Origin of the sequence: Thalassobacterium sedimentorum (assembly GCF_031127905.1) — a bacterium.
GTDB classification, from domain to species: domain Bacteria; phylum Verrucomicrobiota; class Verrucomicrobiia; order Opitutales; family Coraliomargaritaceae; genus Thalassobacterium; species Thalassobacterium sedimentorum.
Window position 1 is genome coordinate 57,672 of record NZ_JARXIC010000002.1, and the last position, 57,671, is coordinate 115,342.

The 57,671-nt window shown below is 50.0% G+C and carries 50 protein-coding genes (1 of these 50 only partly in view); 19 read left to right on the plus strand and 31 right to left on the minus strand.

Features of this window, described 5'->3' with window-relative positions; genetic code table 11:
• The 3 genes from recR to QEH59_RS01260 all read right to left on the minus strand — a co-directional run.
• A protein-coding gene (gene recR, locus QEH59_RS01250; protein WP_308983543.1) for a recombination mediator RecR crosses the window boundary here: on the minus strand, positions 1 to 41 show its beginning. 556 nt of this gene lie to the left of the window's left edge; 41 of the gene's 597 nt are visible here — the first part of the coding sequence; the start codon lies at positions 39 to 41; its stop codon lies off the left edge, out of view.
• 64 nt (positions 42 to 105) lie between these two features.
• Positions 106 to 417 (minus strand): YbaB/EbfC family nucleoid-associated protein, encoded by a 312-nt coding sequence (locus tag QEH59_RS01255; RefSeq protein ID WP_308983544.1) that lies wholly within the window; start codon positions 415 to 417, stop codon positions 106 to 108.
• Between the two features lie 99 nt (positions 418 to 516).
• Positions 517 to 969: a CBS domain-containing protein gene (locus QEH59_RS01260; protein WP_308983545.1), complete on the minus strand. Its 453-nt coding sequence runs from the start codon at positions 967 to 969 to the stop codon at positions 517 to 519.
• A gap of 107 nt (positions 970 to 1,076) precedes the next feature.
• Between QEH59_RS01260 and QEH59_RS01265 the strand changes: the two genes are divergently transcribed.
• The 5 genes from QEH59_RS01265 (at position 1,077) to QEH59_RS01285 (ending at position 4,931) form a co-directional block, all read left to right on the plus strand.
• Positions 1,077 to 2,078 (plus strand): ROK family protein, encoded by a 1,002-nt coding sequence (locus tag QEH59_RS01265; RefSeq protein WP_308983546.1) that lies wholly within the window; start codon positions 1,077 to 1,079, stop codon positions 2,076 to 2,078.
• Between the two features lie 139 nt (positions 2,079 to 2,217).
• Entirely contained in the window at positions 2,218 to 2,538 is a 321-nt protein-coding gene (locus QEH59_RS01270) for a DUF2288 domain-containing protein (RefSeq protein ID WP_308983547.1), read from the plus strand.
• 15 nt (positions 2,539 to 2,553) lie between these two features.
• Complete coding sequence (locus tag QEH59_RS01275; protein WP_308983548.1) at positions 2,554 to 3,324, plus strand: chromate transporter; 771 nt, start codon at positions 2,554 to 2,556, stop codon at positions 3,322 to 3,324.
• The gene (locus tag QEH59_RS01280) at positions 3,282 to 3,740 is read left to right on the plus strand and encodes a chromate transporter (RefSeq protein ID WP_308983549.1); all 459 of its coding nucleotides are present in this window, start codon (positions 3,282 to 3,284) and stop codon (positions 3,738 to 3,740) included. Before QEH59_RS01275 ends, QEH59_RS01280 begins: the two co-directional genes overlap by 43 nt.
• 51 nt (positions 3,741 to 3,791) lie before the next feature.
• Positions 3,792 to 4,931, plus strand: coding sequence for a DNA methyltransferase (locus QEH59_RS01285; RefSeq protein ID WP_308983550.1), 1,140 nt, complete (start codon positions 3,792 to 3,794; stop codon positions 4,929 to 4,931).
• Between the two features lie 55 nt (positions 4,932 to 4,986).
• Here the strand turns inward: QEH59_RS01285 and QEH59_RS01290 are convergent, their stop codons facing one another.
• The 9 genes from QEH59_RS01290 to trpD all read right to left on the minus strand — a co-directional run bounded on the left by QEH59_RS01290 (position 4,987) and on the right by trpD (position 20,824).
• On the minus strand, positions 4,987 to 11,775 hold the full coding sequence (locus tag QEH59_RS01290) for a CARDB domain-containing protein (RefSeq protein ID WP_308983551.1): 6,789 nt from the start codon (positions 11,773 to 11,775) through the stop codon (positions 4,987 to 4,989).
• 48 nt (positions 11,776 to 11,823) lie between these two features.
• Complete coding sequence (locus QEH59_RS01295; protein WP_308983552.1) at positions 11,824 to 13,692, minus strand: type II secretion system protein GspD; 1,869 nt, start codon at positions 13,690 to 13,692, stop codon at positions 11,824 to 11,826.
• 82 nt (positions 13,693 to 13,774) lie between these two features.
• A complete protein-coding gene (locus QEH59_RS01300) occupies positions 13,775 to 14,344 on the minus strand; it encodes a hypothetical protein (RefSeq protein ID WP_308983553.1) in 570 nt (189 codons plus the stop codon).
• Between the two features lie 13 nt (positions 14,345 to 14,357).
• Entirely contained in the window at positions 14,358 to 14,939 is a 582-nt protein-coding gene (locus QEH59_RS01305) for a hypothetical protein (protein WP_308983554.1), read from the minus strand.
• Entirely contained in the window at positions 14,936 to 15,541 is a 606-nt protein-coding gene (locus QEH59_RS01310) for a hypothetical protein (protein ID WP_308983555.1), read from the minus strand. Before QEH59_RS01310 ends, QEH59_RS01305 begins: the two co-directional genes overlap by 4 nt.
• 40 nt (positions 15,542 to 15,581) lie before the next feature.
• Complete coding sequence (locus QEH59_RS01315; RefSeq protein WP_308983556.1) at positions 15,582 to 16,631, minus strand: hypothetical protein; 1,050 nt, start codon at positions 16,629 to 16,631, stop codon at positions 15,582 to 15,584.
• A 330-nt stretch (positions 16,632 to 16,961) separates the two neighbouring features.
• On the minus strand, positions 16,962 to 18,359 hold the full coding sequence (locus QEH59_RS01320) for a tetratricopeptide repeat protein (RefSeq protein ID WP_308983557.1): 1,398 nt from the start codon (positions 18,357 to 18,359) through the stop codon (positions 16,962 to 16,964).
• A 42-nt stretch (positions 18,360 to 18,401) separates the two neighbouring features.
• Positions 18,402 to 19,754 carry a phosphoglucosamine mutase gene (glmM, locus tag QEH59_RS01325; RefSeq protein ID WP_308983558.1) on the minus strand — a complete coding sequence of 451 codons (1,353 nt, stop codon included), beginning with the start codon at positions 19,752 to 19,754 and terminating at the stop codon, positions 18,402 to 18,404.
• Positions 19,755 to 19,762: 8 nt separating this feature from the next.
• A complete protein-coding gene (trpD, locus tag QEH59_RS01330; RefSeq protein WP_308983559.1) occupies positions 19,763 to 20,824 on the minus strand; it encodes an anthranilate phosphoribosyltransferase in 1,062 nt (353 codons plus the stop codon).
• A gap of 128 nt (positions 20,825 to 20,952) precedes the next feature.
• Here trpD and QEH59_RS01335 point away from each other — a divergent pair, with 128 nt between their 5' ends.
• On the plus strand, positions 20,953 to 21,969 hold the full coding sequence (locus QEH59_RS01335; RefSeq protein WP_308983560.1) for an undecaprenyl-diphosphate phosphatase: 1,017 nt from the start codon (positions 20,953 to 20,955) through the stop codon (positions 21,967 to 21,969).
• A 345-nt stretch (positions 21,970 to 22,314) separates the two neighbouring features.
• Here the strand turns inward: QEH59_RS01335 and QEH59_RS01340 are convergent, their stop codons facing one another.
• The 3 genes from QEH59_RS01340 to QEH59_RS01350 form a co-directional block, all read right to left on the minus strand.
• Positions 22,315 to 24,585 carry a GumC family protein gene (locus QEH59_RS01340; protein WP_308983561.1) on the minus strand — a complete coding sequence of 757 codons (2,271 nt, stop codon included), beginning with the start codon at positions 24,583 to 24,585 and terminating at the stop codon, positions 22,315 to 22,317.
• A gap of 18 nt (positions 24,586 to 24,603) precedes the next feature.
• Positions 24,604 to 25,287 carry a polysaccharide biosynthesis/export family protein gene (locus tag QEH59_RS01345; protein ID WP_308983562.1) on the minus strand — a complete coding sequence of 228 codons (684 nt, stop codon included), beginning with the start codon at positions 25,285 to 25,287 and terminating at the stop codon, positions 24,604 to 24,606.
• 67 nt (positions 25,288 to 25,354) lie between these two features.
• The gene (locus tag QEH59_RS01350; protein WP_308983563.1) at positions 25,355 to 26,521 is read right to left on the minus strand and encodes an outer membrane beta-barrel protein; all 1,167 of its coding nucleotides are present in this window, start codon (positions 26,519 to 26,521) and stop codon (positions 25,355 to 25,357) included.
• A 198-nt stretch (positions 26,522 to 26,719) separates the two neighbouring features.
• Here QEH59_RS01350 and QEH59_RS01355 point away from each other — a divergent pair, with 198 nt between their 5' ends.
• Positions 26,720 to 28,387: a tetratricopeptide repeat protein gene (locus QEH59_RS01355; protein WP_308983564.1), complete on the plus strand. Its 1,668-nt coding sequence runs from the start codon at positions 26,720 to 26,722 to the stop codon at positions 28,385 to 28,387.
• A gap of 246 nt (positions 28,388 to 28,633) precedes the next feature.
• On the opposite strand, the gene QEH59_RS01360 is transcribed toward QEH59_RS01355, so the two are convergent.
• Positions 28,634 to 29,929: a hemolysin family protein gene (locus QEH59_RS01360; protein ID WP_308983565.1), complete on the minus strand. Its 1,296-nt coding sequence runs from the start codon at positions 29,927 to 29,929 to the stop codon at positions 28,634 to 28,636.
• A gap of 2 nt (positions 29,930 to 29,931) precedes the next feature.
• The gene (hisC, locus tag QEH59_RS01365; protein ID WP_308983566.1) at positions 29,932 to 31,041 is read right to left on the minus strand and encodes a histidinol-phosphate transaminase; all 1,110 of its coding nucleotides are present in this window, start codon (positions 31,039 to 31,041) and stop codon (positions 29,932 to 29,934) included.
• A 64-nt stretch (positions 31,042 to 31,105) separates the two neighbouring features.
• On the opposite strand from hisC, the gene QEH59_RS01370 reads away from it, so the two are divergent.
• The 3 genes from QEH59_RS01370 to QEH59_RS01380 are packed head-to-tail and all read left to right on the plus strand — an operon-like array spanning position 31,106 to position 33,562.
• Positions 31,106 to 31,999, plus strand: a complete 894-nt coding sequence (locus QEH59_RS01370) for an SDR family oxidoreductase (RefSeq protein WP_308983567.1) — start codon at positions 31,106 to 31,108, stop codon at positions 31,997 to 31,999.
• Entirely contained in the window at positions 31,999 to 32,742 is a 744-nt protein-coding gene (locus QEH59_RS01375) for a lipoyl protein ligase domain-containing protein (protein ID WP_308983568.1), read from the plus strand. Before QEH59_RS01370 ends, QEH59_RS01375 begins: the two co-directional genes overlap by 1 nt.
• A gap of 7 nt (positions 32,743 to 32,749) precedes the next feature.
• The gene (locus tag QEH59_RS01380) at positions 32,750 to 33,562 is read left to right on the plus strand and encodes an alpha/beta hydrolase (protein ID WP_308983569.1); all 813 of its coding nucleotides are present in this window, start codon (positions 32,750 to 32,752) and stop codon (positions 33,560 to 33,562) included.
• On the opposite strand, the gene QEH59_RS01385 is transcribed toward QEH59_RS01380, so the two are convergent.
• Complete coding sequence (locus QEH59_RS01385; protein ID WP_308983570.1) at positions 33,557 to 34,474, minus strand: LysR family transcriptional regulator; 918 nt, start codon at positions 34,472 to 34,474, stop codon at positions 33,557 to 33,559. The genes QEH59_RS01380 and QEH59_RS01385 overlap by 6 nt on opposite strands.
• Positions 34,475 to 34,605: 131 nt before the next feature.
• Here QEH59_RS01385 and QEH59_RS01390 point away from each other — a divergent pair, with 131 nt between their 5' ends.
• The 3 genes from QEH59_RS01390 to QEH59_RS01400 are packed head-to-tail and all read left to right on the plus strand — an operon-like array spanning position 34,606 to position 40,378.
• Complete coding sequence (locus QEH59_RS01390) at positions 34,606 to 35,799, plus strand: efflux RND transporter periplasmic adaptor subunit (RefSeq protein WP_308983571.1); 1,194 nt, start codon at positions 34,606 to 34,608, stop codon at positions 35,797 to 35,799.
• Positions 35,800 to 35,850: 51 nt separating this feature from the next.
• The gene (locus QEH59_RS01395; RefSeq protein ID WP_308983572.1) at positions 35,851 to 38,979 is read left to right on the plus strand and encodes an efflux RND transporter permease subunit; all 3,129 of its coding nucleotides are present in this window, start codon (positions 35,851 to 35,853) and stop codon (positions 38,977 to 38,979) included.
• Position 38,980: 1 nt separating this feature from the next.
• On the plus strand, positions 38,981 to 40,378 hold the full coding sequence (locus QEH59_RS01400) for an efflux transporter outer membrane subunit (protein WP_308983573.1): 1,398 nt from the start codon (positions 38,981 to 38,983) through the stop codon (positions 40,376 to 40,378).
• Between the two features lie 20 nt (positions 40,379 to 40,398).
• Here the strand turns inward: QEH59_RS01400 and QEH59_RS01405 are convergent, their stop codons facing one another.
• Positions 40,399 to 42,060: a Na/Pi cotransporter family protein gene (locus QEH59_RS01405; protein WP_308983574.1), complete on the minus strand. Its 1,662-nt coding sequence runs from the start codon at positions 42,058 to 42,060 to the stop codon at positions 40,399 to 40,401.
• A gap of 196 nt (positions 42,061 to 42,256) precedes the next feature.
• Between QEH59_RS01405 and QEH59_RS01410 the strand changes: the two genes are divergently transcribed.
• From QEH59_RS01410 to QEH59_RS01420, 3 genes are all read left to right on the plus strand, one after another.
• On the plus strand, positions 42,257 to 43,474 hold the full coding sequence (locus tag QEH59_RS01410; protein WP_308983575.1) for an MFS transporter: 1,218 nt from the start codon (positions 42,257 to 42,259) through the stop codon (positions 43,472 to 43,474).
• A 276-nt stretch (positions 43,475 to 43,750) separates the two neighbouring features.
• Positions 43,751 to 44,950 (plus strand): transcription termination factor Rho, encoded by a 1,200-nt coding sequence (gene rho / locus QEH59_RS01415; RefSeq protein WP_308983576.1) that lies wholly within the window; start codon positions 43,751 to 43,753, stop codon positions 44,948 to 44,950.
• A 67-nt stretch (positions 44,951 to 45,017) separates the two neighbouring features.
• Positions 45,018 to 45,191 carry a hypothetical protein gene (locus tag QEH59_RS01420; RefSeq protein ID WP_308983577.1) on the plus strand — a complete coding sequence of 58 codons (174 nt, stop codon included), beginning with the start codon at positions 45,018 to 45,020 and terminating at the stop codon, positions 45,189 to 45,191.
• A gap of 40 nt (positions 45,192 to 45,231) precedes the next feature.
• On the opposite strand, the gene QEH59_RS01425 is transcribed toward QEH59_RS01420, so the two are convergent.
• The 8 genes from QEH59_RS01425 to ygfZ all read right to left on the minus strand — a co-directional run bounded on the left by QEH59_RS01425 (position 45,232) and on the right by ygfZ (position 50,389).
• Positions 45,232 to 45,639: an ExbD/TolR family protein gene (locus tag QEH59_RS01425; RefSeq protein WP_308983578.1), complete on the minus strand. Its 408-nt coding sequence runs from the start codon at positions 45,637 to 45,639 to the stop codon at positions 45,232 to 45,234.
• Complete coding sequence (locus QEH59_RS01430) at positions 45,629 to 46,204, minus strand: MotA/TolQ/ExbB proton channel family protein (RefSeq protein ID WP_308983579.1); 576 nt, start codon at positions 46,202 to 46,204, stop codon at positions 45,629 to 45,631. Before QEH59_RS01430 ends, QEH59_RS01425 begins: the two co-directional genes overlap by 11 nt.
• A 147-nt stretch (positions 46,205 to 46,351) precedes the next feature.
• A complete protein-coding gene (locus QEH59_RS01435; protein ID WP_308983580.1) occupies positions 46,352 to 46,510 on the minus strand; it encodes a YqaE/Pmp3 family membrane protein in 159 nt (52 codons plus the stop codon).
• Between the two features lie 66 nt (positions 46,511 to 46,576).
• The gene (gene leuD, locus QEH59_RS01440; RefSeq protein ID WP_308983581.1) at positions 46,577 to 47,179 is read right to left on the minus strand and encodes a 3-isopropylmalate dehydratase small subunit; all 603 of its coding nucleotides are present in this window, start codon (positions 47,177 to 47,179) and stop codon (positions 46,577 to 46,579) included.
• A 31-nt stretch (positions 47,180 to 47,210) separates the two neighbouring features.
• Positions 47,211 to 48,635, minus strand: coding sequence for a 3-isopropylmalate dehydratase large subunit (gene leuC / locus QEH59_RS01445; RefSeq protein WP_308983582.1), 1,425 nt, complete (start codon positions 48,633 to 48,635; stop codon positions 47,211 to 47,213).
• A 221-nt stretch (positions 48,636 to 48,856) separates the two neighbouring features.
• Entirely contained in the window at positions 48,857 to 49,132 is a 276-nt protein-coding gene (locus QEH59_RS01450) for an HU family DNA-binding protein (RefSeq protein WP_308983583.1), read from the minus strand.
• Positions 49,133 to 49,284: 152 nt separating this feature from the next.
• Positions 49,285 to 49,485 (minus strand): hypothetical protein, encoded by a 201-nt coding sequence (locus tag QEH59_RS01455; RefSeq protein WP_308983584.1) that lies wholly within the window; start codon positions 49,483 to 49,485, stop codon positions 49,285 to 49,287.
• Positions 49,478 to 50,389 carry a CAF17-like 4Fe-4S cluster assembly/insertion protein YgfZ gene (gene ygfZ / locus QEH59_RS01460; RefSeq protein WP_308983585.1) on the minus strand — a complete coding sequence of 304 codons (912 nt, stop codon included), beginning with the start codon at positions 50,387 to 50,389 and terminating at the stop codon, positions 49,478 to 49,480. Before ygfZ ends, QEH59_RS01455 begins: the two co-directional genes overlap by 8 nt.
• Positions 50,390 to 50,605: 216 nt before the next feature.
• On the opposite strand from ygfZ, the gene QEH59_RS01465 reads away from it, so the two are divergent.
• Together QEH59_RS01465 and QEH59_RS01470 are read left to right on the plus strand one after the other, a co-directional pair.
• The gene (locus tag QEH59_RS01465) at positions 50,606 to 51,658 is read left to right on the plus strand and encodes a 3-deoxy-7-phosphoheptulonate synthase (RefSeq protein WP_308983586.1); all 1,053 of its coding nucleotides are present in this window, start codon (positions 50,606 to 50,608) and stop codon (positions 51,656 to 51,658) included.
• Between the two features lie 128 nt (positions 51,659 to 51,786).
• Positions 51,787 to 52,770 carry a malate dehydrogenase gene (locus QEH59_RS01470; RefSeq protein WP_345785315.1) on the plus strand — a complete coding sequence of 328 codons (984 nt, stop codon included), beginning with the start codon at positions 51,787 to 51,789 and terminating at the stop codon, positions 52,768 to 52,770.
• A gap of 100 nt (positions 52,771 to 52,870) precedes the next feature.
• On the opposite strand, the gene QEH59_RS01475 is transcribed toward QEH59_RS01470, so the two are convergent.
• The 4 genes from QEH59_RS01475 to QEH59_RS01490 all read right to left on the minus strand — a co-directional run bounded on the left by QEH59_RS01475 (position 52,871) and on the right by QEH59_RS01490 (position 56,585).
• Entirely contained in the window at positions 52,871 to 54,139 is a 1,269-nt protein-coding gene (locus QEH59_RS01475) for an N-acetylmuramoyl-L-alanine amidase (RefSeq protein WP_308983588.1), read from the minus strand.
• A gap of 117 nt (positions 54,140 to 54,256) precedes the next feature.
• Complete coding sequence (locus tag QEH59_RS01480) at positions 54,257 to 55,114, minus strand: mechanosensitive ion channel family protein (RefSeq protein ID WP_308983589.1); 858 nt, start codon at positions 55,112 to 55,114, stop codon at positions 54,257 to 54,259.
• A gap of 110 nt (positions 55,115 to 55,224) precedes the next feature.
• Positions 55,225 to 55,752: a hypothetical protein gene (locus QEH59_RS01485; RefSeq protein ID WP_308983590.1), complete on the minus strand. Its 528-nt coding sequence runs from the start codon at positions 55,750 to 55,752 to the stop codon at positions 55,225 to 55,227.
• Between the two features lie 164 nt (positions 55,753 to 55,916).
• On the minus strand, positions 55,917 to 56,585 hold the full coding sequence (locus QEH59_RS01490) for a metal-dependent transcriptional regulator (RefSeq protein ID WP_308983591.1): 669 nt from the start codon (positions 56,583 to 56,585) through the stop codon (positions 55,917 to 55,919).
• Between the two features lie 206 nt (positions 56,586 to 56,791).
• On the opposite strand from QEH59_RS01490, the gene QEH59_RS01495 reads away from it, so the two are divergent.
• Positions 56,792 to 57,628 carry a tetratricopeptide repeat protein gene (locus tag QEH59_RS01495; protein ID WP_308983592.1) on the plus strand — a complete coding sequence of 279 codons (837 nt, stop codon included), beginning with the start codon at positions 56,792 to 56,794 and terminating at the stop codon, positions 57,626 to 57,628.
• The last annotated feature ends 43 nt before the right edge of the window (positions 57,629 to 57,671 follow it).

The window sequence follows — 57,671 nt, forward strand, 5'->3', positions numbered from 1 at the left end:
CGCTTCAGTTGCTGAAGCAACGAATCGTATGCAGGTGTCATAAATTCATAAGCGCAGCTTGAGCAGCAGAATTGAGTCCAAAAACACTCCGCCTCCCACCGCCAACTACATCAGCCCGGGAAAGCCTCCCATACCGCCGGTAACGGCGCCCAAAGCCTCCTCACTGGTTTCCTTGGCTTTGGCTGCGGCCTCCTGCACAGCAGAAAGTAGCGTCTCTTCTACAAATTCCGCATCTTCCTTCAGGAACTCGGGATCTATTTTAAAGCTTTGAAACTCTCCCTGACCATTGATCTTAATACTGATCGCGCCACCGCCACTGGAGACTTCAAGAATCTGCTCTGACAATTGAGCCTGAACGGCCTCCATTTGCTTCTGCATTTTTTGCGCTTGTTTAAGTAGTTTACCGACTCCTGCCATAATATGTTTCCTCTAAATAATAAAGTGATTCAAAAAAGTGAAGCGGCAGTGTCCAGAAAGTACAGGCATCGAGTCAAGCCGATAGCAGCAATCCATAGATTATCCTGGATACTCCGAGAAAATATAACGCCTTAAATTTTCCGCCTCCATTTCATTGACCTGCAATAACCAACGCGTGACATCACCAATTGAGATCATACCAACCAATGCCCCATCATCGATGACTGGCAAATGTCGCACCCGCTTATCCGTCATTAATTGCATGGCATCCTCGACCGAAGTTTGGGAATCAATAGTCTGAAAGCGCTCGGTCATCACTTCCCGCACCAAAGTTGTATCAGGATCACGCCCCGCAGCAACGATACGGGTCAATACGTCACGCTCAGTAAAGATACCACAAACGACCTCCCCTCGGCTCACAAGAACCGAACCAATACGGTGACGATTCATTTCAGCCACAGCTTGCTGCACCGTAACTGCTTCAGTCACACAGTAGATCGAAGGGCTTTTCTCACCCAATAGAATGGAAACAGATACTTTATTTAGGGGCATCCGTGATATTGTATCAATATTCCCCGATCTGGCAACTCCGCTTCAGCATTTTGCCAAGTGAAAAATTTAGTTCGACAGCAATGGCTACCTTACAATCAATACAGCGCATGAATTTATCCATAGGAGTCGACATCGGAGGAACCAATTCTTGCGTCGGAGTAGTCAGACCTGACGGCGTTGTCTCCGAACGCACACAATTTCGTACAAACGAATATGACAATGGCACTGCATATGCGAATCGACTGGCCGTGGCCGTTAGAGAAGTCATGCAGCTTGCCACAGCAAACACCAACGAGCCAGTAACATGGCTGGGCTTGGGGGTCGGCGCTCCCAACGGAAACTACTTAAGCGGCTGCATTGAAGAGCCTCCAAATCTGCGTTTTAAAGGCACGACGCCATTGGTAGAGCTGCTGAATGAACGCCTAGAGCTCCCCCGAATTGCGCTCACCAACGACGCGAATGCAGCTGCAATCGGGGAAAAAATATTCGGAGCCGCCAAGGAATACCGCGATTTCATTATGATCACACTGGGCACAGGTCTGGGAAGCGGCATATTCGTCAACAATCAGCTCGTTTATGGGCACGACGGCTTCGCCGGCGAACTCGGTCACATCAGCGTCATTCCGGATGGCCGCTACTGCGGCTTCGGGCGCCGCGGAAGCTTAGAGAATTACTGCTCCGCCACAGGAATACGTCGCACTTATTTCGAAATGATCGCCCAACGCGGTGGAAGCACCTCACTCGACGACAAACCCCTCGGTGCCATCACTGCCAAGGACATCGCCGACGCCGCCGATGCGGGGGATGAAATCGCAAAAGCCACCATGGATTTTACCGGACGCCTGTTGGGCGAAGCACTCGCCTCCACTGCACTGGTCACCAGTCCCGCTGCCTTTTTCCTGTTTGGAGGTCCTGTGCAAGCTGGAGAAATATTACTCGAGCCTACGCGCCGCTCTTTCGAAAAACATCTCATTCCTCCTTTTAAAAATAAAATCAAAATCATCGAATCTGCGCTGCCAATGGGAGATGCCGCAATAATTGGAGCCGCGGCACTCATCACACCGGAAAATAAAAAGACGTCGCCCAATCTCTTGAGCGACGTCCTTTAACAAACAACAAACTAAACAGTTAACACCAATTTATATAGATATAGACGCACAACCCCCACTGGCGTTCAATAATTGTGGATAAATTTCAAAAAAATAATCAGCGCGCGCCACAAAAACAATCCATCTGACTGAATTGCAAATGCTTAACGAAGATTTCAGCCCCGCCGAAGACACACTGACACAGGCCGAAAAGCTGGAAAAATATTCTGGCGAAGTTGATTGGAGCTATCTCCGCCCCCACTTTGAGGCCGGTAATATGATTTATGTCGATCCTTGCCTCGACTTAAAAACAGCTGGGCTCGCCTTTTCTGAAGACAAGCAGGCGCAAGTACAAAAATGGCTCCGCTGTGGCGATCTGGTGCAACCCTGCGACCTACATGCAGCACACTGGCAAAAAGAGAAAACGCAATTCCGAGCCATGATTGTGCGTCCTTTTATTTTAGCGCAGCCCATGCAGTAAACATACGCAGCTAAAATGGAAGCAAACCGCGACAGAACGGAGTTCTTTAAGATTTTCTTTATCTATCTTCGACTGGGCTGTCTTTCCTTTGGAGGTCCGGTCGCCCATTTGGGCTATTTCAAAAACGAATTTGTGACACGTCTCCGATGGCTGGATAGCGCCAGCTATGCCGAGCTACTCACACTCTGCCAGTTCGTCCCTGGGCCCTCTAGCAGTCAACTAGGCTTTGCGATCGGTTGGCATCGGGGCGGACTCGCCGGCGCATGCGCAGCTTGGTTGGGATTTACCCTGCCCTCAGCAGTAATGATGATTGGCTTCGCTTATGGACTCTTTGCCCTGGGAACTGCCGTGGAACCGCTAAGCCATGGCTTACTCATTGCAGCGGTCGCAGTGGTGGCCCATGCAACACTAGGTCTAGGTCAAAAGCTCTGCCCGGACCTCCCGCGCATAGCCATTGCAATACTTGCAGCAGCAATCGCCTTAAACTACTCCAACAATCTAAGCCCAATCGCTGCGATAATAATAGGTGCTCTCATAGCACAAAAACTCAAGCCAAAGATAGAGCCCACACAGCCATCCCTTTCGACCGGCCCCAAAGCCACTCCCAAAGCAATCATACTAGCTGCACTCATATTATATGCACTCTTACTGCTACTGAGTTTGCTGATTGAGCCCAGCACCCCGGGTGCGATTTACGCACTCCACTACCGAGCAGGGCACTCGTCTTCGGCGGTGGCCATGTTGTGCTTCCATTACTCAACGATAGCATTGTTGCAGGCGGTTTAGTCACAGAAGAAAACTTCCTAGCCGGCTATAGCGCTGCACAAGCACTGCCTGGCCCTCTGTTCGCGCTGTCCGGCTTCCTTGGCACAATAGGCGCGGCGAACAGTCCAGCAGCAATGGGGGGCATACTCGCTCTCATTGCAATCTTCTTGCCCGGTTTACTACTATTGGTAGGCCTACTCCCCTTTTGGGGCAAACTACGCTCATTGCAGTGGGCACAGTCAGCGCTCCATGGAGCCGGCGCCACCGTAGTCGGCTTACTCCTGGCCGCACTCATTCACCCAGTCTGGACGCACGGCATCCAAAGCTGGAGTGACTTCGCGATCGCATTGCTCGCCTTTTTAGCCCTTTACAAGTATAACTTTCCCGCATGGGCAGTTGTGATTGGCAGTGGAATTGCAGGCTATATTTTTTATTAAAAACAAAATTCTACCCTTGTACTATTAGGCCGAGCTTCCATCGTCGGAAACATGCCGACAACTCAAGCCACACCTCGCAGCAGTAACCTCATCAAACAAGGCGCATTCTGGACCGCCAAACAACGTGACGGGCACTCGATTCACGAAATTTCTTACCGCGCCTGCTACAAGCCGCAACTGCCCGCCTACTTCATCCAGCGCTACGCGGAGCCGGGACAATTGATTTACGACCCATTCATGGGGCGCGGCACCACTTTAATCGAAGCCAAATTGCTCGGGCACAATGTCATCGGCAACGACGTCAATCCGCTCAGCACTATCCTTACGGCTCCGCGCCTGTGCGAACAAAGCTTAGAACAAATCGCGTACCGCATTGAGGGCATTGAGCTCCCCAAAATGGAGATTGAGGACGAGGACTTACTCGTTTTCTTCGAATACAAGACCCTGCGCGAGCTCTACGGCTGGCGCCGCTATTTCAAAGCGCGTCACCAAGCAGGCACCTTCGACGCGATCGACGCATGGCTACAGATGGTCGCCTGCAACCGTCTAACAGGACACTCCAAGGGCTTTTTCTCCGTCTACACGCTACCACCCAATCAAGCGACCACGCTCAACGCTCAGCGCAAGATCAACACCAAGCGCGAGCAGAAGCCAGAGTATCGCAATACCAAGGAGCTGATGCTGAAGAAATCCAAGAGCCTCTTGCGACACGCACTGCCCGAGAATTACAACAGCACCTCCTCCACCCTACTCTGTCGCTCAGCCGATGCCACGCCGGAGATCCAAGACGAATCGGTGCAACTCATTGTGACTTCGCCGCCCTTCTTGGACATCGTCAATTACGTAGGCGACAACTGGCTACGCAACTGGTTCTGCCAATGCGAACCCGAGCCCGGCAAACTATGGCAGCTGCGCAAGCTGGAAGACTGGACCGAGAAAATGACGGCCTCGCTGCAAGAAATGAGCCGCGTGCTAAAGCCCCAAGGACGTATTGCACTGGAGGTGGGTGAAGTGCGCAAAGGCAAGCTCAAGCTGGAAGAACAGATCATACTCGCCGGCCAAGCGGCGGGCCTGAAAGTGGAATACACGCTCATCAATAGCCAGAGCTTCACCAAGACTGCCAACTGCTGGGGCGTGCGCAACAACACCCGCGGCACCAACAGCAACCGCATCGTCGTCTTTAAGAAATAAAAAAGCGCGACTCCCGCATGGGAGTCGCGCTTGAAATCAATGACTCAGGCTCGAATCAGTCACTAGAGACGGCACTCGCCGCAGCACCATCGACTATAATTCGAATAAAGCGAGTCGGTGACGTGCCCACAGTTTGCTCATCCTGAACAGTCACATTGGCCGCATAGCCTTGATCCAACACGCTGACCACATTGTCAGCATCGATCAGACCTCCATCACCTGTCAGTGAAGCGGGTCCGGTTAGATCCGTATAGCCGGTCGAATTGGTCACATTGATGGTCAGCAAGTCGACTTGATTTGTGGTAAAGGCGACATCATCCGCAGCCTGCACCACATAGGTTAAGTCTGTGGCGCGGGTCACAATATCAAAGCTGATACTGAGATACTCATCTCCCTCAATCTCAACCACACCATAGCTACCGGGGAATTGATCGCCCGCAGTATCACCAGAAGATGGAGAGCGGTTGAAGGCATACGCCAACAAATTCTCAGAATCTGCAGTCGAATAACCAGGATAGAGAAGCTCCCATGTAGTTGCATCCATACTTGAGAATGCTCTGGTAATTCCGAACGCCCCGTCGACTTCGCTGGTATTCATATCTGTTAAATATGAATCGGAATCCAAAATCTCCTGAATATTGAGAATCCACCATGGATATTCCACCGGCGCCACCGACCCCGTGGCTTCATTTACAATTTCGGATTGCGTAAGAGCACTGGTGGAATCAATGACGACTTCAATAAACCAGAGATAATCTGCAAAACTGTAATCATCCTCAATAATTTGAAGCAAGCGTGCCTCGCTTGGGAGCGCTAATTCAAGGTCAATCGCGACGCTACTCCCGCTGGGGTTTGCCTCACTGCGACCTGCCATGAATTCCTCTACAGTGAACGTACCAAGAGTCAATGTAGGGTCTACAGCATCCACAAAATCCTGGAATGGAGTCAGACTTGCGTCCGCCGAAGCCACATCCTCTCGTTTAATGCCGCGCAGATTAATCTGCGTCGTCCACTCATCCGAGCTTTTAACATTTCCAAGACCGATGTTCTGAATATCAAACTTCATTCGAAGCTCGCCCTCCGTATAATAGAGCAAGCCCTCATTTAGATCGACTGCCATCTCTAGCCCGTCTGAAGGATCCAAATGGTAAATATTATTAGTCACATCGACAATCTCTAACACCGTATCAGCGCCAGCAGACGTGCTCATGGGGTTAGCGATCCGCAAGGCGGGCAAACGTGAAATGACAACATCACGCGCGCCTGAAATCACCACATTATTTAATTCGCTGAACTCCGCGACTTCGTCATTTGAATCGATACGAGCCATCAAATGATAAGAGCCGGCAGGAATCGAATCTCCCAATTGTATCGGACCGATGAAACGGATTAAGTTGCCAGAAAGTAAATCACCTTCGACTTCACTGAAGGTCCCCAGGATAATATCGTCTTCATCCCCATAGACTTCATTCACCGATAAGCGCACCTCAATATCAGCAACTGTAAACGCAGTGGCCGTAACATCGGAGCCTTGGTTCTTCGCCTCGACTACAATGTCGAGATATTCCGTTCCGAGCAACTGCTCCGGAGCCCCCGCAATACCCGCTACGTCGAGCACATACTCGCCTGCAGTATAATCAAGCGCAGTGACCACTAGATCGGGTTGATCATTGGTTTCCACCCGGACATTGTCAACCACGGCAAAGTCACCCACAGTCGCCGCCCCTTTAGAATAGCGCCATTCAATGGTCCCACCACTCGGAACGAGCACTGCAGGATCCACTTCGTAGAGCGCGACCTCCCCGGAAATGGCATATTGCACATCTTCATATACATAAGGCAGACCATTCACGTAAACAGCGAGCACGTTCAGATCACTGCCACTGGACACAGCCCAATCAAAGCGCACAAGGCTGGAATCTGCCACCGTCAGGCTGAATGCCGCCTGCTCTCCAAGCTGCAGGTCCGGGCTTTGTGCCCCCTCTGCTTGCTCGAAAGTCTGATCGTCTGCACTATCAGCACTTCCAACATCAGAACGGCCAAACCAATCGGCATCGTTATCTTCACTCTGCTCAAAACTACCCAGTGGCAGCGCGGATAGGCCGTCGTCCAATGCATCTTGCAAACTAATGCCATCCACCACATAGGAAGCGGCCGCCGTGTAAAAGAGATTATTCTCTTCACCATCAACACCCGAACCATCGGAATCTAAATCTTGCTCTTCAATGTCATTATTCGAATCAATGCGCACAGCTAGATAATAATTCCCGACCGCGAGGCCATAGGGCATAGTGCCAGAGAAGTCGATCTGCGGAAGGCCCGCACCACTGGCCACATCTGCAGCCAGTGTGACCGTTCCATCACCTAACTCCACAACAGAAGAGGAACCAAAGAGCTGTTCATCGTTACTACGTGCAATGTAGAGCACATAATCGAAGCTAGAACCTGCGCTCAGAATGCCGTCACCAATATTAACTAAATCAAGCTGTAAATTAACAGCATCCCCGACCTCATAACCGGCCGCATCGAAGCCACTCACACTAGAGCCGCTGCCGGTGATATCAGGTCGCCCAAGCTGGATGGAGGCTTCGTCTGTCGAGACAGTGTTATCCAACTCATTGGACTCAGAGATTTGGCCATCGGTAGGATCTGCCGCCGACCAATCAACATACGCAGCGAAGTAATAATACTCGGATTCATAGTCGGCAGTCAGCGGTAGCGTGAGCGGACCGTGTGTGCTCTGATTATAGACTCGAGTTTCTCCCGCTCCGATGCCAGCGGCATCACTCAAAGTGAGCAAGCCAACCGCAGCAGTGCTGGTCCAATTCGCTTCCGGCAAGAGGCGGACTTCGACGTCAAACTCGGCGCCTGGCTCAATGGCATCTCCATCATTAATAACCTCGATGGACCATGTATTGATACTATCTCCAGCCTGGTAGGTTAAACTACCATCCACTGTAATACCGGTCATCTGCAAATTAGGCAGCTCCGTGATCGTCAACTGATCCACCCAACCACGGTCTTCACCAGCGGAACCTTCATCGTCCTTAATGTAAGACCAAGTCAAAGTCTGGTCCCCAGCTGGGAGCGTCAACTCAACTCGTTGCCATACAGTATCCTCATTACCAAAGATATCAGGTATACCATCGAGCGTTTCTCCATTCACTTCAAAACGCAGCACGTCGCGTTGGACTGAACCCGCCACTTCTTCGTTTTGTGAACTTACTTTCCACCAGAACGACACGCGAATGCCAGTGCTGGGGCTGATATCCACACTGAAGCTGGAAGTCTCATTATTACCAACGATCACATTGGTCACGGCATCTACATCGTCAAAAGTTTCACTGGTCTGTCCGACCCATGGAATGCTGTCGGAATTATACGGCGCAACTTCATCATTAGTCACAGTCAGAGACAAGTCGGAGATCTGTGTCGCACTCAAATCAAGGCCGTCTACAATCGTTAACTCGCTCAGGATGAAATTATTCTCAGAGAGTTTATAAGTGTTATTGTCCTCATCCAACTCAGCAATGCTGTCTTCGCTGTCGACGTAAACACCGAGGAATAAGCGCTCCCCGATGTATCCTTCACTCACAAGATTGTCCCGAAAATCAATTTCGCCGGGATTCACTTGACGCGAGTTCGCAGCCTCATCGACCGATGACAAATTATTCTCATAGGTGTAGTCCAGCAGTGAGTAATCAGTCTCCGGATCGATCGACTCATCCTTCGAGAATAATGCCGCCACACCAAAGTCTTCGTAAACGCCAGCGAGGCCCTCATTCGCAATGGTGAAACTAAGTGACATCGAATTCGGATTCACGTAGCCCGATGCAGGATCTGTCACGTAATAGAATGATGGCGTCGAAGAGATGGAAGTCACCTGTAAGTCGGCAAGGGAGACAATCTCTACAATCGCGCTATCGGAGATAAACAAATTGTTATCTTCCCCCGGGAATGCGTCTCCAGCACCGACCAGGTCTGTAAACTCATCCAATTGGCCCGAGCCTGCACTGGCCCCTGGTAAAATAGCACCACTGGCGTCAGTATAGTCATCGATGTAGCCAATCACATAATACGCTCCCGGATCGATCTCTGTATCCAGTTCGATCGAAAGCGCATTCACGGCAGGATCACCTTCCTCAATCGGCTTGGTAACCGTCACTTGGCGAAGCAAAATATCATCTGCAGTGAGAGGGTCGCTATCAGGGCGATCAAAAATCGAGTCTTTCGACAGGTAAATCGAGATCACATACTGATCGCTGCTTGTCGTAGAAACACCTTGGTTACGACTATTCACAGTCAGGTCCAAACGATCGCTCATCAGCGTGTAGCTGCCCGCATCGTCTCCCGTCAGATAAATGTCATCAATCACCAAGTCTGGCTCATCGATTTCAACAAATTGTAAGTTGTCCACGTATACGGCATCGCCGGTGGCTTCGACTCCTTGTTCGAAGACCCATTCGGCTCGCCCACTGGCAGGCACCACGCGGGCCACACCATCAATCCAACCACCCGTGTTGCCGGAAATCTCATTATCCGTGCCCCCTGTTGTGCCGTTCACAACTTGGAAATAGGCGCGATTCTCAGAACTACTGGTTTGCGAATTCCAATCGAAGGTAATCGCCACAGGCGTGGAAAAGGAAGTGCTGAAAGTAGCGCTCTCCCCAACATCCAAGGAGGGGCTTTGCACCGAATCCACCCCGTCATTCGAGACAAAAGATTGGCCAAACCACTCACCATCTCCAGAGGTGCTGAAAACAAGTGCCGAGCCATCTTGATCAATGGCCTCCTTAATCGTCAGCCCAGACACCTCAATCAGAGTCGCAGAATAGGCAGTATTATTCGCCTCACCGTCTACCTGAGTGACTAGATCATTATCATCAGTAATTTCTTCCTGCTCGATGACGTCTTCATTCACGTCCAAAGTGGCCGCGACATAAAAATAACCTGCAGGCATTCTCGGAACGCTATAACTAAAAGATAGCGTCGGTGTAATGCTCTGGCCAGGCAACAAATCGACGCTCAGTGCAACAGGCTCCTCACTTTCGAGCTCGATTATCTCTGAATTATCATCACTGCGCTCAGGAGTGAGAAAGAGGCGCAGGTCAAATTCCGTGCCTGCGGGCAGTGTGCCATTCCCCGAATTCTCGATATCCAACTCGATATCGATTGTATCTGTTGTATTGGGATCGTAGACACCATCGCCAGGTGTATTGACCACTAGCAGGCCACCACTCGGCACTGTTAGGTCAGGCGAGAAATCAAAACTACTATCTGTAGCTACGGTATTATTATCTTCGTTGGTTTCATCCACCAGATCGGGCTCCGAAGCATCCGCTTTCGCCACAAAATAGTAATTACCTTGATTGACGTTCGCAGGTATGTCGAGCGTCAGGCTGACAGAAATACTATCGCCTGAAGCAATATCTTCTATAACGGTAATTTCATTGGCGCCGCCTGAAAAAGTCAAAGCGGTGCCGTTCTCGAACTCAGTCGTGGTATTCAAAACCACAGCCACGTTAAAATCGCGCTCGATCAAGCCTGTGCCCTCATTGGTCAAAGTGAGGGTCGCGGTAACAGTCGAGCCCGGCGTTGGTGAAGTCGTGCTCAAGCTAAGTGAGGTCGCCACCAGATCTGCGATGCCCAATTGAGTCGTCTCAAAATAATCCTGACCAGAGCCCTGATTGGAGCCATTGGCCAATTGCCCCGAAGTGTTCAAGCCCGCGGTCAAAAGAAAGCCGTCACTGCGAATAATCGCCGAGAAATCTTCTCCTGCACCCACCGCGAGAAATTCTGCGTCAGCATCCAACTCGACAGGTTCAGTTTTATATATGTTAGAAAAATTAAAACTCCCTTGATCGTTATACAAGGGCAAGCCCAGTTGACCATTTGGATCATTCAAGCCCCAACCCCAAAGACTACCGTCTGACTTTAAAGCGAGCGTATGCGTGCCACTCTTAGACACCGAAACCCAACCAGTGCCATTACCGACACGTCCGGGTGTTTTTTGAAGCGTTTGACCATTGCCAAGAAACCCGTCTGCTCCCCAAACCCAGAGCTGGCCAGTTTGCGATGCAGAATCCCGAATCGCGTAAGTCACAGAATCACCGGCATACAACGCCGTCCAACCATCCTTCGAACCGACTTGCGTCGGCAGAACTGGCCCGATCGGAAAACTACCATTCACAAGAATACCCAATGCATAACCAGCATTGCTATCACGCCCCCCAGTGCCCCAGGTCCACAAAGTACCATCGCTACGGATCGCATGGACGTGTGCGCTGCCCGCAGAAATGGCTTGGAAATAGCCCCCAGTATGAAGTCTAGGCGAGTCCTCAATGTCGATCGATGGATCATTTGCAATCGGTCCATAGCCCAGCTGGCCAAAAGAGTTGTCACCCCAAGTATATAGGAAGCCATCTTCACGTAAGCCGACGGAAAAGTCCTGACCAGCTGCGACTTGCTTCCAGTTCGTTGCCGAACCGATTTGCACCGGTTCCACACGATCAATCTGGCTGCCATCACCCAACTGACCGCGGTCATTTTTTCCCCATGCCCACAGCGAACCATCGGTGCGAATGGCCAAGATGTGAGCCACTTCAGCCGAGGTGCGACTGACGGCGACCGACTTCCAAGATTCAGCTGGTAAAATTTGCTCAATTTCTCCGCTGCCTCCTTCAATGGCTCCCCAGACGAAGAGATTTCCATACTCGTCAATCATCGCACCATAATCGTCCCCCATGGAGAGTTCATAATTCTGCGCGTATGCAGAAAAAGGAAGCAGCGCAAGTATCAAGATGCCAAGAAAAGCACGATATGGCACTGCGATAACGCTAATCATATTCTTAATCAAATTCATGTGAGCCTTTCTTGGGGTCAAAAATGTGTATTAACGTAGGCTACGTGCTTTGCTAACCTTAGATGGTGTTTCTTCGATTACCTCACGTGCCTCCTGCGCCTTTCGATACTCAATTGCTTTGATTTGCTGACGCGCCGCTTCAATTGATTCCTGTTGGTCCGCCTCGATACGATATGCGTCTAACTGATCCATTAATTCTTGTTCTTCGGCACTCAAATTATAGCCAGGTAATTCACTGGGCACAATCCCCATGCGATCAATCACACGGGGATCAATGATGTCCCGATAGGTGCTGCCATCTGGGTTGAGTGTTTTTGCTGTAATGAAAATGATCAAATTACGCTGGGTCACTTCGTCCGATTCACTGCTAAAGAGTCGACCAACCCCTGGTAAATTCCCTAATACAGGCACTTTGGTATCACGCTTGGTGATACCATCTTCAACTAAGCCACCAATCGCCAAGGTGTAACCGTCTTTAATCATGATCGTGGTTTCTGTGCGACGACTTTCAATGATTGGAATTTCTGTATTTTCAATCAGAGCAAAACGATCCGAACTAGAGACTTCTGGAATGATCTTCAGGTTGATGAAACCAGCGCTATTCACTTGTGGTGTCACATCCAGATTAATCCCGATATCTTCATAATTGATTTCATCGAGCTGACGTTGTCCCGTTTCCGCATTAAAGGTATACTCTGGGATCGGATAGCGTTCACCGATCGCAATTTTCGCCTGCGTATTATTCAAGGTCACAACCGTTGGATTAGAAACCAGTTTAATATCATCCTGCGTATTTAAGGCACTTAAAATGACTTCAAACTGATCCGCAGAAAACAAAGCAGTATCTAAGCGACTGGTAGATGCAACGTTAGTAATCGTATCACTGAAAGTAGTGCCATTATCGTAAGTCACTCCGTCATCAGAATTCACCCCTGCATCATCAATTGTCCCTGAAGTCGTTGTGTTAGTACTCGAACGTTCACGTGACCATTCACGCTGAAAAGGACCAGCGGAGGCACTGTACCCACTCAGCGATGCCCAATTCACACCCAGGTTTTTGGTGTCTGTATTCGTGATTTCAATAAATTTGGACTCAATCATCACCTGATCGGTGGCTTTATCCAAACGCTCTATGATCTCTTGGATCTTATTCATACGTGAGGGGCGTTCAGTAATCACCAGTGCATTACTGCGCACATCGACTTGAATACGACCACCTGCTGCGTTATCAATCAAGGGTGCGATAGAACCTTGTAAGTCCTGGGCTCTAGCATAATTTGCAATAAATACACGAGTATCTACTGGCTCTGTTGTGAGCTCTTCGACACTTTTAATGCGAATGATATTTCGGTCCTCAACGTAGGTATATCCCAGTGGTCCTAATACGACTTCGAAAGCTTGCCCCCATGTAATATTACGCAACTTAATCGAAGTACGCCCTTGCAAGGTGTCCGGGATCACCAGATTCAACTCAAATAAATCAGCCACATTACGTAAGATTGTGCGTACGTCTTCATCTGGAAAATCAACCGAAATAGTTTCCTCGCTGGCGAGTGTAGCTTCACCCGGAGCGCTCGCCTCTTGACCTGGAATCTCAAGCACAATCTCCATATCTGTCGGTAGACTCTCGGTAACAACCGGAATCATAGGCGCCTCCTCATCAATGCTGGCTCCTTCAATCGGTGCATCAGGAATCTCCACAACCTCGACTTCTACAGGTGTTTCAGGGGGCTCTACGAGCTCTACGGGAGCATCTATGGCGATGGCTTCAGCGCCAGCAGCATCTTCCACGACAATGACGTCTGAAAGGTCGATATCTACAAGCGCGGGTTCATCAGTCTGTGCCCATAAAACAATCGGTGCAAGAAGCCATAAGGAATAATGTGTGTGCTTTTTCATAGAACGTAGATATCTGAGGAGTCGATTAATGTAGTTAGGATGATATTATGATATAAAATGTAACGGTTCGGGATCAGCGGACTTAATTCAATTTAATGGCACCCGCACTGGATCCAGAGCCACTCAAATGAATTGTCTGACTCGCAGCACCTAATTTAAGCGTATAACCATCACCGGAGATCTCAGTAATTGTTACAGTAAACGTCTGGCCCTGCGCTTGCGGAATACTCACAGGAAAACTGGCACCAGGCTTGAGCAGACTTCCCCCATTCAGCTGAAGGTAGCGAACATCTCCACGCGCGAGTGTGCCACGTACTTGCTGTGAAAAATTCTGGACGACAACTCGTAGGACGGAGGCCTCATCGTAATTAATGACAGTCGCTTCCTTCGCATCAACAGCCTCCCCATTAACTAGGGCAACAACGGGTTGCTCAAAGGCAAAAGGTGTATCGACATCAGCACTATCACTTAAAAAAGCTTCATCTTTAGCGGTTAGATAAAACTGGGCCACCTCTAAAACATGTTTACGACTGCTGGTATTCAACACGAGATCTTTACGCCCACTTAATTTGATCTGCGTTGAGCCATGCATCGACTGTATGGCTAACATGAGTAAAAGCGATGCAGCTAAAATATTCGATAATGTCTTCATTATTGATAGAAAGTTAATCCTTCTCGGCCAGTACAATGACTCGTAAGCGCGCTTCTAATATGTTTGAATCACCCTTACGACTGGAATCGGCAACTTGAAAATCAGCCACACGGATCAACGGCTCCACACGATGCAACTCATACATAAAGGCCAAAATATCATCAAAAGCTCCATTCACAGATATATTATAACCAATGGTCGAGTGGAGCTTTAGCTCACGGGGTCCTCCCTTGGTATAGATCGGATCGCCGGCTGGCATTTGACCAATATTGGAAATGCGCACATCCACCTGATCTTCCAGCGAATAAAAGAAATTGATATTCACGGCCCGTTGATCCCGATTAAACAATCGGGATTCAATTTGCTCAACAAGAGCCTGAACTTCACCCACTTCGTTAGTCAGATTTTTGGAATTCTTCACATTCTGATCAATCGTCCGAATGCGGGAATTCAAATCTGCTTCCTGGGCAATCAGCGCTTCGCCGGCTCCTCCCCGAAGTATGATTGCTAAACAGCACGCTAGCGATACAACTACGCACAATACTGCGAGTGGGTACTGTTTAAGAAAACGTACTGTTTTATTTTCTGCCTTCATGATGCATCCCCTTCTTTCGTCGCGGCTGCTGTTTTACCTGGTGTCAGACTGATACCCAAACGATAGGGGAAAATACCCGTTTTCTCGTCACGCCCTTGCAAAGTTTCATCAATTTCAACCACAAACCCCTCGATCTGTAGCAATGCATCTTCTTCAAGCAGCTGCTTAAAGTCATCCAGCACCGTCAAATTCTTAGCGTTCCCATTGATGTTAATTACGTAGCTAACTACATTCTGATTCCCTTGTTTAGTAATGGATTCGCTAAGGGACACGGATTGAAAGATCAAATCATCAGGCTTGAGCAGCGATAAATCCAAAAGGAACTCATGTGCAAGTAATGGAGCATCGAAAAACTGCTGCACTTCGACAACATATTGAGCTGACTGACGAAACTTTTCACTTTGCTTTAAATTCTCGACGTCGTCAGCGTCTGCAACACGAACCTGTTGCTGCATCTGGGAAATCGTCTGCCTCAAGGTGTACGAACGATATTCACGCTGGAGCAACAAAAAGGCCACACAGAGGGTCAATGTCACCGCGAAAAAATTAATAATAAAGCCCGTCCGAATAACCTTAATATCAGGAAGTTCGGCTTGATTCACAAAATTAGGCCGCCAGTAAGGCTGCATTTCTTTGCGATGTTTACTCACTTTCGCCCTCCTCTCTTAGATGAAATTCACCCATCAGGCTGAATAAGCCCATCCAACGAGATCCTAAATTAGAAACTTCAACCCCTTCACCGAGATTAATTTTAAGTCCTTCCAGCCACTTCTCTAAATTTGGCTGCATGATCTCCAGCCCCAACGAATCTGCCACAGTCTTTGAGACCCATGCTAAATTTTGAGGTAACACACTGATAAATACTTTTTCAATCGTCAGCCCAGTCTGGACTTCATAGAATCCGGTCGACGCCTGAAGCTCTTTTGTCATCCGACGTAGTAACTTTGGCCCCATTTCGGCAAAATCAAAAGTGTTTGAGAAGAATAGCTTGCGAGCGGAACTCTCGTCTTTCAGGCCTAATTCTCGCTGCAATAAAGGATATATACTATCCAAACCAAAAGGAACTGGCCGTGCGACATCCACCTGCCCTTGATTTATAATAAAGATATTCGCGCTCTGGGAGGTCAGTTCAAAACACAAAATCGGCGACTTAATCTCATTAAAGTGGGCATAATCACTGACACCGCCTAATGTCGTCACAGTAGAAAGCTCCAACCGTTCCGGATATATCCCATAACTTAGCAAACGATCCTGTTCGGCCTGAAAAGCGCTTACCGGTCCGCCACAAAACACTAGACGCTTACTGAGACTGGAATTAGGATCAAAATCTGAACCATCCTTCGCGTTTAAGATCGACACAGTACTCACATCAGGGTCGACGTTAAACTCAGACTTGAGTACTCCAGAAAGGAAATTCAGGTCCTTCGCCTTATTATTCGATTCTGCTTCATAATAGCGAACAAAGCGACCTTCGGGATACACTCCAGCTCGAGAAACAAAATATCCAGCACCCTTAAAATCAACTAACTGCTCGAAAAAACCTCGAATCTCCTCAGGAGTATCATCAGCGCTCAGGGAATATTCAGTTAACTCTTCGATCACCATCGGAACCTTGTAACCAGTTGTCCTCGCGGCCAAAATTGAGAACTCTGAAACATCGATGAATAGGCCTTTAGTCTTAGGGTTGAACATACGTAAACTGCGTAGTGAAAATTCTGTAGCACTGGACCAATCGACCTAGCACTGTCCTGAATATGATCGGGTAGATCTATAAGTGCCTACCCTCATTTCGAAACATTGGAGGGCCCCAAGTGCTGAGCAAGTATAAAAGCCATAAGAGCCTACCACAAAGCTCTTAATAAAAAGATATTTACAAATGGCTCCAAAAAGCGCTTCAAATCACGCAAGACAACCCCTCAATCCGCAGGTACGTAGAAACACCTAGGGTTACGATAACAATCCCCTAGGTGTGCCGATACCCCTACACCGGGGCAATCTGAATACTCAAAAGGTATGCAGAGCTTATTTAGAATAGAAATCGTCGATCTTTTGAGCTACGTCACGGTATGAGATATCAGCACCATAGAGCGCCTTAAACTCAACCATCGCCTTATCCATATCACCTTGCTGCTCATAGGCAGAGCCCAACTGATAAAGAACATCTTTCTTTTGGTCAGTCATGCCTGGAATCTCCGACTTTGCGGTAGTCAATTGCTCAGCAGCCAGATCATGGAAACCTTTAGCTAAATAAGCCTTACCCAACAAAATAAGCGCACCGACGCGAACTTTGGGGCTACGTTGAGCCATTTGAAGCTCCTTAATTGCCTTATCCGTTTCACCATCTTCAAAATAAAGCTCACCAAGTTCATAGCGGTAGCCATATTCATTGGGATAGCGCTGAACAAGGTCCTCACATTGCTCAAGGCGGAAGGTACGTTCCTCGGTCCGAAGTCTTTCAAGTTCGGCAATAGCCGCCGCGTCTTCCGGATTGCCCTCCAAACGTGCTTCAACCTCTGCGATCGCCTTCTGCATTTTTTCGCGTTTCAGCGTACCCACTAAACGCTCAAGATTCACGTCTGCACGTCCCGCTTCTAATTCACGTGCTTTGGCCACCCATTCAAGGGCATTGTCATATTCACCGAGCTTACGATAATTCGAAGCAATCTCACGGTAGAAGTTCATATTTTCAGGAGTTTCAGCCACACCACGCTTCGCTTCCTCAATTAGTGCACGCAAACCTGCGTCACCGGTTTTCGCACGCCCAGCCTGCTCCAACTTCTGCGACTCATCCTCATCTTTAAGTTTCTCACGGAAGCTCTTATCTTCCTCCCACTTTCCTTTTTCCATAGTCTGCTCTACAGACGCTTTTTTAATCAGTGACTGCACTTCATCGTCAGCTGGATTTGCACGATACGCAGCTTCACCAATTCGAATCGCTTCTTCGCTATTACCCGTTTTGATGTATACACCCATCAAGGCTTTAATATTTTCTGAATTGCTCGGCTCAAGCTGACGCACTGCTTCATAAGCAAATACCGCGGTGGAATACAACTCCAACTCCTCAGCCGCAGCTCCCAGGATCTTATGGCCGGTCACATTATCTGGATTCGAATTAAGAATTTGTTCCGCAGAATCCATCGCCTTTTGAGGATTCTTTTTAATTTTTGCATCACTACTCATCGAAAAAGGCAGGCTAGTCACCTTAGACAGCAAACCACCAAGCCCTTTGGTCTTTCCTTTAGTAGCACGCTGCTGCGCCTGACGCAGTATTTTACGCGCATCCAAGCACGCATGATTACGGCTTACGATATTAGTCAGAATATCGACGGCATAAGTGGGGTTCTTATCAACCGCTTTGCGTGCATTTTCAATCTGCTTTTGTAGACGAGTATCGAGATCTTTAAGGGCAACTTCTTCCATGATGTATAAATTGTATATTGCTGCGCACTAAGCGCCAAGGGGTCAACTATCAATTACAGAGAGGTCTTTTCTGGCTGCAGTTTCAATACTTTTTAGTGCCGAAGTCACTTCTACCTCAAATCTCCCCTCCACAAGGAGTCGTATTTTTGGCTCCGTCCCCGAATAACGCACCAAGACTCGACCATCTTTTCCAAGCTGAGACTCCACCTCTTGAATTGCTGACTGCAAATTTTTCAACTCAGCTAGCGGCGTCTTGGCATGTACCCGCAGGTTTCGAGTCGCCTGTGGAAACAGATATATCTCCTGTCGCAATTCAGAGAGCTTCTTGCCAGTACGACACATTAATTCTATCAGTTTAATCGCTGCCAAGAGACCATCACCTGTCGTAGCATAATCAGAAAAAATGATATGCCCGGAAGATTCGCCTCCGAGTGAAGCGCCGAGCTCACGCATACGACTGGCAACATAACGATCACCTACTCCCACACGCTCGACCCGGGCACCAAGCTCCTGCAAGGCGCAGTCCAAGCCTAAATTACTATGAATGGTCGCCACCAAAGTATCCGCTCGCAAAACGCCTCGCCGCATGGCATCACAGCCTAAAATTGCCAATAACACATCGCCGTCCACAATAGTGCCGGTTTCATCACAAACGACCAGCCGATCCCCATCACCATCGTGAGCAATACCAATACGAGCGGCATGCTGGAGCACCGCCTCCGACAGTTGCTGCGGGCACTCGCTGCCGACGCCATCATTAATATTAAGCCCGTCCGGCTGATCTCCGATCAAGTGCAAAGTAGCGCCCCAACGACTAAAAACCGCTGGTGAAGTTGCCACCGTTGCGCCATTAGCCAAATCCAATACAATATCCCAATCTGCGAGACAGCCCTGATCCATCAATGAGCGCTGATAATTGACATAAAAGCTCGCAGAATCGAATGGACAAGATTTAGGCGCAGGTAATACAAGCGGCGCGTCTGGCTGCGCCTCCAAAAGCCCCTCAATTATATGCTCCTGTGAATCATCCAATTTACATCCGTTTCGATCGAATAATTTGATACCATTGTCACAGGAAGGATTATGCGACGCAGTCACCGCGAGACCAAAATCCGCCTGACGCTCAAGAACCGATCGCGCCACCGCCGGAGTCGGCACTACTGCCGCGTCCATTACATAAATCTGATAATGATTTAAGCCTGCAGTTAAAGCATCACACAAGGCTACCCCGCTTGATCGTGTATCGCGCCCGATAACCAAATTGAGCTGTCCACTTGGACGTAATTGCTGCAAATACGCTCCCAGCGCACAACCCAAGCGATAAGCAAATTCCGGGCACATCCACGGCTCACCATAACGCCCCCGAATTCCATCCGTTCCAAAATACTTAGCCATATAAACAATCAAGCTTGCTTCGAATAAAAAGACTGCGCGCGACGTAGCCACTGACCAGCCTGCCCAGACTCTACAATCTCACGTGCTAGAGCCACCCCACTCTCCAGATCCACTGACTTCCCTGCGACCCAGAGTGCGACTCCTGCATTCAGTAATAGACTATTCAATAAGCCCTGCGGAATGGCATCTGAGGAACCATTGAATAGAGCCAGTAGAGTTTTCACATTCGCCTGAACATCGCCACCACTCAAGGAATCCAGGTCACAGGCCTCCAAGCCAGCCTGCTGCGCGGGCAGCTCACCTCGCAGCTGCTTGAATCGCCCAAAACCAGCAACTCGATTCATCCCTGCGCAACTCAACTCATCCAATGCCATTCCAGGTGCTGGAGTACAATGCGCAACCAAACCAGCCGACAAGCCCATCACATCCAAGGCATCAGCAATCGGGACAACCCAGCGCTCGGAATATACCCCCATCAATTGATACGCTGGTCGACCTGGATTAATCAACGGACCCAGCAAATTAAAGACGGAACGACGCCCTCCCTCAGCCAAGGCTTTGCGCACTGGCATGATTTCCTTAAATGCAGGATGAAAAGCAGGCGCAAAAAAGAAACAAAAATTCAATGCATCCAGCGAGGCCCGCAGAAGCTCATGAGGAGCCTCCAAACGAATCCCAAGTGCCTCAATCAAATCGGCACTCCCACATTTTGAAGTAATGGAGCGATTACCATGCTTAAAAACAGGCACACCAGCCGCCGCGACAATAAAGGAAACCGCAGTCGAAATGTTAAAGGTACTCGAACCATCCCCGCCCGTGCCACAGACGTCGATCGCCTGCTCAGCCCAACCCTCCACTTGGGGATCCAAAGCCAAGCTCCGAAAAGTTGCCGCAAAGGCCGCAACCTCAACTGCAGTTTCTCCCTTCTCTGCCAGAGCGATCAGGAAGTTTTGCTTCATCTCCAGCTCGACCTCAGGCAAGGCCAGTAAAGATGCAGATTCCTGCGCCTCTTCTGAAGTTAGATCCTGCCCAGCCACAAGAATGCTCGTAAGTTCTTCAATTTCTAACATATAGATTTTGTACAAGCAAAGCTTTCCCTGATTCTGCACAAGCATAAAGCACAAACAGTGACGCCGGAACCAATAAAATTGATGATTTTGTGACTTCACATAGACCCCACAATAACTAGCTTCCGCACATGCTCTCACGAATCAGCCTACTTCTGCTATGTCTCACACTGACATTCAGCCACACCGTAACAGCCAATCCCGAACCTGGGACCACCGAGAGCAGCGAAGTCACCAGCTTAAGCTACAGCGATGCAATCATCTTGGGAATTATCGAAGGCATTACCGAATACCTCCCCGTTTCATCGACAGGACACTTAATTTTAACCAACGCCTTCCTAGGCCTCGACGCAGAGACAGCGATACGTGACGACAATGGTGATTTCATCCTAGTTGAAGATGGGGATGGAGCCCCAGCTCGCCCCTACACGATTGGCGAAGCCGCCTATGCCTATGTCATCGTCATACAAGCCGGTGCTATTGCCGCCGTGGTATTACTCTACTGGCAAACCATTCTAAAAATTTTACTCGGTTGCTTAGGCAAAAGCGCTCAGGGCCGCAAGCTGGCCATCAACTTGATCTGTGCATTCATTCCTGCTGCCGTGATCGGATTAATTTTAAACGACTGGATTGAAGCAACCTTGGGTGACAATGTCAGAGCAGTGGCAGCTGCCCTGATAGTGGGTGCTATCGTCATGCTTATCGTTGAAAAATGGCGTAAACATGGACAAAAAACAGCGATCACACCCGAAGATGGACCTGCTATTCACGAACTCTCCATCCCTCAGTGTATCATGATTGGCTTCTTTCAATGCGTAGCCATGTGGCCAGGCACCAGCCGATCGATGGCCACCATCGTCGGAGGCTACATTGCGGGACTCTCCCCCAAAAACGCTGCAGAATTTAGCTTTTTACTTGGCCTCATTACCTTAAGCGCAGCTTCCGGCTATAAAATTGTCAGCGATGGGTCCAACATGATCAGTGCCTTAGACCTCGGACCAGTGCTACTAGGTTGCGTAGTCGCATTCATCTCATCGGCGCTAGCCGTCAAGTGGCTCGTGACCTACCTAAGTAAACATGGTCTGACACTCTTTGCATGGTACCGTATTGCTCTTGCGATTGCAGTCTTCCTCATACTAGGACGCTAAGTTCTGGGATTGGGCGCAAAGCGTTTCTCAAAAATACTAAATGCTTAGTTGCAGTATATGAGCAAAAACCTTTGAGAAACGCTCTTATAATGCAAAACTTCCTAGAACCGGAATTACATCATTTCGAAAAGTATTTGAACTGAATAGAGGTGCTTTCGGAATGCGGGAAACTCATCCAACCAAGGCATCTGCCTGGGACACGCGGCAGCCAGAACCAGCCCTGAATGGAGCAAGGCCTTTACAAACTACAGACTTGGAACAACATCTCGACCTCTCTCAAAAAAAATCCCCCAATACATCGCATTGGGGGATTGAAAATGGTTATTTATATAAGAGTCGAAAGAGCTAGGCTTTGGGCCCGACGTCCCCAGCCAACTCTTCCTCAAACTCTTCCTCCTGATTAATATAATAATCCTGATAAGCTTTGTCTGAATAATTTGAGTAATAATAACTGGAAACCGAACTGGTAATATTATTCAGAATGGCACCGAATACAGGCGTATTGGACTCCCACAAACGGCGAACATTCACCACAGCAGTTTTACGCTTCACTGTATTGAACTTAATCACATACAAAATACCATCGACTAGTGGCAACAAATTAAGCGCATCACTCACCGCCGCAAGGGGTGGCGAATCCACCACAATACGATCATAGCGATCACGCAACTCGGCGAGCATGGCCTCAAACTGCGCACTATTCAGCACTTGGGTCGGATTCTTCGACTTTCCACCAGTAGGCAGAACATCCAGATTAGGGTACACTTCCTTGATGATCACCTCATCTAAAGCAACACCCTTCTCAATATGATCCAAGACCCCAAATTCATTTTCCAACTGCAAGGAACGTGCGACATTGGGCAGACGTAAATCGGCATCCAACAACAGGGTTTTCTCACCATGGTTGGCAAATGTAAGTGAGAGATTGGAACTAACAAACGACTTCCCCTCACTAGGCACAGTACTTGTGGTTAAGATTATCTTAGCGTTCTTACTCTCATCATTTAGCTTAAGCGCAGAGTGAATCGAACGAAAGGTTTCTGTAACATGTCGATCCACATTAGAGGCCACCGCCTGTGCCTTGGAATTGCTGTCCAATTTTTTAATTCGTGGAATAACACCCAGCATCGGAAGCCCGATCGTGCCCTCAATATCAAAGGCACTCTTCACCCGGTCGTCCAGAAATGCGACCGCAAAGATCAAGCCCATGCCACACGCAATCCCGCCAAAGAAACCTGCTGCCAAGTTCATCACGACATTCGGCGACGACGGTTGATCTTCTGGCGGAGGAAAGGCCTCATCAACAATCCGCGCATTCGGATTCTTCAAATTAACCTGCGCTTTTTCTGTAGTCATGCGCGCATTGAGTGCCTGAAAGAAGTTTTGCTGCACATCGAGATCCCGTAAGAGCGAATTATACTCCACACGTGTCTTGCCCAATTCTATCAGCTCTTTCTCCTTCTCTGCCAAGCGTTGGCTCGCCATCTCAAAATTACTTTTAGATTCGGAATAAGAGGCATAGATCTTATCTACCGAGTTTTGAACGGCGGCATCCAGCTCCAGTTCTGCCTCCTGCAATGTTTGCAAGAGTTGAATCATCGCCGGGTGTTTTTCACGATAGCGCTTGCTCATCGAGGAGATACTGATGCGGGTGCCCGAAATACGTTCTAGTAAGCTAGACACTCGTGGCTGCTCTGAAATGAAGGACAACTCCCACAGATTCTTATTCTCACGGCGATAAGTTTCAATTAAGTTCCACTTGGTCTCCAATTGATCATACACATTCTTATTGGTGAGTTTAATTTCATTCAAGCGTGCGAGCTGTGCACCCGCAATATTCTCATCACTCTGCAAGGATACCGCATTATTACGCTCGCGATACTCAGCGAGTTTAAGCTCCAATTCCTCCACACGTTCTTTTTGCTGATCTGCACGAATACGCAGATCCTCAACTGCCTTCATGGAACCATCGATATTCAACTTCAAATTATAATCGATAAACTCCTTCGCAAAGAGATTGGCAACTTCAGCAGCAACAATTGGATCCGGGTGAGAATAAGCGACACTGATCATCAAGCTCATACGACGCGGAATCACCTTGCGATTACGTCCCAGAATCTCAAGCGGAGTCAGCGGGCCACTCAAACTAAGAGCATCCGTATAGGGTGCCATAAAACGTTCGCGCATTTCATCCTGCAAGCGCTGTTCGACGCCTTTAATTATGGACGAACTCTCAAGCACGCTGATCTGTGTATTCAAATCCTCGGCACTATGAATCTGATTCTGCTCCATCTCAACCCCCTGCCCTAAAGCTGAAGCATCATCACGGAACAACTGCACCTGGGCCACCGCGGTATAGACCTTGGTCTTATTAAATGTATATAAGATCGAACCTGAAAATATGATAAAGAACGCAACAATTAAATACCAAATACGCTCCCGAAACATTAGGAAGTAATCCTGAAATGAACGCTGCGGCGCACCGCCACCGCCATCGCCGTAACCACCTGCTCCATAGTTGCCACCGCCATAGCCATAACCGTAGCCATAGCCATAACCGCCACCATAGCCACCCGCATTGGGATCAGGTCCGCCTCTTACATAGTCGTTCTTCATATTTTTTTCTAAAGGGGGTTAGAAAACACGCTCTGGCACCCAAATGGTATCACCTTCTTTTAAGATAATATCTTTTGCATTCGGATCCTGAATAATACTGCTAAAATTGACCTCCATCTGACGCGCACGTCCGTCTTCGTCGATGCGCTTAATAGTGATCTTTTTAGGATTCCCTAATCGACTCACTCCCCTGACACCAGCAATTGCTTCAGTTAAGGTCAAATCACGATCTGGGGGAATCGCCACCTGACCGGGGCTCCCCACAGAGCCCAAAATATGCACGATTTTGGGCGAGAACTGCACCACTAATAATGAAATTTGAGGGTCAACCAAGTAATCGCGATTATACAGATCCGTCACCAAAGACTGAGCCTCCGCCACCGTCATGCCTGCAAGCTTAACCTTACCAATCAAGGCAAGCGCAACTGAGCCATCCCCTTCAATACGAACACTTTTATCAAGGTCCTCTTCCTGATACACTGTAACCGATATTACATCGGAAGGCTTCAACACATAATTCTCACCAACCACAATGCCCACACCAGCGCCCCCTCCTGAAGAAGAACTCCCGGAGCCATAGGAGGAACTGTCACTGCCAGAGCTACTAGAACTGCCACCATCACTCCCTCCCGACTCTTGCGCATGCAGCAGAGTCGCAGAAATTAGAATTAAAAGAAAACTTAGTAAAGATGACTGCTTCATAAATTAAAAAAATGCCTCAAGCATGAGGCATTTCGACCCAGAAAAGGGGTAAGGGTTTCAATAAAAATTAATAACGCAGTGTCGCAGTCAAATCAACGGTATGGTTGTCGTAGCTTCTGCCTACTTCATTCGAGCTATTCTCGGAATAAGTATATCCACTGCTGAAGCTCCAGTACTGATTTGGGGAGTAAGAAAAGCGAAGACCTGCATTATACTGATCATCATCACGCCCAGTATTTGTATAGTCACGCACGGTATAGCCCAGATTCGCACTCGCCGCAAAATAACTGTTAATGGAGTAAGCAGCACTGACATCGACCGAGGTATTCTCAGTTGATTGACCTTCACCCGCAACTCCGAAGTCTCGGGAAAGATCCAAGCGCATTGTCAACTTAGGCGTTGCCGACCATGAGAAATTAGCATCAAGCCCAAGCATACCGCTGTCATCGGAATTGGGACGATCGTTATCCTGAGTGCGATAGCCGACTTTAAAAGAACCAGTAACCTTAGGCAACAATAGACCACGGGCACCTATATTATAAAATGAGCTTTCACGAGTATAATCACCATTGGGGCTGAGCAACGTGGCATCAACATCTGTATTGGTGTATGAATATCCCAGGCTCAGGTCCACCTTAGACGTCAATTCATAAAACACGTCGACAGGAACAGTTAGCGACTCACGGTCAGCAAAGTAATAGGTATAAGTCTGATACTCAGTCTCAGAATAGCGAAAACCAGAACCAAAACTAAACTTAGGTGACACGCGGTACTCCGCATTTAGATCAGCCTTCACAGTATCAAACTCAATCAAGTCATCAGTAATATTGCTCTCGCCACTGCTACTCTTATTCTCGTCGTAGGCGACGGAACCGCTAACATCCAAACGGCTGGTTTTGTATGAGCCCAAAGCTTTAATATGGAAGAGCTCTACATCCAACTCATCATTATCCTGATAGCGGACTACATCATAACGAGTGATCACACTAAAATCCGCATTAGAAGCACCGCGTCCGACATTAATCTCGAAGCCAGGCGACAGCGTCCAAGTCAAATCATCCACTTCGCTGTCTTCATCGCGAAAGATATTGGACGCCCAGCGCAAGCTGGATGACCCATTAAAGAAGATGTCAGTATTGTCTCCGATGGAAACCAGCGGGGCAGCTGTCATGTCAGCCTGCACTAACAGACCCGACGAGATAATAGAGAGTAGGCAAAGTTGTTTGTTTTTCATATACAGAAAAGAGTAAGTTTCGTGGAATAAGAGAGAAAAACGGCGGGGAGTTAAAGAAAAAATCGCATCTGGATAAAAACCTAGGACGCAAAAAAAACAACTGCAACACGAAAGTCCGCTTTATTTGAGCTTGGCTCAATCACTGGGATGTATAACAAATACTTTACAGCTCCCCCTAACTAAGAGAAATTTCTACCAATGAACAGGCAACGAACGACGCGCAACCCTATGCCCCGGGAAAAACCAATTCTGCTAGGCTACGTAGTCCAAAGAAAAGGAATCGACGGACGAATGGAGATTTCCGTTCGCTGGGGGCGCTTAATCAGCACTTTCCTACTATTAATTGTTGTAGGTTGGTTCGCTATAGCAGGCGCCTTGTATCTCCACTTCAAGTATAACAAGGAGTTCGACCAAGTATCCTATACAAAAATGCTCACACTACTCCCTTTTGGGCTGGAAGAGCATCGAATTGCGATGGGGAATTATCACATTGAAAAGGGACTGGCGGAAATCAAGACCGGCAACTATCGCGACGCACTTCGACTCCTACGCTTGGGAGTCGCTCGGGCACCAGCCAACTTGGAAGGACGTCGCGTGTTAGCCGAATTTTATGAAATCGCTCTAAAACGTCATGACATCGCCGCGGATCAACTACTCCAAGGTCTGGAGCAGGGGGGCATCGACAACATTGATTACCTCAAACAAACACTACGTGTGCTATTGCGCTACCAAATGGATGAAGCGATCCAAAACCTAGCCGATAAATACCTGCCCGACGAGCCTGAGCTAACGGACATCAATCGCACACTCGCCTTTGGAGCTGCCAATGCAAACTACCTCCGCGGAAATTACGATCGGGCGGACGATTACTTGATCAGTTACAATTTACTGGAATCACTCGAAGGTGTCCTACTATCCTCCCAGATCAGTTGGGATCGAGGTAATAAGGTAGCCGCGATCACCAAAATGGAGGAATCGATCCGTCGCTTCCCCAACTCAGAACCCCTACTGATGCAGTTAAGCCGTTACCATCGTGAGCTCGGACAAATCGATGAAGCCCGGCGCTATGCAATCCTGCGCAACGTCAGCGACCCGCTCAGCGCGGCCCCCCGCCTCGAACTGCTCTACATTTACAACAAATCCGGAGATACAGAACGCGAACAACGTGAGACGCAACGGATGCTGCAGCAATTCCGAGACGATGAAGCGGCGCTTCAGGCACTGGCAAACTTTGCCGCCGACACGGGCAACATCGATCTAGCCCGTCGCACCTACGAGGAAGCACTCGAAAACGAATTCGGCATCGATGCTTTTGCGCTACTACTCATTGAAGCCCATTTAGTGCAACAAGACTATGAAGGAGCTTTGGATTTTTCGGAAGAACTACTCAAAGAGCGCCCCGACTGGCTCAGTAAGCGCTGGGCGATTTTCAACAGTCTTCGCGCAGTGGCCTCCTATGGAATCAACCGTCCTGACCTCGGCGAAATATACCTACAAGACTTCATCGACGAGGCAGACAATCAACCACAAACCTATCTAGCAGTGGCACGCAGATTCACCAAAATCAACCGTCACCAACAGGCACGAAAGGTGATGATGGTTGCCTACCAAAAAGCACCAACCAATCAAAAGGTACTTTCTGAGCTCATCCGCACAGAACTAGTACTCGGCAATACAGAAAACTTAAACCGCCTACTATCGCGCTTACTACAAATGCGTCGCCCACAAATGGAACTTCTGGTCGAAGCCTACCACAAACTTGGCAGCGATCGCTTCATATTCACTCCGGACCGTCAGAGTCTCTTATTGCAACTCAGCGCCATCCTGCGCGAAAACTCCCAAACACTTCCGGAACTCAACGGCTAATCCCTCCCCATGCCCCACACACATTAGGCATAGGGCATGGGCATGGGGCTCTCGGCACTCAGCTCTCGGCAAAGACACCCACGGATTGCTGGCTCTTATACTCATATGGATGATCGATCCTATGATTAAAAGTAGCCACCACCACCCGGGTCGCGAACTTAGCTTTGGCACAGCTGCCCTATATATACAAACAATCGATTTGAAGGCGATTTGCTGCAGTCGGCCGAATACCGCGATCTGACTCAATCAATCGGAATTAGACAAGACTTCAACCGTAGCTGCAATCACACGGCGATCATCAACATCGTCCACGGTAATCGCCAAGCCATAGCAACTGAGCCGCTCTCCACACTCGGGGATATGCCCAAGTTCACCCGTAATCAGGCCCCCAAACGTTGAAACCTCCTCGTTGTCGATTTCGATTTCAAGCTCTTCTTCTATGTCATGAATCGGCGTCAACCCCGAGATACGGTAACGTAAGCCACTCGAAAGCACAACAATTTGCTCCTCCTCACTATCAAACTCGTCCTGAATTTCACCGACCAGTTCTTCCAAAATGCTTTCAAGCGTAATCACACCGACGATACCACCAAACTCATCCACCGCTAAAGCCATATGAAATTTAGCACGTAACATACGTTCCAACGCTTCCTCCAAGGGCGTTTCCAAAGGAAACACTGCCACATTGCGCTTCAACTTCATCAGATCGATCTCAGAGACTGGCTCACGCCAACGAAATATATCCTTAATATGAATTAGACCAAGGCATTCATCCAAATCCCCCCGACACAGCGGAAAGCGCGTATGCCCGGCCGCCTTCATTGCTTCCAGATTTGCCTTAATCCCCAAATCTAAATCACAAATCACGACCTGACTACGCGGCAGTAATATATCCTGCACCACCAGCTCTTGCATTTGTAGCGTGCGATTAACGATTTTACGAATCACCCCAGAAAGCTGACTACTGTCCTCCCCCATAGCACGAATTTGCACATCAACATCCAGCGGATTCAGCTCATCATCCACATCAACTCCAATCCGGCGATACAGCGACTTCTTTAACATGCGAAAGAAGAGCATCACAGGAAACGTTAAAAACTGAAATCCAAGCAAAACTCGATAGGAACGACGAATCGCCTTCGAAGGATCGCGCATCGCCAAGCCACGCGGAAAAATCTCTGCAAAAAAGAAATGCACTGATACTGCCAATGTAAATGACACCAAGACCACAATCCAGCGATCCGGAGCAGCTTTCATTTGAAAAAGCCCAAAAAAATCACTCACCAAGGGCATTAATAGTAGACCGACTGCTACCGTGCACAGCGTCTTACTAAAGCGCACCACGCGGCCAGTTTGATCGCTATGATCAATCAAGCGAGCCAAGCCCGGAAGCTGCTTCAACTCCCCCAGTTGCTCCTCACTTGGTTTACGATAACGAAATTTAACCAAACTAATCTCGCACATCACTAAAAAGGCATGCAGCACGAGCATTAAGCCCACCGAGGCCAAGGAAATCCCAAAACGAATCCAAGCGTCACTCATAATTAAGCAGAAACTCCAGTGTTTTGAGCCACCTCACGCGCCACATCCAGCAAACGAAGATTCTCCGCTTCCGTGCCAATCGTGATACGCACGTATGCAGCCATACCATAGGGCGCCAGTGGACGCACAATCAGGCCGCGCTGTTGTAATGCCTGAAAAAAAGCAGTGCCATCGCCTACATTCGACAGTACAAAATTAGCCTGCCCTCCAAGCGTAGGATAACCAATTGCTTCCAAGCCAGCCACTAAGCACGCACGACCGCTCTCATTCTCTGAGCGACACATCTGCACAAACGCATCATCTTTCAGAGCGCTCGTCGCCGCGGCTTGTGCAACAGCATTCACATTAAAAGGTTGCCGCACACGCTGAAGTAGCTGAATCAGTTCGGGCGCACCATAACCATAGCCCACTCGCAATCCCCCAAGACCATAGATTTTGGAAAACGTGCGCATGCAAAAGACCTTACAGCCCGCATGCACTTGAGCCCGCAGATCGGGAGCCTGCTCCAAATACTCCGCATACGCCTCATCCAAGCAGAGTATAACATGCTCAGGCAAAGATTCCGCTAACTCAATGAGTTCGGCTTCCGAATTCGCCACACCCGTCGGGTTATTTGGACTGGCGACAAAAAGCAGACGTGTGCGCTCAGTCACCGCAGCACGCATCGCCTTTAAGTCATGCCCAAAATCCACCATTGGCACCTCCACCGGAGTGGCCCCGAACAATTTAGTGATCAGCTTATAGACAATAAATGCCTGAGCCCCCATCACAACTTCCAACCCTGGACGCAAAAATGCATGCCCCAGTAGTTCAATAATTTCATTGGAGCCATTACCTATAATCAGAGCGTCCTCGCCCACACCACGTAGCTCGGCAATCGCGGAGCGCAATTGACAGCAGCTACCATCTGGATACAGATGGGCAGTCTTCAAAGCCATCTGAGCCGCCGCCATTGCTTTCGGCGAAGGTCCAAACGGATTTTCGTTTGAGGCGAGTTTAGCTATTTGGGTAGGGTCTAGTCCATACTCCTGAGCTACATACTCAATAGGTTTTCCGGGCTCATAGACCGGTTGTTCATGCACACCGGCATTCGCGAGTTCAGCGTATTTCATTGATAATCGGCTTTGAACTTGCCTCTCCCATTCACGATTGCAACAAAACAAAGCTTAAGAAACCATGAAGATTTTACTCACTGGCGCCTCCGGACTCCTCGGCCATGCTTATGCACAGGCCGCCGTCCGGCGCGGTCACTCCGTCACCGCACTCTATAATAAGACTCCAGCGACCGCCAATGGCCTCGCCCGGACGATCCAACTAGACGCCGTACAGCCGGAAGCGCTGACGGGGCTTTGCTTGGAAACTTGGCCTGACGTCATCGTCAACTGTGCTGCGATCTCCAATCCATCCGCGGTCGATGCCAACCCACAGCTCGCCGAAAAGATCAATGTCGCCCTACCACGTTTACTGGCTCAGCTCTCGACTCACCTTGGGGCCCGCTTGCTGCATGTCTCCACTGATATGGTATTTGATGGGCATGCCAGCGAACCTTACCGCTCGACAGACATGCCCTGCCCGACCAACCTATATGGACAAACCAAGCTGATGGCTGAACGTGAGGTATTAGAGCACAACCCTGAAGACCCCGTAGTTTTGCGGATCCCTATACTCATGGGCAACAGCCCGAGCGGTCAGCGCAGCGTACATGAAAAATTGATCGCCGCGGTGCATGCGGGCCAACGTCCGAAACTGTTCTGCGACGAAATGCGCCAACCGTGCTCTGCCTCCAATGTCGCCGAGGTATTGCTCGAATTAAGCGAACGCCGTGACCTACACGGAATTTTCCACTGGGCTGGTAGCGAAACAATGAGCCGCTTCGAAATGGGTCAACGCATTCTCAAGCACTTTGGCCTACCACTCGATTCAGTGGAATCTGCCTGCGGCGAAGATGACACGCGCCCCGCCAATCTAACCTTCAACCTGCACCCCATTGTTTCAAAACTGAAAACGAAACCAGTCGATTTCGAAGCGCAACTGGAAGAGCTGACTCGTATCGAACCGCTCAACGCCTAATGCTCATCGCCCTCCCCAACGCCTTCGGCGATGCCATAACCAATATGGCAATCGACGCCACATTGCTCGCGACGATCCCAACAGATCTCGCCGCTTTTCGGCACTATGGCTGGCTGGAACCAGCGACTACCTTCGGCTACGCTCAGGGTTATCACGCGGTCGAAAACATAACAGACAAAGACATGACCCTCGTGCGTCGCATGACCGGAGGAGGGATCGTCGACCACCGCAACGACTGGACCTATGCTCTCATTCTCCACCGTTCACTGCCCTGCTCGGTGATCCCCGCGAACGCGCTCTACGAACGAATCCATCGTGCCATTCATTTGGCGCTACAAGAAATGAACGTCGAGAGCTGCCTCGCCCCCTGTCCCAAAGACTGCAACGCCCCTCAGTCCCAGGCGAAACAGACTCCGCCCGAAACTCGCATACTGCGTCCAGTCTCCCAGTGCTTTGTCACGCCCGCCGCCAATGATGTATTACGCCGCGACGGACAAAAAATCGCCGGAGCCGCAATGAAGCGCACGCGGCAAGGCCTACTCATCCAAGGCTCGCTCGATCGCGACGCACTCCCCGAAAACTTCGACTGGGCCCAATTCCAATCACGCTTACTCACAAAATTGACCTCCATCCTCAGCCTGCCGATCGGCCAGCTCGATGATATTCGCCCACTCTTTAATAGCGAACAAATCGAACACGAAAAAGAACGCTTCGCAGATCAGAGATGGAACCAAAAAAGATAAATAGACTATGAATACTGATCCCCTACACAACGGACTCCCCCTCACCTTTCCTCTTTGGTCAGAGAATACGCCGTTAGCTGGCGAAGCGCTGCCGGGCCTGCCTCGCCTCACGGTATATTTACCAAGTGAAGAACTGCGCAGCGGCCAAGCTATGATCACCTGTCCCGGTGGTGGTTACGGCCATCTTTCAACCCCGAAGGAGGGCCATCGCATCGCTCGCTTTCTCAGCTCGCACGGTCACGCAGCTGCGGTGCTCGAAAACCGCTACGCACCCTACCAACACCCAATCCCGTTGCTCGATGCACAACGTGCCATACGTACCTTACGCCATTATGCCAATGAATGGTCTATCAACCCTGAACAAATCGGCATTATGGGTTTCTCTGCCGGAGGGCATTTAGCTGGCACTGCAGCCACACTGCCACAAGCCCAGGAAGGCATCGTCAATGACAGCATTGATCAACAATCCAGTCGTCCAGATTTTGCCGCACTGATCTACCCCGTCGTGAGCCTAAATACACCCTGCACTCATTTCGGCTCACGCGACAACTTACTCGGCGCCGATGCGGACCCTAAACTGATCGAGCAACTTAGCCTGGAAAATGCCGTCAATGAACAAACACCCCCTACTTTACTGGTGCATACCAACGAAGATGAAGGCGTTCCACCTGAAAACAGTATCTTATTTTATCAAGCACTGCGCAAAAATAAAATTCCTGCCGAGCTACACATCTACGAGAAAGAAGGCCACGGCATCGGTCTTGCCAAGAATCACCCATGGGGGCGAGCTTTGCTACAGTGGATGAGCAATCGACTATAAGTCGACCAGCGGCGTACCTAAATCATTCGTTTTCTTGAGCAAATTTACAAAATTTCGCACAAGTCGGGCTTGTGTATTTTTCCGCCACACCGCGGACAGGGTAATCTTCAAATCGTCTCCGGTCTCCTGCAATGGTAACAACACCAGATGTGGATAAATCTTGGCAAAACGCGGAAAAACAAAAGCTACGCCGTAATTTCCCGACACCATTGCCATCAATAAATCCGCAGTCACCACCCACTTAACCGGTGTATGCCGAATCTTGCGTACGGAAAAAAGCCCCTCGGTCAAACGAGTATGCATATCCCGAAAATCACGGTCTCCAACACAAAAGATGTCTTCAGAACATAAGTCCTGTAATGACACCACCGTGCGCTGAGCCAAGGGATGATATTGGCTTAGAGCCACATGCAACACAGACTCGGCGACGACTTCTGAGTCGAAGCCATCTGGCAATTTTCCCTGCATCTGAAATGAAAACCCTAAATGCACCGTCCCCGCCTGCAGCTCTGTTAGCAAATCGCGAAATCCCAAGTCATGTAAGCTCACTTGTACTTTGGGATACTCGATCCTAAATTCGGCCAAAGCATCCGCTAGCAAGCCCACCGACATGCTGCCCATCCCAGCAATGTGTAAATTGCCACGCCGCCCCGCTGCCGCACTTTGCGTCAACTCAACCGCCACATCGACCCGCTCCAAAATCTCACGTGCTTCCTCTAACAGCACAGCGCCCGCTTCAGTCAACCTAGTGCCGCCAGTATTCCGATCAAATAACCGCGCTCCGATCGACTCCTCCAAATCCCGAATCTGTCGACTCAAAGCTGGCTGTGCCACATGCAAACGTTCTGAGGCATGCCGAAAGTTGAGTGTCTCAGCGACTGCTACAAAATACTTCAAATGTCGCAATTCCATGCCATCGTTGATACCTTTTAGTTATCAGACTGCAAGCAACAAAGTCTTATGCTAATACCGATAATTGAGGTATATTAGTAAGTTTAACAGGAGAAACCAATCGAGCACCATCAGGGGCTCTTTTTTTATTTATGAAAAAACATACTGACTCATTCAAAAATGGCTTAAAAGCCAGCCTCGCGCTGCTAGCTCTCACACTCGTCAGTGCGTGTAGCCAAGATGATGACGCCCCCAACACGACCAGTAATACAGCACCTCAGACCATGCCAGTTAAGGTGCAAACAGTCCAAACAGAATCAGTCACATTGCACCGCGAACTGCCAGGGCGCACAGCTCCGTTCCGAGTCGCACAAGTGCGCGCCCGAGTTAGCGGTATTATTGAAAAACGTTTATTCGAAGAAGGTTCCGAGGTAGCAGCTGGCCAACTTCTCTTTGAAATCGACCCTGCACCCTATCAAGCACAACTCGATTCCGCCCAAGCCAATCTGGCTCGCGCGAAAGCAAGTTATGAGGCCTCACAGTCGCAAGCAGAACGCTTCAAGAAATTAGTAAAGACCAATGCCATTTCGCAGCAAAACTACGACGACGCCCGTGCCTCAGCCTTATCACTCAAGGCTGAAATCGCGGCCGCTCAAGCGGCAGTCGATACCGCTCAAATTAACTTAGACTACACCAAAGTCACAGCCCCAATCAATGGACGCATTGGCCGGGCGGAAGTAACCGAAGGGGCCTACGTGCAACAAGCGACTGCCACCCTACTCGCAACCATTCAACAAATCGACACGCTCTATGTGGACCTAAACGAGTCGGCCGAAGAGATTCTTCAATTAAAAACAGCTCTAGAGTCGGGCCAACTCGATCGTAATAAGGAAGGGCAGACCGAAGTTCAAATTCTCCTCAACGATGGCAGCGTCTTACCTCAAACAGGCTCGCTGCAATTTTCGGATATCACGGTCAATACCTCAACTGGTACGGTAATGCTGCGCGCTACAGTACCTAACCCAGACAGCAACCTCCTACCGGGTATGTTTGTTCGCGCTCGCATTACCGAAGGCACCGATCCGAATGCAATTCTAGTGCCACAATCATTAGTCAGTCGCAACAATCGTGGCGAACCAGTCGTAATCCTGGTCAATGACGAAAATATCATCGAGCAACGCACCATAACCACAAGTCGAACGGTGGGTGACGCATGGCTCGTCTCCAGCGGCTTACAAGCGGGCGAGCGCCTACTAATTAACAATCGTCAAAAAGTTCGTCCTGGCATGAGCGTCCAAATCGTTCCCACCGAAGCAACATCTGCTGCGACACCCGACAATAAATAGCAGTCAGCATTCGCTCCCTGAGATTTCTCAATCCATTAAGACCAATTTATTATGGCACGTTTTTTCATCGACCGTCCCGTGTTCGCATGGGTGATCGCCATCATTATTATGGTGGCGGGCATATTATCCATCCAATCGCTCCCCATTGCGCAATACCCGAGTATCGCGCCACCTGCCATCAGTATACAAGGCTCCTATCCTGGTGCATCCGCCAAGACGCTGGAAGACACCGTGACTCAGGTGATTGAACAGAATATGAGCGGACTCGACCACCTGCGCTACATCGAGTCGTCCAGCGATTCAACGGGGAGCTTCGAAGTGACCTTAACCTTCAACGCCGAAGCCGATCCTGACATTGCCCAAGTGCAAGTTCAGAACAAGCTCTCACTGGCAACCGCCCTGCTCCCGCAAGAGGTACAGCAACTGGGGCTACAGGTAACCAAGTCGGTGCGTAATTTCTTATTAGTGGTGGCATTTCGCTCGAATGACGGTAGTCTAAGTGCCTCCGATATTGGCGACTATGTCATCAGTAACATCAAGGAGCCACTCAGCCGGGTACAAGGTGTCGGCGAAATTCAAGCTTTTGGTACGCAATACGCCATGCGTATCTGGCTCAACCCGGACAAACTCAATAACTTTGGACTAATGCCCTCAGACATCGCGGCGGCCATCCAGGTGCAAAATGCACAAGTCTCCGCAGGTGAGCTAGGTGCCCGCCCCTCCGTGCCAGGACAGTTGCTCAACGCGACGATTACGGCTCAAACCCGCTTGGAAACTCCGGAGCAATTTGAAAACATTCTGTTGCGCGTAAACGAAGACGGCTCACAAATCCGCTTGCGCGATGTCGCCCGCGTTGAAATTGGCAGTGAAAACTACGTCACCGAATCGCGCTTCAACAAGGCTCCTGCGTCAGGTATGGCGATTCGCCCCGCCACCGGAGCAAACGCACTAGAAGCAGTGGACGCAATCAAAGCTAGGATCGCCGAACTCGAACCCTTCTTCCCTCCCAGTTTGGAAGTCGTTTACCCGCTCGACACAACCCCCTTTGTTCGCATTTCGATCCATGAAGTGGTCAAAACCTTAGTCGAAGCCGTCGTGCTGGTCTTTTTGGTAATGTATCTCTTTCTACAGAATTTCCGCGCGACACTCATCCCCACCATAGCTGTCCCCGTGGTCATACTCGGTACTTTCGGCGTCATGGCTGCCGCCGGCTTTAGTATCAATACACTCACCTTGTTTGGAGTCGTACTGGCGATCGGACTCCTAGTAGACGACGCCATTGTGGTGGTGGAAAATGTGGAACGTGTGATGAGCGAAGAAGGTTTATCGCCCAAAGAGGCCACTAAGAAGTCGATGAGGCAAATCACCAGTGCCTTAGTGGGCATTGGTCTCGTACTCTCCGCCGTGTTCATTCCGATGGCCTTCTTCGGTGGTTCAACCGGGGTGATCTACCGCCAGTTTTCAATTACCATTGTTTCGGCGATGGCCCTTTCCGTGCTAGTGGCGATCGTGCTGACACCTGCACTGTGCGCCACGATGCTCAAACCCGTCACTGCAGGCCACCATCACCAAAAGCGTGGCTTTTTCGGCTGGTTTAACCGCAGTTTTGATCGCAATGCCGACCGCTACCGCAGCAGTCTCGATTATTTAATTCATCACAAAGTGAAGGCATTCTTCATCTATGCGCTGATCGTAGCGGCCTTAGTCTTCATCTATGGCAAGGTGCCAACTGGCTTCCTGCCTGAAGAAGATCAAGGCATTATTTTCGCACAGGCACAATTGCCCCCGGGATCCACACACGAACAAACGCTCCAAGTGCTCGAAAAGATGGAGGACTACTTCTTGGTTAACGAGAAGGAGAATGTCGAAGGCATGTTTGGCGTCACCGGCTTCAACTTTTCTGGTCGTGGACAGAATCAAGCCTTTGCTTTCGTGCGTTTGAAAGACTGGGAAGAACGCAGCAAGCCAGAGCAAAAAGCCTTCGCGGTACAAGAGCGGGCTTTAATGCACTTCTTACAATTCGACGATGCCTTTGCCTTCGCCTTCGTGCCTCCTGCAGTACTGGAGCTCGGCTCGGCCACTGGCTTCGACCTGCGCTTAACCGATAATGCCGCACTCGGACACGAAGCGTTGATCAACGCACGCAACCAATTGTTAGGACTTGCCGCTCAAAACCCAAAATTGCGCAATGTACGCCCCAATGGACTCAACGATACACCCCAATTTAAAATCGACATCGACCACGAAAAAGCCTCCGCCTTAGGCGTATCGATCGCCGACATCAACAGCACGCTCTCCGCAGCATGGGGCTCATCCTATGTCAATGATTTCATCGACCGCGGCCGCGTCAAACGTGTCTACATGCAAGCCGATGCACCCTACCGCATGCAACCAGAAGACTTCGACAGCTGGTATATCCGCAATCAAAAGGGGCAAATGGTGCCATTTAGCGCCTTTTCAAGCACCCACTGGACACTCGGCTCACCCAAGCTGGAACGTTTCAATGGTATTTCTTCGGTCTCGATCGGGGGTGAGCCCGCAGCGAACATCAGTTCAGGCGAAGCGATGGCAATCATCGAAGACTTAGTCACGCAACTACCTGCGGGCATCGGCCTCGAATGGGCCGGCCTCTCCTACGAAGAACGTCTCTCTGGCTCGCAAGCTCCTTTACTCTACAGTATTTCGCTCTTAGTGGTCTTCCTCTGCCTCGCGGCGCTCTATGAAAGCTGGTCGGTGCCCGCGTCCGTCATTCTAATCGTTCCACTTGGGGTGCTGGGCACCTTGCTGGCTGCCATGCTACGTGGCCTACCCAATGACGTCTATTTCCAAGTCGGCTTACTGACCATAGTGGGTCTCTCGTGTAAAAACGCCATCCTGATCGTTGAGTTTGCAAAGGATGCCTACGACCAAGGCATGAATCTCTTCGAGGCTGCCAGTCATGCGGCACGTCTACGACTACGGCCCATTTTGATGACTTCGCTGGCCTTTGGCTGCGGCGTCTTGCCCTTGGCACTCAGCACTGGAGCCGGCTCTGGCAGTCAAAACGCCATCGGCACAGGCGTGATCGGCGGCACCCTAACTTCAACCTTCCTCGGCGTCATCTTCGTCCCGATCTTTTTCGTGATCATAGTTAAATTTTTTCGGGTCAAACCGAAGGCAGCTTCAGCATCAGATTCTTAATATGTTCAAAACAACTATTCCAGCCCTCGGACTCGTCCTACTCTCCGGCTGCTCCATGGCACCGGACTATCAACGTCCCGCTGCGCCCGTCGCCGAGAGTTACTCAGGTGCTCAAACCACGACATCCAATAGCAGCCAACACGTACCGGATTGGCAGCAATTCTACCAGGAGCCAGAGTTGCAAGCTTTGATCGAATTGGCCCTCGTCAACAACCGTGACCTACGTATTAACGAGCTTAGTACCGAGCAATTACGTGCCTACTTTCGCATACAGCGCTCCGCTCTACTACCGAATCTAGATGCAGCTGGCAATGGCACGCGCCAACGCAGCCCTGCCGACCTCACTTATACAGGTGATAGCAGCATCAGCAGCAGCTATCAAGTAGGCCTGCAAATGCCCGCCTACGAACTCGACTTCTTTGGGCGCGTGCAGAGCCTACGCGATGAAGCCTTACAGCAATATCTCGCCTCAGAAACAGCACAAGCTAGCGTAGAGCTCAGCCTGATCACAAGCGTCGCGAATCAATACCACACATTGCTCGCCCTGCGCGAGCAACGGGCACTCGCCAGCGAGGGTAAAGCAGCTGCCCGAAAGGCTTACAAAATTAACAAAGACAGCTTCGACGGCGGTGTCGGCACCGAGCTCGACCTCCGCACGGCAGAAGCTCAGCTCGAAGCTTATCGAGCCAGCGAAATTGCCTTCCAAGAGCAAGTGCGCCAAGCAGAGAACCGGCTAGGCGAACTACTTGGCACTACAATACCAACCTCAGTAAAAGCATCCGACGCGACTCTAGCGAATAGCAACATGTCTACCGACTTACCAGTGGGCCTGCCTTCGGAGTTACTGGTGCGCCGTCCCGACATCCGAGCAGCGGAGCACGTGCTACAAGCGGCCAATGCGAAAATCGGTGCTGCTCGCGCCACCTTCTTTCCCTCGGTCAAACTGACTGCATTTGGAGGCACCGCGAGCAGCGAACTGTCGGGGCTCTTTGAAAGTGGCTCTGCAGCATGGAGCTTTGCTCCTCAAATCACGCTGCCGATTTTCGCCGGTGGCCGCAATAAAGCAAACCTCCAGGTCGCCGAATTACAGAAACAAATCGAAATCGCGAATTACGAAAAATCTATTCAAACCGCATTTCGTGAAGTCGCCGACGCACTCGCCGTGCGCAGCACCATCGATCAAAGAATTGAAGCCCAAGCTGCTCGTGTCGAAGCCGCCCGTCGGCGCAACGAGTTAAGCGACCAACGCTTTGAAGCGGGGATCGACAGCTTTTTACCAGTGCTACTGGCACAGCAAGAACTCTTTGCTGCCAAACAAGACCTCGTCCGCGCCCAATTGGATCGCTTGACCAGTCAAACGGCCCTATTCGCTGCCCTTGGTGGCGGTTGGGAAGAGTAATCGGACAACTTTGCAACTGCCTAGTCGATTTGACTTAGGAATTTTAAGATGTTGAGCGAGTGGTCGCCAATGCTTTCAATATTATTTAAGATATCGATGTAGAGCATTTCTGATTTAATATTGGCGGGATCACTCATGCGACGAACTGCTTCGCGGCGTAGCTTTTTGCGGGAGGCGTCGATCGTTTCTTCCAGGTGCATCGCTGTTTCAATGTCAGCCGATGTGACTTTCTTGCTGAGGCATTGGATGTAGAAGCTCATGAACTGGTCGACTGGCATACTGAAGTTGCGGATGGCGGCCTGGGTGGCCACAGGGAGCACTCGTTTTTTACGATATTTCCGTTCGGCAAGTTTGACCAAATCGAGTGCGTTATCACAAATTTCCTCAAGTTCGGAAATCACGCGGAGCATGACGGTGACTTCATTGAGTCGCTCACGACTAAGTTCGGAAGAAGTGCAGTAAATCAGATATTGAGTAATGTCGAAAGCGAGGCGATCGCTGCGCTCCTCCATGGCTTTGAGCTCTTTGACACGACTGCTTAGGTCCATATCTGGAGATTCGTAAACTTCATTAAAGCCTCGAAACATCTCGCGGGTGAGTTCGGCCATGCGCTTGATTTCACGTTCAGCTTCAGCTAGATTTATTTCGCCGGTCTGTGGCAAGTTGGGGGCTTGGTATTGAATATGTGTGCCGCCGAGGTCTGGGGCAGTTTTATCACCCACCATTTTGGTTGCGAGGTAAGCGAGCTGCGGTACAAACCATGACAAGATGAAGATATTTATGAGATTAAACAACGAGTGAAACGCGGCTAGGTGGTAAAGCGTGTGTTCGGGGGCGCTGGCGAGGCCAGGGGTGATTTTATCAATGAAGTCGGTGAAAAAGCCGAAGATGCAAAGTATCCAACAGACCCCGATAATATTGAGTATAAAATGCGCGCGAGCGGCGCGTTTAGCCTCCACGCCGCCAGTCACGGCCGCAAGATTAGCAGTAATGGTCGTGCCAACGTTTTCACCGAGCACAATCGCGGCTGCATCTTCGTAGCCGATCCAGCCCTTTGCGACCAGTGTCAGGGTGATCGCCCCGGCAACTGAAGAGGACTGTACCATGATCGTTAAGATAACGCCGAAAATAAAGAAAATAGCAACCGATCCGATCCCATGTCCTGTCCAGTCGGCAAGAAAGGCAAATAGCTCTGGGTTTGTCGCCATATCGGGGACCGAGCTCTTTAGGAAATTTAATCCGAGAAATAAGATGCCGAAACCAATCAATGCTTCGCCGCCGTTGCGCACTTTCGGAGTGCGAAAGAAGATCATCGCGACGCCAATGCCGACACAGGGCAACGCGATTGAGTTTAGGCTGAATTTAAAGCCAAGTATCGCCACAACCCAAAAGGTGGTAGTTGTGCCAAGGTTCGCGCCCATGATCATGCCGATAGACTCGCGTAAGGTCAACAGCTTCGCATTGACAAAACTGACGATCATCACGGTAGTCGCGCTAGATGACTGGACTAGTGTGGTCATTAGAGTCCCACTAATAACTCCTGAAAGGCGGTTTCGCGTCATATTCGCGATCAAGGCGCGGAGCCCCTCGCCAGAGACCTTTTGAAGCCCTTCACTCATTACTTTCATGCCATAGAGGAAGAGGCCTAGGCTGCCAAAAATTGCGAAAAGTGTCGAAAACATATACTGTGGGTTTGTTGCAAAATACTCTATCAAATGTCACGGAAGTGTGACAGCAATGAAAAAGCATCTGCACTCAGAAGTTGCGTCTGATGCACATGGGCTTGTCTTTGATGAGTGTGACTAAAAAATCGTTGTGCTTCTATTATTGAGACAGTCTTCTGATGAAGACTCTACCTACGCTCAAACACCTCAGCACTTGCCGAACCTCCAGCCAAACTCCCGACCGCATCCGATGCATTTCGGACGCTTTGATTACGCAGCGTTTCTAACCTTCTTTGCTTACGCGGCGGGCTCGGTGATCGTGCCAGTTAGCTTAGTGGAGCTGGCACATGAGCTCGGGTTTTCGCTCGAAGATGGAGGCATGACTGCTGGAGGCGCGCTCCAAATTGGACGCACAGTTCCCATGGTGCTCGCGATGCTGCTGGTCGGCTTTATCGCAGGGCGCTGGGGCAACCGCAGCACGCTCGGCTCTTCTGTGTTACTAATGAGTGCGGGCATCGCGCTCTGTTCTATTGCACCGACTTATGGCATCTTATTTTGCGCACTGGTGCTAGCAGGATTCGGCGAAGGCGTGATCGAAGGGCTCGCCACTCCTTTTGTAAAAGACCTACACCCACGCGAACCGGGCCGTTACATCAATCTAACTCACTCGTTCTGGTCGGTCGGTGTGCTGGCCACCGTCTTACTTTCTGGTGGCCTACTCAGTCTCGGCGTCTCCTGGCGAATACTAACCGCAGTGATTGCGCTAATCGCTTGCACTGCTGCCGCATTGATTTTGATTCCCGCCAAAGATGGCGCACATGCAGTCATCCACCAGCCGCTGTCGCCGAAGACCATCTGGGTGCAGGCACTACAAATACTCAAATTCCCGCACTTCTGGAGATATTATGCCGCCATGTTTTTAGCCGGAGGTGGGGAATTCTGCCTGACTTTCTGGAGTGCCAGTCACATCCGCTTAAACTTCGAGGCCTCCGCTTGGGCTGGAGGTGTAGGCGTCGCCTGCTTCGCCTTAGCCATGGTCATCGGGCGCATGGCCAGTGGCTATTTCATCCCGCAAAATGGGCTGCGAAAACTGATTTTCATTGCGGCAATACTTGGCACGCTCGTCTGTGTTTTGTTGCCGCTCAGCCCCAACATTTGGGTCTTTGACGCTCTGCTCTTTTTGGCTGGGCTAGCCACGGCCCCTTTCTGGCCCAGCATTCAGAGCTATGCTGCCCACAATACGCCCAATCTGGATAGCACCATGCTTCTCATCCTGCTCTCCTGCGCTGGTGTCCCTGGCTGTGGTGTGTTCACCTACTTAATGGGCGCTCTAGGTAATCAATCAGGCAGCTTGACGCATGCATTCTACTTAGTGCCTGCTGCTTACCTGCTGATCGCCTTACTCATTGGCTTTGAGCGCTCAAAAGATTGATCGCTCCGCGAGAAATCAAAATCACGCTCCACTTAACACAGCATTATAGTCATTGACAGTCTGAAAGCTTTACCCCTTAAACAAAGGAATCGCGTAACGGCGTGTGCTTCCCTGATGCTCAGCATCAACTGCCCGCATTGAATCCGACTGGTCGTCGGTCTTTCCGCTGAAACGCTTCTCCTCTATTTGCACTAGAAATCTATCTGGTCACAGACGACCTGTTTAAGCTGGTCTCCCAATTCTATACAATCTACTCACGCATTCACGCGCCGACACATGAGCCAAGACAATTCATCGACGGAAACATCTGCTTCAAAGCAAGCAGCCCCTAAAACGACTCCCCAAAACACGCAGGAAAAGCCCCGCGAGAACGAGATCGCCGTCTCTGGTATTCTTGAAATATTGGACAATAAGACTGGGCAACTCATCGATCCTTCACGCAATGGTAAAACCAAGCCCGATGATCCCTTCGTACCACGCGAACTGATTAAGCGCTTCAAACTCAAACCAGGCAGCCTAATCGAAGGCAAGGCACACCAGAATGATCGCTTCCCAAACCCTAAAGTCCGTTTTATAGACAAAGTCGACGGCGCATTGTTAGAGGAACGCAAAGGCCGTTACAGCTTCCAGCAAATGGTCTCGATCGCTCCGGATGAACAAATTCGTCTCGAAGCTAAAGATGGACGCGTCACCACCCGTATTATGGATCTTTTCTGCCCCATCGGCAAGGGCACCCGCGGGCTCATCGTCGCTCCGCCTCGTACAGGGAAAACCACAATCCTACACGATATTGCCCACGGTGTGATCGAAAACCATCCAGAATGCCACTGCATCGTCTTGCTAGTGGACGAACGCCCGGAAGAGGTCACCGATTTTAAACGTAGCGTGAATGCCGAAATTTATGCATCTTCAAACGACGAAGAACTGGTCAATCACCTGCGCCTAGCCGAACTGGCAATCGAACGTGCCAAACGCCTGGTAGAAGCAGGTAAGGATGTGGTCTTCTTACTGGATTCCATTACACGCTTGGCCCGTGCCTATAATGCCGCATCTGGTAAAGGAGGACGCACAATGACCGGCGGTCTGGATGTCCGCGCCCTCGAAAAGCCACGCCAAATTTTCTCCGCGGCCCGCAATTGTGAAGAAGGCGGCAGCCTCACCATTATTGCCACCGCCCTGATTGAAACAGGCAGTAAGATGGACGAACTGATCTTCCAAGAATTCAAGGGAACGGGTAATATGGAAATGGTACTCGATCGGAAAGCAGCTGAGCTGCGCCTCTGGCCCGCAATCAACTTAAACGCTTCTGGCACTCGTAAGGAGGAGCTACTCCTCTCGGGTAAATACCTCGAAGGAGCTCAATTCCTGCGCCGTGCCCTAGCTGGCCAGAAAATCGAAGACGCAGCCGAAGCGATGATCGATCGCTTCGCGCAAACCAAGACAAATGCAGAATTCTTAAAGTTATTGCAGCGCTAAATGAACCCCCATAGCTATTCCCATCACCTCGGTCTGTTGATCCTGTGAATCGGTCGGTATTGGCAGTATGTTCATACTACATGAGCGACCAAAACTGATGGGCGGTACCACCGCCTGGGAGCAAGTGGCACAGTATGGCCTACCTTTCTTACCAGTAGGCATCATCTCTACCGAATTCGGTCTAGCCGCAGCTCTAACTGAATTAGGCGGCGGTCACTTTTGCATTGGTTCAAAAGCTTAGCAGACTGCATCAGCTCGAACACATAGACTAAGGCAGCGCCTCAACGCGACTGCAGTCGAATCTTGTTTAACTGATGACTACGACAGATATCCATGACTTCCGTGACATAACGAAGTGGCACTTCTTCGTCTGCAACTAATAGAACCGGCAAATCAGGTGTAAGCTCGCCCGCGACTTTAATCGCAGCTTCAAGTGCTGATTTACTAAGCGGACGATCATTCAGGAAAAACGCGCCTGCCGGACTCAGTGCGATCACAACCTGTTCCTGAATCTCATTCTCTCCAGCGGTTTCGATTTTAGGCACCGTGATATTTAATGAACTCACCTGCTTAAACTGCATTGTGACCAAAAAAAAGAACAGCAGCACGGTCAATACGTCCACCAAAGGAACAATATTAATGACTGGTTGCCGCCGACGGCGATTAATTAACTCAGAACTAACGTCCATGTTGAGATGCTTTATTCTGCAGTAGTGCCTGCACAGCGACACCAATACGTACGGCCAGAGACTCCACACGACGCAGCACATAGGCGTGCGCGGCCAAGGCTGGTATCGCAATGGCCAGCCCTAAAATAGTGGTATTAAGCGCCAGCGCAATACCACGAATAAAAGTGGCCGGATCAGGAAGGCCCGTCTCCGCCGAAAAACCGCTGAAGACCTGAGTCAGCCCAGTCACCGTCCCCAATAGACCAATCAGAGGCGCTGCACCAATCACGACCTCCAATAAAAACACACCGCGTTCCATCCGACTCACTTCTAATCGAGCATATGCTTTTAAGGCATCGGCATCAGGCTGTCGGGTATGATAGAATTGGACAATGCGTCCAGCAACCGATGCGCTGTCCCCCTCGATTCCCTCCATGCGACCGGAACTCAAAACAGCCATCCATGAGGCAGGCATCACACGCGACGAGCGCAAAGCAATCAAACGCTCGAAGGTAATAAAAACTGCGATCAACGAACAAAGCGCGAGTGGATAAATAAAGATTCCAGCGTGAATGAAGATGTCCATATGTGAATTGTAGATAAAAACGGTGGCCCAGCAGATCGCCGAATTCAGCACAGCCACTCAAAAGTACGGCACAAGCTAAACCGCGATAAAAAAGGCGCAACCGTAGCTGCGCCTTTTGTCAGTAAAATACAACTGAAGTTCCTTTACTTATAGTACCACCAGCAGTGCATGAATCACCGCTGGAATATAAAACAAGAAGCAAAGAATGATATTGATAACCAAAGACTTACCAGCTCCCGACTTAAGTGCAACAGCAACTGGAGGCAGGAAAATGGCAAGAAGAATGAGTACGATTTTATTATCCATAATTAATACAGTGAGTGTGAATGAGTCGACTTAGACTTTCATAGGCTAGCAGATTAGCTAGCAATGTCACGCCTGCATATAAGGCAGCGCAGCAGCTGTCTGAGTCACCGCATCCGCCCCCACCAGCAGTTCATCCAATGGATCATAATTGCCGCTAAGCAAACTATCACGAGCCCCCGGTTTGATTTCACACACTACGGATTGATCACCATACCAAATCTTATGATCTTCAATATCGATGGTGATTTCGAGCTCTGGGTTCGCTTCAATCGCAGCCGCAAGAATCGCACGGTCCGCATCGCTGGCGATAACGCAAACCACGCCAAGATTAGTGGAATTACCGAAGAAAATTTCAGCAAAACTACCTGCAATCACTGCTTTATAGCCTGCACGTAGAATCGATTGTGGCGCATGCTCACGCGAGCTACCGCAACCGAAGTTGTTTCCGCTCAAAAGAATCGATGCCTCAGCAAAGCGAGGATCATTCAAATTGTGCTTTTTATCTTCGCCGGATTCAGTTTTACGCACGTCGTAAAAGAGATATTCGCCTAAACCGTCAAAGGTAATGCACTTCATGAAACGTGCAGGAATGATGCGATCGGTATCGATGTCGTCGCCGGGAACGAAGACGCCCTTACCGGTAACTTGTTTAATAGGTGTGGATGACATGACTCTAAAAATAGGAATTAAAAGTTAGAAATTAAGAATTTACGGCGGCGAAGCCGAAAACCTCGCGGGCATCGGAGACTTCTCCAGTCACAGCAGCTGCGGCCACCATGAGTGGGCTCATCAACATAGTGCGGCCTGTGGGGCTGCCTTGACGGCCCTTAAAGTTGCGATTCGAAGAACTTGCGCACAACTGATCACCCACCAACTTATCTGGGTTCATAGCCAAACACATGGAGCAGCCTGCAGCACGCCATTCAAAACCAGCTTCGATAAAAATTTTATCCAAACCAAGCTCCTCAGCGATTTTAGCCACGACTTGCGAACCAGGAACTACAATGGCCTGCACTCCTGGTGCAACCTTATGCCCCTGAACGTACTTAGCCACTTCCTGAAAGTCAGAGAGCCGCCCATTGGTGCAAGAACCAATAAATGCCACATTGATTTTCTTACCTTTAATGGGGCTGCCTCCCTCGAACTGCATGTACTCAAGCGCTTCGGCGACCGAATCACGTTCCGACTGAGTCGGCGCATCCGCAACAGTAGGAATGTTCTCTTCAATCCCGACCCCCTGACCAGGGGTAATGCCCCAAGTAACAGTTGGCTGAATTTGCGCAGCATCGATCTCGACAACATCGTCGAATGTGCAATCAGCATCAGATGCAAACGACTTCCACTGCTCAACTGCTGCATCCCAAGCATCGCCCTTCGGTGAATATGGACGTCCCTTCAAATACTCAAAGGTGGTTACATCTGGATTCACATACCCCACACGTGCACCGCCTTCAATCGACATGTTACAGACCGTCATTCGCTCTTCCATGGTGAAGTTATCAAACGTAGTGCCCGCATATTCATATGCATAGCCAGTGCCGCCCTGAGTGCCCAGCAGCCGAATAATGTGTAACACCACATCCTTTGCATAAACACCAGGAGGCAGCGTACCATTCACATTGATCCGACGCACCTTCAACTTGTTCAATGCAATCGTCTGCGTGGCCAAGACATCACGCACCTGACTGGTACCGATACCAAATGCGATCGCACCGAAAGCTCCGTGCGTCGCAGTATGTGAATCACCACACGCGATCGTAGTGCCCGGTTGCGTAATACCTTGCTCAGGACCAACAATGTGCACCACTCCCTGCTTTCCAGTATTGGTATCGAAAAAGGTTACATTGTTGTCAGCACAATTCTTGCGCAATTCTTCAATCATTCCCTGCGCGAGTGGATCACTGTAGGGCTCAACGGCCTCATTGGTCGGCACGATGTGATCCACCGTAGCAAAAGTCCGATGCGGATACTGTACCTTCAGGCCACGGTCGCGGAGCATACCGAAGGCTTGCGGACTCGTCACCTCATGAATGAGGTGGGTGCCGATTAATAATTGCGTTTGACCGTTTGCCAATTGGCGAACCGCGTGCGCGTCCCATACTTTTTCAAATAAGCTTTTGCCCATAATTGTATTCCTAATAAAGAGTGATTCTCAAAAGAGTCTCAATAAGGATAGCTTTGCGGTGGCTGGCAACCGCAAAGCATGGATTTTTACAAGGCAGTCGTAATTTATACCAAATATAAAAAAACCCGCAGCTTCCTTAAAATGGAAACTACGGGCTTGTATACTTGAACTATGCGGTGGGGTAAACGCTTAGCTCAAACAATAAATTCTGAAAAGATAGCTTAAAGAACAGCTTTGAGGCCAGCACCAGCCTTGAATTTAACTGCTTTAGAAGCCTTGATCTTAATTTTCTCGCCAGTCTGTGGATTGATGCCATCGCGTGCAGCACGCTTAGTGACCGAGAAAGTACCAAAACCAATCAGTTGAACATTTTTGTCCTTCTTAACTCCCTTCTTGATGCCTTCAAGAACGGCTTCAATTGCGCGCTCTGCGGCTGCCTTGGAAGTGTCGGCTCCGAGTGATTTCTGTACTTCTGCAACGAGTTCTGCTTTGTTCATATAATAATTCTTTTGTTGAGGTTGATTGGTCTATTGACCGTTGCAAATAAGAGAAGCCGCCCATGTGAGCGTCAACCTAAAATCCGCTCTAAACCGCTATTTTTTGGGGTTTTCAGCCCAGCTTATCGCTTCAATCCGTTGTCAGAGCGATTTCAAGCCCCCTGCCGCGCTTCAAACACCTGTTTCAATAGGGTTTCCGTCGCTTCAACCTCCGAAATATTCCGTTCCTCAGCAAGCTGCCCAGCTCGTTTCAAAAGCTGGGCTGCCAGAACAGGTGCCTGTGCCTCCGAAGCTCCCAGTTGAACAAAAACCTGAGCAAGCTCTCGCACACGCTCGCGCATCTTATCAGTCATTTTCACCCCCTTCAGCCAGTAATGAAACGACACTCACTGAGTTCGAACCCAATGTTAAAATTTCACCGACACCAACAAAACGTATTTTCAAAATGGCCACACCACACCATCCGCCTGCCTCACGAAATGCGCTGCGCAACTCTCCAACTCGCTTGAACTCCGAATTATATAAAGCCACAGGCAGACTAGGCCTCACACCAGTCCCTTGCACCACAAACAACGCACGCTGCGGTTGCCCGAGGTTGTGCATACGCGCCACCACTTCCTGTCCAAGGTAGCAACCCTTAGTAAAGGAAACCGCGTGCCCCGTCAAATTCCCCTCTCCCGGCAGATCCGAAGCTCCAATCTCCTGCGGCACCTGCGGCACCCCGGCACGGATACGGGCGATACCGCGCGCATCTTCGGAAATGGCGGAAAAACCAGCTTCAAGCAACGACTGCGTCAGCAGCTTACGTGTATCCTCAGCAGGCACTACAATATGATAGCGCCCCCCAGGCAGACCATACAAGACTCCCTGCGAAAGTGATATAAAGCGTCCGGACTCGGGTATCGGCATGCCCAAGACATCCAGCCCATCCACTGATAGTTCAAGCCCCACGGTATTCACACATGGCTCAAGCTCCACCTCATCCGCAATGATATGCCGTTCCAAATGTGCAGAAATATCCGCCCCCTCACAGCGCTCACTCAGCACACGAAAGCGCTCGGGTCCTTCGCAAAGCACGACACCATCTGCAATCACTTTCCCCTTCACATCCAGCCATAATCCATAACAACACTGCCCAGTGTCAAAGGGGCGCAGATCATTTGTGAACTGACTCTGCAAGAAATCTGCAGCATCTTCGTCCGTGACCAGGAGATGTGCCGCAGGACTATATAAGTAAAAGCTCTTGGAACCGTACATACTGCATGTGTTAAAAGATGCCGCCGCAATATGACAGAATAATCTAACAAGGAATCACTTTTAGGCCCCCCTCGGCCCCATTATATAGAATATAGAAAAAAGCCGCTCGAAACACAGCGACAACTCACCTGTTTGATAACAAAATGACAGCCTCCATTTGCCGCATCCAGTAATTGGGCTTGTTCCCACCTCAAAGCTACTTTAGATCTGCCGCCCGTGAAAAAAGTCACCGACATTAACATCACCTCTAAAACACTGCTTCCATCTCCACTAGCCCTGTGCCAGGAGATCGTAAAAACGGATGCGGCAGATAAATTCGTCGGCGAAAGTCGCGAAGCCATCAACGAGATTATATTTGGCAAAGACCGCCGTCTACTCGTCGTCATCGGGCCCTGCTCGATACACGACCTTAAAGCTGGACGCGAATACGCTGAGAAACTGGCCAAACTAGCCAAAGAGGTCGAAGACCGCATGCTCATCGTCATGCGAGTTTACTTCGAAAAACCTCGCACCACGGTAGGATGGAAGGGTCTGATAATGGATCCCAAGCTCGACGGCACTAGCGACATCCCTGAAGGCTTGCGCATTGCACGTCGCTTCCTACTCGATATCATTGAGCTCGGTCTGCCCACAGCCACCGAACTCCTCGATCCAATCACTCCACAGTACATCGCCGATTTGGTCTGCTGGTCTGCAATCGGCGCACGCACCACAGAAAGTCAAACGCACCGCCAAATGGCCTCAGGTCTCTCGATGCCGCTCGGATTCAAGAACGGCACTGATGGTGGTCTCACAGTCGCGATCAATGCAATTAAAGCTGCCAGCCAACCCCAGACATTTTTAGGCATCGATAATCAAGGACAAGCCAATGCACTGACAACCAAAGGTAATCCGCATTGCCACATAGTGCTACGCGGTGGTTCTCATGGTCCTAACTACGGAGTCGACGATGTGACTCAGGCACGCGAAAAATTAACCGAAGCAGGTCTCATCCCCGCGATCATGACAGATTGCAGTCATGCCAATAGCGATAAAGACCCGGGGCGCCAACCGCAGGTTTTCGACGAGATCGTACGCCAAAGTTTAATTGATCCTAGTGTAATCGGCGCCATGGTTGAAAGTAATCTTAATTTCGGCAATCAGTCCTTTCCACAACCGATTGAAGATCTGAAATACGGCGTTTCGATCACTGATGGCTGCATAGATTGGACCACCACTGAAGCCATGATCCGCAAGGGTTATGCAGACTTGGCTCCGCTGTTCACTTAAGCAGAGCATAAGGCGACCTTCTGCTCAACCCAGCGAAGACTTCCAGCATTGAAGGCACCATCCGCGCCACTAATCTCATATCATAGATCTAAGATCTCGCATCTCAAAATAAACACCCAATACATATGATGAGCAAACAACCTATTCGTGTCGCGGTTACCGGTGCAGCTGGTAACATCGGCTATGCCCTACTTTTTCGCATCGCGTCCGGTGCCATGTTTGGCCCAGACCAACCAGTGGCATTGAACCTGATTGAAATCCCACCCGCCCTCGACGCACTCAAAGGTGTCGTCATGGAGCTCGACGATTGCGCCTTTCCACTCCTAAAAGACGTCGTCGCCACGACCGACATGGACGAAGGCTTTAAAGATGTGAATTGGGCACTCCTAGTCGGGTCTGTCCCACGCAAGGCAGGCATGGAACGCAGCGATCTACTCGGTATCAACGGCAAGGTATTCACAGGTCAGGGCAAGGCCATTGGCGCCAACGCCGCAGCCGACGTACGCGTGCTCGTGGTGGGTAACCCTTGCAACACCAACTGCCTGATCGCGATGAACAATGCTGAAGGCGTGCCCAACGATCGCTTCTTCGCTATGACGATGCTGGACGAGAACCGCGCCAAAACACAACTGGCCCAAAAGGCAGGCGTCGATGTCACGGAGGTCAGTAACATGACAATCTGGGGCAACCACTCAGCCACCCAGTATCCCGACTTCTACTCCGCTAAAATTGGAGGTAAATCCGCAGCAGAAGTCATCGATGACGAAGCATGGCTAAAGGATACATTTATCCCTGATGTGCAAACACGCGGCGCCGCGATCATCAAGGCGCGTGGTGCTTCTTCAGCCGCCTCTGCTGCCAACGGTATCGTCGACTCAGTTCGCGCACTCACCACTCCTACTGCACCGGGCGACACATTTAGTATGTGCCTCTGCTCCGATGGCAGCTATGCAACCCCAGAAGGCTTAATTATCTCCTTTCCTTGTCGCAGCGACGGACAAAAAATTGAAATCGTCAAGGGCATCGAACTCAACACATTCAGTCGCACCAAGTTCGACGCCTCGGTGCAAGAACTATCTGAAGAACGCGAGGCCGTCAAAGATCTCATCTAAAACACGCGCCCACGCGATTATTCCCCCCCCAGCCCGCCAGCGAAAGTTGGACGGGCTTTTTTGTGCATGGTCGCTGCCCAAAACCAAAGAGCTGACAACACTAATGGCCCGTCTGACTCAATGGCCAGTCCACAGGACCGTAGGCCTGCAATACGCCTCGCACCACGGCAGTCGCATACTCAACTAAAATATCATCCGCCGGCAGCGGTTCATGGCACGCCCGGGCGATCAATGCTTGCTGAATACGTTTATATTCCCGTTCACTGTTCGCAACATAGGGCTCCAGTAAAACTGTCGGACACTCTACTTGGCGCAGTAGCATTAGATTTCGAGCCCATAAATAGGGAACTTCAGCATCAATGCGTATTGCATTCAGTCCCTGGTAATCAGAGGGCGGCAAACCTGTCACATCTCCAAAGGAACGCCCGAGCGCCGCACCGAGTACCGCCTCAATCCCCCCACTACCATTCAACATTTTTCTAGCTAACTGCGTCTGATGCTGGGCCGTCGCAAGTTCGCTCTCACTCAGACAACCAAATACTAAGACATGCACATGATTCGAATCCACCAACTGCTGCGTCGGCCCCGGTGGCCAAGCGGCCGCATTAATATGTAAAGACAGTAATACATCGGGACGGAGCTCTTCATTCACGACTCTGGCTCGCTCAGCCAACTCTCCAGTCACAATCGCCAGACGCACAGCACGATTCCTCACGGCCAGAGCATGCTCAACCTGCGCCTGTAAATTACATGCAGTCGGTGGAGTCAGTTGTGCCGCTGCTGCGGCCCAATAATCAGCCGAACGCTTCGGATTAACCGGCTGACAGGTCTCACGCAGTAAAGTCACCTGCGCCCCAAGTCTCACCAACTCGTTGCGAATGCGCTGTGCAACTTCCAGTACAAGCTCACCTTCACGCACCCAATGATCTGTTTCAGCAATACGAAAATCACGCCATTCCCAATGTGCCCAGACCCCGCCGACATGTCCAGGATCTAGCGCAAGATGTAAACCAGACAGTGGCAAGGATTGAGATTGCCCCTCCAGCACGCAATCACTGCCATGCGCCCCGCTGATTCGCTCGCGGCGCATAGCAGCTGGACTCGTCCACCACGTCTCAACCTCTTGAGTCGCAAGTTGCTCCACATTGACGATATGCGTACCTTCAATATAGGGCGTATAACGCGTCGACAGCATATAAGCCAACTGCTCCGGCGTGCTCTGTGCAGATAACAAGCCTGACAGTAGGCAGAGGACCGAAAAAATGCCACTGACTCGTCGACACGGTCCATTCAATGCGGCCGGCTGTTCACGCGCGGGAACTGACTCAAATGGAGCCCGAGCGGCATCGCTGGATACGAAATGTTTCATCAAATAATCTTACTCACTGCTAAAACTTGGATACACACGGACAGGATGGCCGCGGCGACAATAAAAAAAACCGCCGGTTAGCACCGGCGGTTTAGAAAAATGAAGTATTTTCAGGCCTTACGAAGCCTGCTCTTGGAATACATGCACATCCCGCTGCGGGAAAGGAATACTGATACCTTCCGCATCAAACTTCTCTTTTACAGCCTTAGTGAAATCAAACTTAACTGCCCAGTAATCTCCTGACTTCACCCATGGGCGCACAATGAAATCGACACTGCTATCACCCAAATTAGCTACAGCAATTGTAACTGCTGGATCCTTCAACACGCGCTCATCTGCCGCTAAAAGATCTTCCATAATCTGCTTAGCCTTATTTAGATCGTCTCCATAACCGACCCCTACAGTCATATCAACGCGACGTGTAGGATGAGCCGAAACATTTGTGATGGAACCGCCCATAATCGAAGAATTCGGCATGATTATCTGAATATTATCCGGAGTTTTCATCTCAGTGGTCAAAATTCCGACTTCAACGATCACTCCCGCTTCGCCGCCCGCTTTGACAAAATCACCAGCCTTAAAGGGTTTAAATAGAATCAATAATACGCCGGAAGCAAAATTTGAAAGCGAGCCCTGTAGGGCAAGACCGACCGCCAAACCAGCGGCACCAATCACCGCAACAAAGGAAGTTGTCTGCACACCGAGCTTACCAACTGCGGCAATGACAACAAAGATAACCAAAGCACCATGAATCATGCTGCCGAAGAATCCAATCAGTGTCGCATCCACTTCACGCTTTTGCAAAGTCTTCACAAAACAATTCTTAATCGCCTTCGCCAACCACAGGCCGACTACGATGATAATTACAGCAGCAAGCACTTTCATTCCGTAAAGTGCAAGGACATCGATGATCTTCTCAACGACGGTAGGTTCAGCCACTTGCGCGGCAATGATTCCTGAGGTATCTTCTGGCATAATAATTATAAGTTAGTGTATTTGATCAAGTTAAGTGACCGTATGTAGAGTATGAACCCTTACGCATCTGACAATACGTAAAAACAAATTAATCAACCCTATTCTGAACGCTAAAACGGCCAGATTTTAAACCCTTTACGCTTTGCTGGAGCCACTGATTCGCCGCCTGCACTCTCATTTTGCGCACCCTGAGATTCCGCAGCGGACGAAGTACTCGCCTCAGCGACAGCCTGAGTGCCCCGCTCAGCCGTGTCTTGAGGCGCGACATACTCAGCCGCATTGGATGCATTTAATCGACGTAGATCCTCGATCACTTTCACATAGAGCAAAGGTTTGTGATAATAAGGAATCTTATGCTTTTTGAGCTTCTGGACATCCTGCTCAGTCAAGCACCCCGACACCACTGCACATTTACTGCGGGGAAAGGACGTACTAATATCAATGACGAACTGAATACCAAAACCATCCGCCAAACGATGATCGGTAATAACGAAATGCACCGGCCGTTCCGGATCATCCAAAATCGCCGTTGCTTCTGCGATGCCACAAGCAGCGAAGACAGTATACCCCTTACGCTCAAGTTGAGCGACGCCAGTCACTGCGAGTTCTTTTTCGTCTTCGATGAACAGGATATTCATAATGAGTTCCACTAATAAGAGTTTAGACAAGGTGCTTGGCAACCGTGGATTCGCCCCAGCATAAAAACGAAGCGATGTAATCTCCCACACACATCCCAGCAAGGACCTGACAATATCTGTTCACAACGCGTAGCAAGAGTCCAACTGTAGCAACACGTTCAGAATCAGCGCGAAAGACGCACCTGCACCTTAGCCGCCGCCCCCATACCAAGCGTCAGAGATTCGCCGCTTCCAGTGAGAATAATCTGCACGGACTCTGCACGTAGACTGCGTGCACACACCTGCAACTGCACGCCTGGATTCAGGCCAGACTCAGCAATGTAATTCAAAAAATCAGGGTCCTGATCACTGATTCGAGCCACCCAGAGCGGTGCCTCCAGCGGGCAATCCAGCAAGGTTTCCAGGGCACCTCCCAACAACTCCCCCTCAGCCGAAGGAATCGGATCACCATGCGGATCTTCAGTCGGATGGCCCAAATAACGATCAATCCGCTCCAACAGCAGGTCAGACACTACATGTTCCATTTGCTCAGCCTCTTCGTGAACCTCTGACCAATCGAAACCCAGCACCTCGACTAAAAACTGCTCGATCAGACGATGCCGCCGCAACACATGTAGCGCCAGCTTACGGCCTGGCTCAGTCAGCCGAACCCCCACCCGCGGCGCATACTGTACCAACCCTGCATCAGCGAGCGCTTTAACCATTGTAGTTGCCGTGCCCGGCACCACTCCCAAGGCCTCCGCAACCTGCCCCATCGGCACTTCACATGAAGTTAACTTCTCTGAAACGAGGTAAATGTGCTTAATATAATCTTCGACAGTGGCGCTTGGCATGATCGCTCCACCATCATAGCCCCAGCTACGAAGGCCAAGTTTATTTTAACAGCTGAATCCACTTCCCGCCGCTCATCCAGGCAGCATCACTCAGCAACACCGCCCCAAGAGACCTACCCTGCCATCCCTCGCTAGCTGTCAAGCGATCGCACGGAACGCTTTCTGATTGGCGAGGTCACCTCTAGCCTTCATACTGCAAATTGATCATGCTACGCCTTAGAAACATCTCACATATTTGCCTCTGCATCCTATGCGGTCACAGCTTTGCGCACAGCTCTGATTTCGCCAGCACCCGGCTGCTCAACATCGCAGAAAAAGAAAACAAAATATACCAACAAATCGCTCAAGATCCGGAATACTACAGCGAGGAAGATCTTGAACGTCGTATTAACGAGCTGATACAATCCTACAGCAGTTACCTGCTGGATCAACCAGACGATGTCAGTGCCTATATTCTCTATGGCAAATTATTACGACGCGTGCAAGAGAACGAACAAGCCTTCCGCGCCTTTCTTAAAGCTGACGAACTTGACCCGGAAATCGCGGTAGTCAAACAACAGATCGGTAACCACTTAGCCGAAGAAGGAAAAGGCAAAGCTGCCCTCACCTTTTACCTACGGGCTGTGGACCTAGAACCCGAAACTGCCATTTATCATTTTGCATTAGGGCAATTGATTTATGACTTCCGCGCCGAATTCATTCAGGACAACATATTTACCCAAGACGCGCTTGAACGAGAAATGCTCAAGGCATTTCGCAAAGCGGCTCAACTCGCCCCGGATAATTTCGACTACCAAATGCGCTTGGGAGAAGCCCACTACGATTTAAGCAGCCCCGACTGGCGTAATGCCTTACTACACTGGAAGCAGCTCAGCAAACAAGCTACAACACGACTACAAATAGAGATTCTCGATCTACACACAGCACGGGTACTCGGCAAACTTGGGCGCATCCAAGAGGCTCATACACGGCTGGATCAAGTGCACACCCCTGCCCTGCAGAAATCCAAGCAACTAGTGCTGGATGAACTCGCAGAGCACTAAACATCCAGCACCAGTAAAATAAGAACAATCAATAATCGATTAC

Excerpts from the sequence above, each read along its gene's own strand:
- QEH59_RS01255 (WP_308983544.1), bottom strand. The coding sequence starts at position 417 with ATGGCAGGAGTCGGTAAACTACTTAAACAAGCGCAAAAAATGCAGAAG.
- QEH59_RS01260 (WP_308983545.1), bottom strand. The coding sequence starts at position 969 with ATGCCCCTAAATAAAGTATCTGTTTCCATTCTATTGGGTGAGAAAAGC.
- QEH59_RS01265 (WP_308983546.1), top strand. The coding sequence starts at position 1,077 with ATGAATTTATCCATAGGAGTCGACATCGGAGGAACCAATTCTTGCGTC.
- QEH59_RS01270 (WP_308983547.1), top strand. The coding sequence starts at position 2,218 with ATGCTTAACGAAGATTTCAGCCCCGCCGAAGACACACTGACACAGGCC.
- QEH59_RS01275 (WP_308983548.1), top strand. The coding sequence starts at position 2,554 with ATGGAAGCAAACCGCGACAGAACGGAGTTCTTTAAGATTTTCTTTATC.
- QEH59_RS01285 (WP_308983550.1), top strand. The coding sequence starts at position 3,792 with ATGCCGACAACTCAAGCCACACCTCGCAGCAGTAACCTCATCAAACAA.
- QEH59_RS01290 (WP_308983551.1), bottom strand. The coding sequence starts at position 11,775 with ATGATTAGCGTTATCGCAGTGCCATATCGTGCTTTTCTTGGCATCTTG.
- QEH59_RS01295 (WP_308983552.1), bottom strand. The coding sequence starts at position 13,692 with ATGAAAAAGCACACACATTATTCCTTATGGCTTCTTGCACCGATTGTT.
- QEH59_RS01300 (WP_308983553.1), bottom strand. The coding sequence starts at position 14,344 with ATGAAGACATTATCGAATATTTTAGCTGCATCGCTTTTACTCATGTTA.
- QEH59_RS01305 (WP_308983554.1), bottom strand. The coding sequence starts at position 14,939 with ATGAAGGCAGAAAATAAAACAGTACGTTTTCTTAAACAGTACCCACTC.
- QEH59_RS01315 (WP_308983556.1), bottom strand. The coding sequence starts at position 16,631 with ATGTTCAACCCTAAGACTAAAGGCCTATTCATCGATGTTTCAGAGTTC.
- QEH59_RS01320 (WP_308983557.1), bottom strand. The coding sequence starts at position 18,359 with ATGGAAGAAGTTGCCCTTAAAGATCTCGATACTCGTCTACAAAAGCAG.
- glmM (WP_308983558.1), bottom strand. The coding sequence starts at position 19,754 with ATGGCTAAGTATTTTGGAACGGATGGAATTCGGGGGCGTTATGGTGAG.
- trpD (WP_308983559.1), bottom strand. The coding sequence starts at position 20,824 with ATGTTAGAAATTGAAGAACTTACGAGCATTCTTGTGGCTGGGCAGGAT.
- QEH59_RS01335 (WP_308983560.1), top strand. The coding sequence starts at position 20,953 with ATGCTCTCACGAATCAGCCTACTTCTGCTATGTCTCACACTGACATTC.
- QEH59_RS01340 (WP_308983561.1), bottom strand. The coding sequence starts at position 24,585 with ATGAAGAACGACTATGTAAGAGGCGGACCTGATCCCAATGCGGGTGGC.
- QEH59_RS01345 (WP_308983562.1), bottom strand. The coding sequence starts at position 25,287 with ATGAAGCAGTCATCTTTACTAAGTTTTCTTTTAATTCTAATTTCTGCG.
- QEH59_RS01350 (WP_308983563.1), bottom strand. The coding sequence starts at position 26,521 with ATGAAAAACAAACAACTTTGCCTACTCTCTATTATCTCGTCGGGTCTG.
- QEH59_RS01355 (WP_308983564.1), top strand. The coding sequence starts at position 26,720 with ATGAACAGGCAACGAACGACGCGCAACCCTATGCCCCGGGAAAAACCA.
- QEH59_RS01360 (WP_308983565.1), bottom strand. The coding sequence starts at position 29,929 with ATGAGTGACGCTTGGATTCGTTTTGGGATTTCCTTGGCCTCGGTGGGC.
- hisC (WP_308983566.1), bottom strand. The coding sequence starts at position 31,041 with ATGAAATACGCTGAACTCGCGAATGCCGGTGTGCATGAACAACCGGTC.
- QEH59_RS01370 (WP_308983567.1), top strand. The coding sequence starts at position 31,106 with ATGAAGATTTTACTCACTGGCGCCTCCGGACTCCTCGGCCATGCTTAT.
- QEH59_RS01375 (WP_308983568.1), top strand. The coding sequence starts at position 31,999 with ATGCTCATCGCCCTCCCCAACGCCTTCGGCGATGCCATAACCAATATG.
- QEH59_RS01380 (WP_308983569.1), top strand. The coding sequence starts at position 32,750 with ATGAATACTGATCCCCTACACAACGGACTCCCCCTCACCTTTCCTCTT.
- QEH59_RS01385 (WP_308983570.1), bottom strand. The coding sequence starts at position 34,474 with ATGGAATTGCGACATTTGAAGTATTTTGTAGCAGTCGCTGAGACACTC.
- QEH59_RS01390 (WP_308983571.1), top strand. The coding sequence starts at position 34,606 with ATGAAAAAACATACTGACTCATTCAAAAATGGCTTAAAAGCCAGCCTC.
- QEH59_RS01395 (WP_308983572.1), top strand. The coding sequence starts at position 35,851 with ATGGCACGTTTTTTCATCGACCGTCCCGTGTTCGCATGGGTGATCGCC.
- QEH59_RS01400 (WP_308983573.1), top strand. The coding sequence starts at position 38,981 with ATGTTCAAAACAACTATTCCAGCCCTCGGACTCGTCCTACTCTCCGGC.
- QEH59_RS01405 (WP_308983574.1), bottom strand. The coding sequence starts at position 42,060 with ATGTTTTCGACACTTTTCGCAATTTTTGGCAGCCTAGGCCTCTTCCTC.
- rho (WP_308983576.1), top strand. The coding sequence starts at position 43,751 with ATGAGCCAAGACAATTCATCGACGGAAACATCTGCTTCAAAGCAAGCA.
- QEH59_RS01420 (WP_308983577.1), top strand. The coding sequence starts at position 45,018 with ATGTTCATACTACATGAGCGACCAAAACTGATGGGCGGTACCACCGCC.
- QEH59_RS01425 (WP_308983578.1), bottom strand. The coding sequence starts at position 45,639 with ATGGACGTTAGTTCTGAGTTAATTAATCGCCGTCGGCGGCAACCAGTC.
- QEH59_RS01430 (WP_308983579.1), bottom strand. The coding sequence starts at position 46,204 with ATGGACATCTTCATTCACGCTGGAATCTTTATTTATCCACTCGCGCTT.
- QEH59_RS01435 (WP_308983580.1), bottom strand. The coding sequence starts at position 46,510 with ATGGATAATAAAATCGTACTCATTCTTCTTGCCATTTTCCTGCCTCCA.
- leuD (WP_308983581.1), bottom strand. The coding sequence starts at position 47,179 with ATGTCATCCACACCTATTAAACAAGTTACCGGTAAGGGCGTCTTCGTT.
- leuC (WP_308983582.1), bottom strand. The coding sequence starts at position 48,635 with ATGGGCAAAAGCTTATTTGAAAAAGTATGGGACGCGCACGCGGTTCGC.
- QEH59_RS01450 (WP_308983583.1), bottom strand. The coding sequence starts at position 49,132 with ATGAACAAAGCAGAACTCGTTGCAGAAGTACAGAAATCACTCGGAGCC.
- QEH59_RS01455 (WP_308983584.1), bottom strand. The coding sequence starts at position 49,485 with ATGACTGATAAGATGCGCGAGCGTGTGCGAGAGCTTGCTCAGGTTTTT.
- ygfZ (WP_308983585.1), bottom strand. The coding sequence starts at position 50,389 with ATGTACGGTTCCAAGAGCTTTTACTTATATAGTCCTGCGGCACATCTC.
- QEH59_RS01470 (WP_345785315.1), top strand. The coding sequence starts at position 51,787 with ATGAGCAAACAACCTATTCGTGTCGCGGTTACCGGTGCAGCTGGTAAC.
- QEH59_RS01475 (WP_308983588.1), bottom strand. The coding sequence starts at position 54,139 with ATGAAACATTTCGTATCCAGCGATGCCGCTCGGGCTCCATTTGAGTCA.
- QEH59_RS01480 (WP_308983589.1), bottom strand. The coding sequence starts at position 55,114 with ATGCCAGAAGATACCTCAGGAATCATTGCCGCGCAAGTGGCTGAACCT.
- QEH59_RS01485 (WP_308983590.1), bottom strand. The coding sequence starts at position 55,752 with ATGAATATCCTGTTCATCGAAGACGAAAAAGAACTCGCAGTGACTGGC.
- QEH59_RS01490 (WP_308983591.1), bottom strand. The coding sequence starts at position 56,585 with ATGCCAAGCGCCACTGTCGAAGATTATATTAAGCACATTTACCTCGTT.
- QEH59_RS01495 (WP_308983592.1), top strand. The coding sequence starts at position 56,792 with ATGCTACGCCTTAGAAACATCTCACATATTTGCCTCTGCATCCTATGC.